Here is a 57,671-nt window from a genome sequence, read left to right as displayed (position 1 = left end):
CTACAGCCAATCCTAGATATAAAATTCTTTCCATTGATGGAGGCGGTATTCGAGGCATTATCCCAGCGCTAATATTAGCAGAAATTGAAAAGCGCACAAAAAAACCGATTTTTAGTTTATTCGACTTAATTGCAGGCACTTCAACCGGAGGAATTCTGGCACTAGGATTGACTAAACCCCAATTAAGTTTAGATCCATCTATATCTGAAAGTGAGCCACAAGCTCAGTACAGTGCCGAACAGATGGTCAAATTATATGTCGAATATGGGGCTGAGATATTTTACGAGCCATTTTTTGAACATTTGCTCGGCCCTCTTGAAGATATGTTTGCTCAACCCAAATATGCGTCTGACGGCAGAGAAGAAATTATCAACCAATATTTTGGTAATACCCCTCTAGAAAATAATCTTAAAGAAGTTTTCGTCACTAGCTACGATATCGAACAGCGAATTCCGATATTCTTTACCAACCAAATCGAAAAACAACAGATAGAATCTAAAAAATTTCGGAAGGTGAGTGTCGGTTTTACGCTCAAAGATGCGGCAATGGCAACTAGTGCGACACCTACTTATTTTCCTCCCTATCGAGTTGCGACTTCCCATAATCCTAGTGGCTTCTATAATTTAGTAGACGGAGGATTGGTTGCTAATAATCCAGCAAGCTTGGCGATTACAGAAGCGAAAATCAGTAGACAAGCTCAAAAAGCAGTGCTACATACCAACGATATCTTATTAGTTTCCTTGGGTACAGGTTCCCTGACGAGTGTTTACAAGTATAACGATGTGAAAAATTGGGGACAATTGCAATGGGTAAAACCTCTTTTAAACATTGTTATGGACGGTGGTAGTGAAGTTGTAGCTGGAGAATTAGAACACTTATTTGAGTCTCCTGACAAGGAAATTAGAGGCTCTTATTATAGATTTCAAACATTTTTAACAGGTGATTTAGAAGACATAGATAATGTCAAATCAGAAAATATTCGTCAGTTACAAACTATAGCTCATCGACTGATTACAGAAAAAAGTAAACAAATCGATGAGTTATGTAGTATTTTGTTAGCCTAAAAAAGAGGCAGGGGAGCAGGGGAGCAGGGAGATGAGGGAGATGAGGAGACAAGGAGATAAACAAAACTCTTAACTCTTAACTCCTAACTCAGCACGGGCTAAACCTTAGCTTTTTGCTAACAGCACTCAGCACTCCTCACTCAGCACTAAGTTTTGACAAAGTAAAAATTAGTCACCATCTCGATTAAGTACTAAGCTAGCAAGTAAGGGTGAATAAATTCTATTACCCTTAATCAAGATTTAACCAAGAATGTAAGGATTTGAGGTAATTCCAATGGATGAAGTCGTTAAAAAAATCGCTGCTTTGGGTCTTCCTGGCATACTTCTGGTAATTGCAATTTCTGCAACAGGTTTGGCGGGTGGTTACGGCGTTGTAGCTGCCCTGGCGGGGTTGGGAGGCCCGTTTGGCATCATCGGCGGTCTAGGTGTGCTTGGTTTGACAACGCTTGTAGGGGAGGCTATAGCGGGATTTGGAATTGAAGCAGTTCTCAAGAATATTTATGCAGAACGTCGCAAAACCGAATCTGTGAGATATCTCCTCAAAGAAATTAAAGATTTACCCATTACAGAGGATCTAAAACTCAAACTAAAAAATGAACTTAACCCAACAATCACTGATAATTTTGAAGAGGTTCAGCCGCCAAAGACAATTGAAATCGTCGAGGAATAATTTTCCTGTTACATTTGTTGAGACTGCCAACAAAATGTTACTAAATTAAGTGCGATCGCGCTTAATTGCTCTCAAATAATAAAATGGCCTCTGAGTCCGATTTATACCGGATTAAACACTCAAAGGCCATTATTCAAAATTATGCAATGCCGCATGAAAGTATATTTAAATAGGAACAGATTAAAACCTAAAAACTTGTTCTGCACTAATTCATTCAATTTATAGTTTTTAACCACCACTTATATACAGTATGGGTTGATAATCAAATGAATTTTTCAGAAAAAAAAAGTTTAAATTTGGAGAAAATACAGCAACTTAAAACTGATTTTGAATTAGTTTTATTGGAGAAAACTTCAATAAACGAATGTACAGTAATTGTCAAGAAAATATCTCCGCTAGAAGTCATACTATATATTGTTTCAAGCTCAAATATTTTGCTAGAACAAATTCGCTTTTATCTTCAAGATATATGCGATGAAGCATTACTACCAAGAGCTTTTGTATCAGTGTCCAATCTACCTTTAACTGCCGCAGGAGAGGTAGACGAATTAGCTTTGAGTAACATTCCTGTTATTGATGAAAGTTTAATAGAGCAAGTAGAAAAGCAACTTAATTCTCATTATAAAATCGAACAGGCAGTGGTAGTAGTGCAGGAGTTGAGAAAGCAAATTCCCTCACTCCATTTGTCAGATTTGCTCCCAGATTGGCAAAACAAAAATGCGATCGCAAACTTTTCTCCAATCCTCAAAGACTCTCAGCCCAATACACAACAACATTTCACACAGCCGAAGCCACTTGCCATCAGCCACGGTGATATTCTCTCGAACGATCGCAATGCACCTGTTACCTTGCCGGAAGTTTTGCAAAGAGCTGCTCAAAAGGTTACAGGTGAGGGTATTATTTACCTGTTGCCCGATGGCACAGAACTACGCCAATCCTACGCTGAATTACTGGAAGTTGCCGAGCGAATTCTTGCTGGTTTGAGAAAGTTGGGACTCAAGCCAAAAAACAAAGTCATATTGCAGATGGAACTTAGCTGTGACATTATTCCAGCTTTTTGGGGCTGCATATTGGGAGGCTTTGTACCTGCGATCGTGGAAGTACCACCAACTTATAGAGAATCAAACAAGGTGGTGGATAAGCTTTGTCATATTTGGCAGTTCTTAGATAGTCCAGTCATCTTAACTACAGAAGCTCTCAAACAAGAGGTAGAATTACTATCGCAATGGCTACCAGCAGAACGCCTAAAAATAGACACGATTGAAGCATTAAAAGACAATCCTGCCAGCAAACAATATCACCAGAGTCAACCAAATGAAGTGGCTCTTTTCAATCTAACTTCTGGCAGTACAGGAATCCCAAAATGCGTTCAATTGACTCATCAAAATCTCATTGCTCGTGCCAGAGGAGCTAACCAACTCAATCAACACCAGCGAGAAGATATAGTTTTAAATTGGCTGCCGTTCGATCATATTGGCAGCATTTCCGACTGGCATATTCGTGGTATAGAAATCGGTTGCACCCTCGTTTATGCCCAAAAAGAATATATCTTAGGTCGCCTCCTCAACTGGTTGGATTTGATCCATAAATATCGGATTACTCATAGCTGGGCACCCAACTTTGCTTATGCCATAGTTAATGACTCTCTCAAACAAGAACCAGAACAGAACTGGAACTTATCTTGTGTAAAATTTCTCCTAACAGCTGGCGAAGCAGTATCTAGTAAAGCTGTGGAAGATTTTCGAGAAAATTTAGTTGTTTATGGACTCGAAGCAACAGCAATTAGACCAGCTTTTGGGATGGCAGAGATGGGTTCGGGAATTACATATTATCAGCCCAAAAAAGAAGCACCTTTGTTATTCCATAGGATAGATAAATCTATCTTAGAAGGTACTATTAAACGAGTAGAAATAGACCATCCGAATTATCATACTTTTACTGATTTAGGTTCAGTTATTCCTGGGGTTAAAATTCGCATAGTAGACGAGCAAAACTCTGTATTAACAGAAGACACTATCGGTCGTTTGCAAGTTAAAGGTGATGCAGTTTCTCCGGGATATTACAACAACTACGATGCGAACAGTCAATCATTTTTAAAAGATGGCTGGTTTGATACTGGAGATTTAGGATTCATTGCCAACGGACAATTAGTTGTTACTGGTCGCGCCAAAGAAACTATCATTATCAATGGAGCTAACTACTACAGTCATGAAATTGAAGCAGTAGTTGAAGAAATTGCAGAAATTGAAGTTTCTTACACAGCCGCTTGTGCAGTCTGCGATGCTGATGATGCAACAGAGAAACTGGCTATCTTCTTCAGTTCGCCTGTTACGGAAGACCAAAAACTATTAGAACTGCTAACTAAAATTCGGCAGACAGTCGTCAGTAAAATCGGGTTAAATCCTGATTATTTAATTTTATTACCTAAAGAAGATATTCCTAAAACCATCATTGGTAAAATTCAGCGATCGCAACTTCGCGATCGCTTCGGTGCAGGTGAGTTTAACCACATTATCAAACAAGTTGATATATTACTAAATAATACTAATACTATTCCTGATTGGTTCTATCAAAAAGTCTGGCGCCGGAAGCAAGCCAAACTTATAAAAGCTTTACCCCAAGGTTGTCTAACTATAGTCTTCCTCGACGAGTTAGGATTGGGGACATTTGTTTGTCAGCAACTAGAACAGCAAAACCTGCCATATCTGTGTGTTTCACCCGGCTCTGATTTTGCTAAAAAAGATTCCAATCACTTCTTTTTAAATCCTGGAAATGCAGACCATTATCAACTCTTACTTGACACAATCAAGGCAGAGAAACAGACCATCGGTCAGATTCTCCATCTGTGGAATTATCAAGAGTATGGCGGAGAAATCAAAAGCCTAGCAGCTCTGGAAAAAGCGCAAGAACAGGGAATTTACAGTTTGTTATTTCTTGTCCAAGCCCTAGCAAAAACTCAAAATTTCTCAGATTTACAGTTATTATTTGTTTCTAGCTACACCCAATCTACGCAAGTAACAGACAAGATTGCTTATGAAAAATCTCCAGTTCTCGGTGTAATTAAAACTATTCCCCAAGAAATACCTTGGTTAAATTGTCGTCACATAGATTTGACACCAAATTCAATACAGGTAGCTGGTAACTATCTTCTACAAGAACTCCAGATTTTCTCAAAAGACCAAGAAATAGCTTATCGCAATGGACAACGTTTAATTGCAGGTTTAGAAAAAGTTAATCTGCAAGACAAACCAAAGCAAGAACTTCCTTTGAAAATGGGGGGAATGTATCTCATAAGTGGTGGGCTTGGAGGCGTTGCAGTTGAAATTGCTAAATATCTAATTAAGTTTTTTAATGCCAAATTGTTATTAGTAGGTCGGACTCGTTTACCAAATGTCTCATTAGAAAAAGTCAAAGTTTATCAGGAATTAAAGCAGCTTGGTTCCGTGGTTTATGAAGCAGTGGATATCTGCGACTTTCAAGCAGTGCAACAAGTGGTGGAAAAAGCCAAGGCTAACTGGGGATGTCAACTGGATGGCGTGATTCATCTGGCGGGAACTTATCACGAACAAATGCTAGTGAATGAAACACCACAGAGTTTAGCTGCAATTCTGCAACCCAAAGTGTTAGGCACTTGGGTACTACATCAGGTACTTAAGAAGCAAGGACAGGGGATTTTCATTAGCTTTTCGTCTTTAGCAAGTTTCTTTGGTGGAGCGACAATTTCTGCTTATGCTGCTGCTAACAACTTTTTGGAAAGCTTTAATCAATATCAACTTTCTGTTAGCAGGTTGCACAGCTATTGCTTTGCTTGGACAAATTGGCGTGATACAGGGATTAACAAGGGTTATCAAAGGCAAGAAATCACCCGCGCTCAAGGCTATTATGAGATGAGTTTGCAACAAGGATTATATTCCTTTTTGGCTGGTTTATATCACAACCAAGCACAGCTAATAGTCGGTTTAGATGGCAGCAATCCCAAAATTCGGCGTTTCACCTCTGAGTTTCCAGGGCTACAGAAATTAACTGCCTATTTCACTACGAGTAACGGTTCTACCGTACCAGAGTTATCAGATTTGACGGTGCGCGATCGCTTCACAACAACCGTTAACTGTGACTTCGTGCAACTATCCCAAATGCCTCTCACTGCTAATGGTGAAATCAATCGAGACTTATTGGCTAGGGGTATGACTCAAAGAGCGATCGCTCCCCGAAACGAGACAGAACGGCAAATAGCTCAAAACTGGCAAGAAGTATTAGGCATACCTCAAATCGGCATTCATGATAACTTCTTTCAATTAGGAGGAAATTCCTTGCTAGCCTTCCAAGTCATTTCTCGGTTGCGTGAGACTTTTTCTGTTGAGTTGTCGCCCAATCGTTTTTTTGCATCCCCAACTGTAGCTGGTTTGGGAGAAAGTCTTGAGGCGCTACAAACTGTCGTCAGCAAGTGGAATGTAGCTATTGATGACGCAGAGGAAGAATATGAGGGAGGCGTATTATAAATGACAACAATAGAATTTGTCTCTTATTTAAATAGTTTAGGCATCAAAATTTGGTTGGAAGGCGATCGCTTAAACTATCGCGCTCCCAAGGGAGTGATGAACCCAGAGCTGAAAAACCAATTGCTAGAACGCAAATCAGAAATCCTGGCTTTTATACAAGAAGCCAAGACTGCCACAGACTCCTCCTTTGCACCAATACTGCCTATAGAGCGTTCTACAGAGTTGCCCTTATCCTTTGCCCAGCAGAGGATGTGGTTTCTCTATCAATTAGAGAGCCAAAGCCCATTTTATAACGAGGGTTTCCAGCTGCGCGTTCAAGGTGTACTCAACGTAGAAGTTCTTCAGCAGAGTATCAACGAAATCATTCGCCGCCACGAGATTTTACGGACAACATTTCCAGCAGTAGATGGAAAACCCGTGCAGGTAATTTCTCCTAGCTTGCTGATTGCTATGCCAGTGCTGGACTTGCAAGGTTTAGAAGAATCAGAAGTACAACAGATTGTCACAAAAGAAGCTCGGCAACCTTTTGATTTGGATAATGGCCCTTTGTTGCGAGTCACTTTACTGCGACTGGGGTCAGAGTCGAATGTGCTGGTGTTGATTATGCACCATATAATCACGGATGGCTGGTCAATGGGGATATTCATCAAAGAGTTGTCCAGCCTCTACCGAGCTTTTACTCTTGATTCTCCTTTACTCCTCCCTGAGTTGCCCATCCAGCATGCTGATTTTGCAGTTTGGCAGCGACAATGGTTAACTGAGGAAGTTCAAAAACAGCAACTTAACTACTGGAAGCAACAATTAGCTGGTGCTACACCCTTATTAGAACTACCCACAGACAAACCACGTCCCGCCGTTCAGACTTTCTGTGGTGCTACCCAGGAATTTCAAATTGACCAAAATTTGAGCCAGCAAATCAAAACCTTCAGCCAACAGTCAGGAGCTACCCTCTTTCATACCCTACTGGCGGCTTTCGTAGTTTTAATGTTTCGTTACAGTGGTCAAGATGATATCTGCATTGGTAGCCCTATTGCCAACCGCAACCGCACAGAGATAGAAACATTGATGGGCTTTTTTGTCAATACATTGGTACTGCGTCACCAAATCGAGGGAAATCCGAGTTTCGGTGAGTTTCTCTCTCAAGTGCGACAAGTTGCAACGTCTGCTTACACTCATCAAGATGTCCCCTTTGAACAAGTAGTAGAAGCCTTGCAACCAGAACGTTCTCTCAGCTACAATCCCCTATTCCAAGTGGTGTTTGTCTTAGAGAATTTCTTGTTGGATACATTAGAATTGCCTGATGTTACCCTGACTCCTCAATTTATAGAACGTGGAACATCTCAGTTTGATTTGACCTTGGCAGTTTGGGACACAAAAGAGGGGCTGATCGGTTCGTGGGAATATAACAGCGACCTCTTTGAGCCAGATACCATTGCGAGGATGACAAGTCATTTCCAGACTTTGTTAGCAGGGATTATTGCTAATCCGAATCAAACCATTGGTGAATTACCACTGCTGAGTCAGCAGGAGCGACATCAGTTACTAGTGGTGTGGAATGATACTTATACGCCTTATCCTGACAGCAAATGCATCCATCAGTTGTTTGAAGAACAGGTGGAAAAAACACCAAATGCTGTGGCTGTGGTCTATGAGGATGAGTCTCTGACATACCAGCAATTGAACCTCCGCGCCAATCAATTAGCGCACTATCTGCAATCTTTAGGTGTTGGTGCAGAAGTATTGGTAGGAATTTGTGTTGAGCGTTCTCCCCTAATGATAGTAGGATTGCTGGGCATTCTCAAGGCTGGTGGGGCTTATGTACCGCTTGACCCAGCATATCCTCAAGAGCGGTTGGCGTTTATGCTAGAAGATGCCCAAGTTAAAGTGCTGTTGACCCAGAAAAGCTTGGTCGCAATGCTACCGTCACATCAAGCGCAGGTGATTTGTCTGGATAGCGACACAGCAATCTTCAGCACCAGTGTAGAGAATTTACTCCATACAGTAACAACTGACAATCTGGCTTATGTGATTTACACTTCCGGTTCCACTGGTAAACCCAAAGGAGTGCAAATTGAACATCGAGGATTGTTAAATCTCGTCTTTTGGCATCAACAAGCTTTTGCAGTGTCGCCGCTTGACCGAGCAACACAAATTGCGGGAGTTGCATTTGACGCTTGTGGTTGGGAAATCTGGCCTTATCTGACGGCGGGAGCTAGCATTCACTTTCCTAACGATGAAACCCGACTTTACCCCGAGCAACTACGAGACTGGTTGTTGTCAAAAGCAATAACCATTAGTTTCCTACCGACACCAATGGCCGAGAAAATTTTATCATTAAATTGGCCGGCGAATGCTGCTTTGCGGACTTTGCTCACAGGTGGGGATCAACTTCATCAATATCCTTTAGATTCCCATCCCTTTAAGGTGGTGAATAATTACGGGCCAACAGAGAATACTGTAGTCACAACATCTGGTACTGTTCCGAAAAGACAACAAGACTATATACCACCTGCGATTGGGCGGGCGATCGCTAATACCCAAGTTTATATACTCGATTCCCTGTTGCAGCCTGTACCCATTGGTGTGACTGGAGAATTGTACATCGGTGGTGAGAGCTTGGCACGAGGCTACCTCCACCGTCCCGACCTGACGATTGAAAGATTCATTAGTAACCCTTTCCAAAGAGGCAGGGGAGCAGGGGAGCAGGGAGCAGGGAGTAGGAGGACAATTCAGCACTCAGCACGGGCTAAAAGCCCCGCTTCTGCTAACAGCACTCAGCACTCAGCACTTTTATATAAAACAGGCGATTTGGTTCGCTACCAAGCCGATGGCAATATAGAATTCTTGGGTCGCATTGATAGCCAAGTTAAAATTCGTGGCTTTCGCATTGAACTTTCCGAAATTGAGGCGGCTTTGACTCAACACCCACAGGTACGCGATGCTGTTGTGCTTGCAAGAGAAGATAAACCCAGTATTAAGAGTTTGGCAGCATATATCATCCCAGAACTGACACAGCCGAACAGTAATGAGTTACGTCAGTTTCTCAAGTCCAAGCTCCCCAGTTACATGATACCTGCATCCTTCATAGTTCTAGAAGTTCTGCCGATTACCCCCAACGGCAAAGTAGATCGTCGTGCATTACCAGTACCAGAGTTCGAGTTCGATGAATCAACTGGCTTTGTCTCTCCCCACACCCACACTCAAGAAGTCTTGGCAAAGATTTGGCGGGAGGTTTTAGTTCTAAAAAAAGTCGGTATCCACGACAATTTCTTTGAATTGGGCGGAGATTCTATCATTAGTATGCAAATTATTGCTAAAGCTAATCAAGCCGGACTAAAACTTACTCCCAAACAAATATTTCAACATCAAACAATTGCTGAATTAGCTGCTGTTGCTGGTACAATTAATTCGGTTCAATCAGAACAAGGTTTAGTTACAGGGGTTGTCCCTCTAACACCGATTCAGCACTGGTTCTTTGAGCAAAATCTGCCAGAACCTCATCACTTTAACCAATCCTTCCTGCTAGAAGTTCCCGCAAATTTGCAACCGGAGTTATTAAAGCAGGCACTACAAAAGTTACTGTACCATCACGATGCTCTACGCCTGCGGTTTGTGCAGCAGGAGGGGCAATGGCAGCAGTACAACAGTGATGCGAGCGATGGCGTATCATTGGGTATTGCAGATTTGTCCTATCTGCCCCAAGCAGAACAGTTAAGGACAATTGAAGCCAGGGCAGAGGAAGAACAAAGGACGCTGAACTTAGCAGATGGGCCGCTGATGCGGGTCGTTCTGTTTCACTTAGGCAATTCCCCCGGACGTTTACTCATTATCATCCATCACCTGGCTGTAGATGGGATCTCGTGGCGAATTTTGCTAGAAAATTTATCTGGAGCATACAAACAATTAGAAACTGGCAAAAGTATCCAACTACCTGCAAAAACAACTTCCTTCAAGAATTGGGCAATGCGATTGCAGGATTATGCCCGCAGTCAACAACTCTACTCACAGTTAGATTACTGGCTGGACTCAATGCAGTTCCCAATTGCTCCTTTACCGTTGGATTATGCTGCTGTTGCCCAAGATAATACTGTAGCTTCCAGTCGGATTGTATCTGTATACCTGAATGTAGAACAGACTCGCACTCTATTACAGGATGTCCCCGGAGCCTACAATACTCAAATTAACGATGTCCTGCTGACAGCGTTGGTGCAGACTTTCGCTCGTTGGACAGGTTCTCACTCCCTTCTGATTGACTTAGAAGGTCACGGACGAGAGGACTTGTTTGAGGATGTGGACTTGTCTCGTACTGTAGGCTGGTTTACTACTATATTCCCCGTGCTGTTAAAACTGGAGGATCGTTTCGATCCCGGAGAGGTTCTCAAGTCGGTAAAAGAGCAACTGCGACGTATTCCCAACCGAGGTATTGATTATGGCATCTGGCGCTATCTTAGCCTGGATGAGAGCGATCGCAGTGAAAAAGCTCTTGAGCAGGGAGCAGGGAGCAGGGGGGCAGGGGAGCAGGGGAGGCAGTGCGGTCTTGGGGGTTTCCCCCAGGAGCAACTGCCGTCGAGCAGAGGAGAAAAACTACCTATACAAGTCCTACCCCAAGCTGAGGTGAGCTTTAACTACTTGGGTCAATTTGACCAAACGCAGTTAGCAACCCTTGGGTGGAAATATGCTCAAGAGTCTAGCGGTTCCATTCACAGCCCCAAAGGACAGCGCCGCCATTTGTTAACTGTAAATGGATTAGTCGTTGAAGGAAGGCTGAAACTGGAATGGCAATATAGCGAACATTTCCATAGCCGGGCCACTGTAGAAAATCTAGCTAATGAGTATATAGAAGCCTTAGAAGCTATTATTGCCCACTGTTTATCCCCAGAGGCAGGTGGCTATACTCCTTCAGATTTCCCGGAAGTTGAGTTTAGCCAAGAAGCTTTGGACGAACTACTAGCAGAAATTAATTAAATAAAGTCGTTCATACTATAAACCCGGTTTCTGTTTTAACAAAGTTTTCTGCAAATAAACTAAATTTCTGGAGGTAATTTATAACAAAGCTACTAATGATTCACTACCAAAAAATATCATGATGATTACTCAGGAAAAACTATGCTGGAATTTCAGATTGAATTTCAACCTCGTATCCCTCCTTCAAAAAATTTAGTCATAGGTACTTTGGGGCCTAATGCTACTAGTAGTGACTACGCTGCCAAGCATATAAATAACCATCTTATCTCAGAAGAATTTACTGTATCAACTCAGTTATTTGATACTTTTACAGATGTCAAAGAAGCTTTGCTACAAGACAAAGTAAATATGGCTTTAGTCCCTCATGCTTACGACCGAATTAATGAGTTTTATATGGAGCCAAGTTTTGAGCTAGGCTTCATTTTTATATTTCCTACTCCAGTTTATGGATTGGCTAAGAAAAAAAATAAAGAGGCAGTTTTCAACGGTTCTAGAATTGTTACTCATCCTGCTCCTTTACCTCTGTTAACAAAACTATTGCCAGACTCTCAAGATCGAACACAAATACAAGTGGATTTGTCTCCTTCTACCAGCGATTCAGCAATTCAAGTAATGCAGGGTTTAGCTGATTTCGCTATTACTAATGAGAATGCGGTGAAAGCCTACGATTTAGAGTTTATTTCAACCTATGGAAACATTCGTATGAGTTGGTCGATTTTTCAAAAAAAATTAAATTAGCAGAAAGTTATGTCTAAATATTTTCCTCAGCCAAAAACCATCAAAATTAATTCTGATGTTGAGTTAATCGCATTTCAATGTCAAGACACAGTTGTGCAATTAGCTTCTATTCCCCCAGGAGCTATTTTTGAATTGCATCGACATCCCGAAAGCCAAATTGGAATGCAAATTGCGGGACGTTTGGAATTTAACCTCAACGGTACTAAAGAAATTCTGGAGCCATTTGAGCAAGTTTATGTAGCTGGTTCTAATGTTCTTCATGGTTCTATCAACCCTTTCTCAGAAACAGCGTTAGCGTTTGATGTGAAACGTATCACAAATTCAGAGGAAGCTGAGGAGGCTATTCTGAAAGTTACATCAACTCAAGATGAAGTTACAGGTTTTGAGTGTAAGTCTGTTGTTGGTTCTTGGTTTGAGATTATTATCACCCAAATTCCTCCCAAAGGAATAATCCCAATTCACCAATCGGCTAATGAAATAATGGGAATAGTCCTGAATGATAAATTGACGATCGCAGTTGCAGAACAACAGCAACAGGTAGAATATGGTAGTGTTTATTATGTTCCTGCTGATGTTGTTTATGGAGGATATAATTCTTCTGATGAAACAGTATCTTTGATTGAACTTGTGATTAAACCTCGCTCTCATTTTTCGCTTACAGATAGTTTTTCTAAGACAGCGCTAACTACTTCCTAAAGGAATATTCATCATGGATTTAGGATTAACACAAAAAGTAGCTTTAGTGACCGGAGCAAGTGCTGGCATAGGTTATAGCGTTGCCCAAAAACTGGCAGCAGAAGGTTGTCAGTTAATAATTTGTGGGAGAAATTCTGAACGGTTAGAACAAGCTTATCAAGGTTTGATTGGTTCTCAAGCAAAAATTGTCCCGATTTCTGCTGATGTGCAAAATCCAAGTGATTCTCAAAACTTAGTCCAAGAAGCTCTCAACCAATTTGGCAAAATTGATATCTTGGTTAATAATTCAGAAGGGGCTAGTTTTTCTAATGAAGCAGTAGAAAATCTATCTGATGAAGATTGGTTGTCTGTCTTTGAAGGCAAGTTAATGGGCTATATTCGCATGACGAATTTAGTGCTACCGACGATGAAAAGTCAGCAATGGGGACGCATTATCAATATTGTTGGGACATCAGGGAAAGAACCTTCTAGTCGTCTTGTGAAATCGGGAGTGGCGAATGCTGGATTAATCAATTTTACTAAAACTGTTGCTTCACAAGTTGCTAAGTGGAATGTTTTAGTTACCTGTGTCAATCCTGGTCTGATTGATACTCCCAGGCATAGAGAATATTTAGAAGTATTTGCCGAAGAGGAAGGTCGAACGGTTGATTCAATCATTGAAGGAACTAATAAAATGATTCCTCTTGGTCGTCGCGGTTTTTCTAGTGAGGTTGCTAATTTGGTAGCTTTTCTAGCGTCAGAATGTGCCAGTTATATTACGGGTGTTACTATTCCAGTAGATGGCGGATTGTCAACATCTGCTTTTTAAAAAATTTGGTAAGTTTTTAGTTTATACAAGTTCTATTTGATTTATGAAAATTACTTTTTTTAAACGAACCGCAGAGGCCCAGAGGTTATTAATACATTGCTAATAAAATTGGGCAAACCTCTGCGTACCTTTGCGCTTGACTCTGCGTTAAAAAACATTGGTTTTGTACCTCACTTAAATGAAAATCGCAATAACCTAATTAATATCATCTTTAAAAAACAATGGTAGTTGCACAAAAACAAAGTAAAAATAAAGATATTGAATCTATTTATCCTCTTTCACCTACGCAAGAGGGGATACTCTTTCATACTCTCTATGAGCCGGAATCGACAATATATTTTGAGCAGTTTCAATTAACTATTCATGGCAATTTAGATTCAGATGTATTTGAACGAGCTTGGCAACTGTTGGTAGAGCGACATTCGGCTTTGAGAACTCTTTTTGTTTGGAAAAATCGCAAACAAGCAGTTCAGGTGGTGCGAAAAGAGGTGAATTTGCCTTGGTCTAATTTAGACTGGCGAATGTTTCCTCAACAGGAGCAAGAAATACGTCTCAATTCTTTCTTAGATTCAGATAGAAAACAAGGTTTTGAACTTGACAAAGCTCCATTAATGCGCTTTGCTTTAATTCGGGTAGCTGATGAGAATTATGAGTTTGTTTGGAGTTTTCATCACTTATTAGTTGATGGCTGGAGCTGGCCGATTATCTTCAAAGAATTGTTTGCTTTATATGAGTCAATTCAGAACGGTCAACAGTTATATTTAGCTCCCAGTCGTCCTTACCGAGATTATATTAATTGGTTGCAGCAGCAAGATTTGGCTGGAGCGAAAGCGTTTTGGCAACAAAATCTTGAGGGTTTCACTGCACCTACGCCTTTGATAGTAGAGCGATCGCTAGGGCAGAGTTCTCACCAACAGCAAAATATTGAGGTGCGATCGCAACATCTATCAGCCCAGACGACAACTACCTTAAAATCTTTTGCCCAACAACATCATCTGACACTTGCCACCTTGGTACAAGCTGCTTGGGGGCTGTTACTAAGTCGCTACAGTGGTGAGTCTGATGTGGTTTTTGGCACTACTGTATCTGGTCGCCCACCTACTTTATCTGGTGTGGAGTCGATGGTTGGATTGTTTATTAATACATTACCCGCACGAGTGAAAATCCCGGATACAACCGATTTGTTAACCTGGTTGCGGTTGTTGCAACAAGAATATATAGAACGGGAGCAGTATTCATACACTCCACTGGTAGATATTCAAGGCGTAAGTGAAATTCCTCGCACTCAACTTTTGTTTGAAAGCCTGGTTGTATTTGAAAACTATCCTGTAAATGTAACGTTGCAACAACTTCCTGGAAACTTAAGCATTGGGGAACTACAAGACAGAGGACAAACCAATTATCCTCTCACACTGCTGGCAATTCCTGGCGAGGAAATGACTGTAAAAATTTACTACGATCGCCAACGTTTTGATGCAGATATTATCGATCGCATGGCCGGCCATTTCCTCACTTTGTTGGAAGGAATTACCGCCAATCCTCATCGCACCCCAGGCGAGTTACCGTTACTAACTCCAGCAGAGCAAGATTTGCTTTTAGTACAGTGGAATGCTACCTCAGCAGCGCATCCCATCAATCGTTGCATCCATCAGTTATTTGAGGAGCAAGTTGAAAAAACACCCCAAGCCTTGGCGGTGGTATATGAAAATCAACGATTGACTTATGAGGAGTTAAACCAGCAAGCCAATAAAATCGCCCACTACTTGCAACGCTTAGGTGTGAAGCCAGATGTCCCAGTGGGTATTTGTGTAGAGCGATCGCTAGAAGCTGCGATCGCTATCTTAGGAACTCTTAAGGCTGGAGGAGTTTGCGTTCCCCTCGATCCTACCTATCCGCCAGAGCGTTTAGCTTTCATGCTCAAGGATTCTCAAGCACCAGTCGTCTTAACTCAAACACGTTGGAAGTCATTACTTGAGGGCAACTTTGCTCATCGTCTGATTGTGTTAGATGAACATGGGGAAGAAATCGCCAAAGAATCTGAGAGTAATCTGCAAGTTGAAGTAGCAGCTGATAATTTAGCTTACATCATATATACCTCTGGCTCTACTGGAACTCCTAAAGGCACTCTTGTTACCCAGAGATCGCTCGCCAATTTAGTAGCACACCATCAGGCAAAAATGACCACAGGTATTGGTGTACTTCAGTTTGCCTCTCTCAGTTTTGATGTCAGCTATCACGAAATATCCGTGGCGTGGGGCTTGGGAGGTACGCTGTATATGATTTCTGAATGCGATCGCAAAGATTTAGATAAATTAATTCATTTACTTGCTAATAACCCAATTGGTAAAGTTTTTCTGCCCGTTACTCTGTGGCAGCAATTAGCGGAAATCTACGGAGAGCAAGCACATTTATTTCAGAATATTAGGGAAGCGATCGCTTGTGGCGAACAACTCCAAATTACTCAGCCGATGATTAAGCTGTTTAAGCGTCTGGAAAATTGTACGCTCTATAATTTCTACGGCCCCACGGAAGCAGACTTGGTGACAGCTTATACTTTTAGCCAAAAGCCAGATGAATGGCCGATTTATCCACCCATTGGTAAGGCTGCTGTCAATGTGCAAGTTTATCTGTTAGACAGCAATCTTCAACCCGTGCCGATTGGCGTTCCTGGGGAACTTTACGTTAGTGGTGATGGTTTGGCTCGTGGCTACCTCAACCGTGCAGATTTGACCAATCAAAAATTTCTACCAAATCCGTTTACCGATTTTGGATTGCCGATTTTAGATTTTAGATTGAGGGACACAAGTGAAAATTTCCAATCTGCTGAAAGTTCTGATAATCCAAAATCCAAAATCCAAAATTTAAAATCAAGTTGTTTGTACAAAACTGGGGACTTAGCCCAATATCTACCAGATGGGAATATCGAGTTTCTGGGACGGATAGACGATTTAGTAAAAATTCGGGGCTTTCGGGTTGAACTGGGAGAAGTTGAAGCCGTTCTGAGCAAACATCCTCAAATTAACCAAGCTGTAGCTAAAGTGTATGGGGAAAGTGCTAGGGAAAAATATTTAGTCGCTTACTTTGTCCCCATTGTGGGAGAGACAATCACAGTCGAACAACTGCGGGCTTTTTTGACTGAGCAATTGCCAGATTATATGATTCCATCGGCTTTTGTAGAAATGGAATCTTTTCCGCTCACACCCAACGGTAAGGTAAACCGTCGCGCCTTACCAGAACCGACAACAAACCGACCTGAATTAAGTCAAACTTTTGTTGGGCCGCGTACTCCCACCGAAGAAATTTTGGCTGGTATCTGGAGAGATGTTTTAGGGTTAGAACGAGTTGGTATTTACGATAATTTCTTTGATTTGGGGGGACATTCTTTACTAGCAACTCAGGTGATTGCTTTAACGCGCAAAGCATTTGGGATAGAATTACCACTGTTAAGTTTGTTTGAGTCTCCTGCGATCGCACCTTTAGCCGAAAAAATCGCCACAGCTAAAGCCCCAGACCGGCAGGAGTTATCTCTACAACGGTTTCCCTCCCAAGGCGAGGCAATACCAATTTCTTTAACCCAACTAGAGTTGTGGTTTTTTGACCAATTCTATCCAGGCAATTCCATCTATAACCTGCCTTTGGTCTATCGCATCACAGGTGCGCTTAACGAGAAAGCATTAGAGGAGAGTTTAAGAGAAATTGTCCGACGACATGAAACATTGCGATCGACTTTTCAGGTTAAGAATGGCCAAGTCGTTTATGCTGTTATTAACGAGCCTGTCTTTGACTTTTCAGTAATCGCTCTTCAGCACCTCCCCGCAATTGAACGCGAAACTCAAGCCACACAACAGGCTGAACAGGAAATTAAGCATCCTTTCGATTTGGCACGAGGCCCTTTATTACGCAGCAAGCTTTGGCATTTGGATGAACAAGAGTATCTATTCGTTGCCGTCACCCACCATATTGTTGCTGATGGTTGGTCTTTTAGTGTCCTAACCCAAGAACTGGCAAAAGTTTACGAAGCCTTCTGTGAGGGTAAGCCGTCACCTCTGACTGAGTTACCGATCGCATATACCGACTTTGCTCAATGGCAGAGGCAGTGGTTAGAAGGAGAAGTTTTAGAATCTCAGCTTCAGTTTTGGCAAAAGCATTTAGGCATTAGTCCGCCAATATTGAAGCTACCATGCGATCGCCCCCGTCCACCAGCGCGAACCTTTAAAAGTGCAGGTCAACCAATAGTTCTCTCCCAGAAATTAACCGATGCACTCAAGGTACTGAGTCAACAGGAAGGCGTAACTCTATTTATGACCTTGTTAGCAGCATTCCAAACATTACTCTTCTCTTATACAAGACAAGAAAACATCATTGTCAGCAGTGCCCTAGCAAATCGCACCAGAGTAGAAACTGAAGGATTGATTGGTTTCTTTGTCAATTTACTGCCATTTTGTACCAACTTAGGAGGAAACCCCAGCTTTCGGGAACTACTTGGCCGAGTGCGCGAGGTAGCCTTGGGTGTTTACGCTCATCAAGAAATGCCCCTGATTAAGCTAATAGAAGAACTCCAGCCAGTCAGAGATCCCAGTTACACATTAATAAATCAAGTAATGTTTGTCTTTCAAAATACTCCAGAGGATAATTTAGAATTTGCAAATCTCACTTTGAAGGAGCAGTTTATTGCTAGAGATACAAAAGATACCGCAGAGTTTGATTTAGAGTTAACGCTCGAAGAAACATCAACAGGTATTGAAGGTTTGCTCGTATACAGAACCGATTTATTTGAACCTGCAACTATTACCAAGATGGTCGAGAATTTTCAGACCTTGCTGGAAAAAATAACGACCAATTATAACCAGCGTTTAACTGAACTTATCTTAATATCGGAACCTCCAAGTTTGCCCACTCAAACTATTGTCTCCCCAATATCAGAGGATTTTGTTACACCTCAAAATTATATCGAAGAAGTTGTGTTAACTATCTGGAAAGACATTTTAGGACTAGAGCAGATTAGCACTCAAGACAATTTTTTTGAACTAGGAGGACATTCTGCTCAAGCTCTTGAAGTTATATACAAAATACAGTCAGCTTTGCAAGTCGAACTGCCGTTGATTTACCTGTTTGAAAAACCTACTGTATTTCAGCTAGCAGCAGCCATCCAAGACCAATTAAACAATTAATAGGTTGATATCTGGTTTGTCAATTGTTATTGTCAACGTAGAAATGAAAAATATGGAACTTACAAAAAACAATCAAATAATTGAGAATGCCAGACCTAGTATTAAAGAAGTTACTCAAATATCTAACGAAGAACTTCGTATATTGCATGAGATTCCTACATTTAGACCGATTATTCAAACATTTGTTGTCATTAGTACATATTTCATCCTCTCAGCTATTGGGTTCTGGTTGAATAACTGGGCAGTATGGTTATTAGTCTGGTTGGTTCAAGGATTCTTATTTGTCTGTTTTTTTGCAGCAATACATTATTGCTCTCACTATAGTTTGTATAAGTCAAAAAATACTAACCGATTCATGGGAACCTTCTTATCATTAGTATTGTTGATGAACTTTTCGTTTCACAAATATATTCATATTGGACATCATCGAGAAGCAAAAATCAAAGGTAAAATCGTAGGAGATACCTCAGCATGGCAAACCTTTCCTAATCTTAATACTTATCTCTTTGCCTTGACATATTTTTATCCTCTTGCGGCATGGAAAAATTGGTGGATAGTAACCAAAGATTTATATTTAGATTCTTTGAAAACACAGACGCAAGAGGAATCAGCCTTACCAGCTAACTTTTATTTGAGCTATTTTAAAACACCAGAACAACGCCAATTTGTCTTACAAAATAATTGGCTACTATTGGGTTGGTTTGTATTAATGGCAGGATTGACCGTAATTTTTCCTGGGATTTTGTTCTTTGGTTACTGGATACCATTAGCAACTTTTGCTTCTCCATTCGGGTTTCTTTTCAGTATTACAGATCACTATGGCTGTGAGTCTGACTTAAATCACAACCTATGGAATGATACACGAACAATGATTTCTAACCCGATAATTAGGTTTTATTACTGGAATAATAATTACCATGTAGAGCATCATCTATACCCAAGTATGCCACCGTGTAACTACTCCAAGATACATGAGTTAATTCAACATCACCTTCAGCATATTGAAAAATCATACTTGATGTTTCATCTAAAAATAATGCAAGGCTTGATTGCGGCAAAAAGTCATTAATGAATCGCTCTAATCAAAATACATTTATGATGCAATATCGTAGATTCGGGCGTACAGAATTGCCAATGCCAGTATTTTCTTGTGGTGGAATGCGCTACGTCTATACTGAGTATAAAGAGCTTAATCAAGAACAAATTCCCGATGAAAATCAACAGAATCTAGAAGCCACTATTCGCCGTTCTTTAGAAGTTGGCATCAATCACATCGAAACTGCCCGAATGTATGGGACTTCTGAGATGCAATTAGGAGCTATTTTACCTAAGTTGCCTAGAGAAAAAATTATTGTCCAGACTAAGGTTACTCCTACATCTGACTCTGAAGACTTCCGCCATTTATGTGAGAAATCTTTGGCTTTATTAAAGCTAGATTACATTGACTTATTAACACTGCATGGCATTAATAATTACCAACATCTTGAAGATAGCATTCGTCTCAATGGATGTCTTGATGTAGCGCGACAATTGCAAGCTCAGGGTAAGGTAAAGTTTATTGGCTTTTCTACCCACGCTCCAACAGACTTAATTATCAAAACCATTGAAACCAATCAATTTGATTATGTCAATCTCCACTGGTACTACATTAATCAATTCAATTGGCCCGCCATTGAAGCCACCAAACATCATGATATGGGTGTATTTATCATTAGCCCATCAGATAAAGGTGGTATGCTTTATAAGCCTCCACAAAAGTTATTAGACTTGTGCTATCCTCTTAGCCCGATGGTATTTAACGATCTGTTTTGTTTGAGCCATACTCAAGTACATACTCTCAGTTTGGGTGCATCTAAACCATCAGATTTTGACGAACACTTGAAGGTTATAGAACTTTTAGAGCAAGCAGATGAAATTTTACCGCCAATTTTAAACCGTTTAGAAAAAGCAGCGATCGCCACACTCGGAAAAGACTGGTATCGCACTTGGCATATTGGTTTACCCAGATATCCCCAAACCCCTGGTGAGATTAATATTCCCGTTATTTTATGGTTGCGAAATTTAGCGATCGCTTTTGATATGTATGAATATGCCAAAAGGCGTTACAACCATTTAAATACTGCCGATCCTTGGTTTCCTGGTTTGACAGCAGAAAAAGTTAGACAATTCGATCTAAGTGATTGTCTGCGTCATAGTCCACATGCTGATAAAATACCAGCATTATTAGAAGATGCCCATAGATTGTTATCTCAATCTAGTTAAGGATATATTGCGGAGTAGTTTCACAATGTCGGATTATAAGTTATTAAGAAATAATAAAAAATATACTTTAATTCGTCATCGTTGGCTAGTAATTTTGCTGGCTTTTGTAACTGCGATCGCAATAATTATCTATCATCAAATTACCTTAAAAACCAACGTAATACCAACATCTGAAATTATCGTCCCTTTCCCAACTGAACCCACAACTTTCAATCCGGCTTTAATCGTAGAATCGGCTTATATTTTAAACTATACTTATGAAGGGCTAGTTAAAGAAAATGCTCGTGGAGAAATTGAACCCGATCTAGCCAAATCTTGGCAAACTTCCCAAGATAATAAAAAAGTAATTTACACCCTCAGAAAAGGGCTAAAATGGTCAGATGGGAAACCACTAACGGCTGAAGATGTCGTTTTTACCTACAATGAAATTTACCGTAATCCAGACATTCCTACTTACGCTAAAGACTTCTTCATGATTGGTAAAAATCGTACCTTCCCTACTGTGCGAAAGCTTGATAATCTGCGAGTTGAATTTACATTACCTGAACCATTTGCTCCATTTGTTCGGGCTACAAAACTAGAAATTTTACCAGCCCATGTTTTTCGGGAAAGCGTCAAAAGAAAAAACCAAGAAGGCAGTCCTAAATTTATGTCTACTTGGGGAACTGATACTCCCCCAGAAAATATTATTGTCAATGGCCCTTATACAATAGAATCTTATACTCCGAGCCAGCGAATAATTTTCCGCAAAAATCCTTATTACTGGCGTAAAGATATTCAAGGCAACTCACAACCTTATATCGAGCGTGTGATTGGGCAAATTATTCCTAATCAAGATACTTCTTTAATCCAATTTCGTTCTGGAGGATTGGATTACATCAACGTCAATACTGATTATTTTTCATTATTAAAACATGAAGAAAGCAAAGGAAAGTTTACTATCTATAATGGCGGTCTTTTTGTTGGATCAACTGCTATTACTTTTAATCTCAATCAAGGCAGTAGGAATGGTCAACCACTGGTCGATCCCATAAAGTCTCGTTGGTTCAATACAGTAGAATTTAGACAAGCAGTTGCCTATGGAATCGCTCGCCAACAAATACTCAACAATATCTATAAAGGATTGGGTAAACTGCAAAATTCGCCGATTGCTGTACAGAGCAAGTATTATTCTCCTGTCCAAACTGTCTATGAATACAATCTTCAAAAAGCGAAAAAATTACTTCTAAAAGCAGGCTTTAAATACAACAATCAAGGTCAGCTATTAGACGAGCAAGAAAATATTGTCCGCTTTAGCCTAATGACTAATAGTACCAATAATGCCTTGCAGGCGATGGGAGTACACATAAAACAAAATTTGAGTAACCTTGGCATAACTGTTGATTTTAATCCCGTAGCTGCTAGCATTTTCATCAATAAATTGACTCAAACTTTCGATTGGGAGTGTCAATTACTTGAGGTTGCTGTCGGTCAAGAACCAAATGATTGGGCTAATGTTTGGTTGCCTGAAGCTGGTTGGCACTTTTTTAATCAAGAATCCCAAGCAGGACAAATGCCGATAATAGGGCGACAGGTTGCAGATTGGGAACAAAAAATTGGTAATTTATACATTCAGGCAGCCTCTGAGGTGGATGAATCAAAGCGTAAAGCCATGTACGTAGAAACTCAACAAATTACTCAGGAGTATCTGCCATTTATTTATCTAGTTAACCCTTTCTCAATGGTAGCAGTACGAAATCGTATCCAAGGTATTGAACACTCTCCCCTACTAGGGACATTTTGGAACACTTACAACTTGAAACTGACTGAGATTAACTAAAGAGGATATCGTTTGTATGCAAATTCCTATCATTGATTTCAATCCTTTTCTTATAGGTGATTCAACCGCAAAAGAAGCTGTTGCTACACAAATTTCTCTTGCTATTCATGAGGTCGGATGTTTCTATCTGAAAAATTATGGTATTTCTCAGACTCTAATCGCTCAAGTCTTTTCACAAACCGAGTCCTTTTTTGCACTACCGGAGGATGAAAAAGAACAAGTATCTTTCTTTCCAGATCGGAATCTTCGCGGATATCATAATTTTAAAAAGAGTGAAGATAAACATAACGCCAATGAGCTAATGACTGAAGGCTTTCATTTTGGAAAGGAAATTACTCTCGATGAAGTTGGTGCAATCGAAGATCCTTTTTTTGAACCGAATAAATGGCCTAAAAATCCGATTCAGTTTCGTGAAGTGATGATGGAATTTTTCACGGGTTGTCACGAAAGCGCCCTGAAAGTATTTCAAGCTTTGGCTATTTCTCTGAGAATTCCAGAAGATTACTTTACAAATTTATATTCAGAACAAAACCACGGCATAGTTTGGCATCACTACCCATCTATATATCAGCCTCCAGAACTAGGAAAAGTTTATCTTGCAGAACATACTGACATCGGGACGCTGACATTTTTATTTCAAGATTCAGAAGGGTTAGAAGTATATACAAATACTGGAGAATGGGTTGTAGCGCCCTTCGTTCCTGATGCAATTATAGTATTGGTTGCAGATTTAATGCAGCGATGGACAAACGATAAATTTCGCGCCACACCACATCGAGTTATAGTTCCAACTCAATCTCACAGTGCTAAACAAAGATACTCATGCGCCTTTTTTACAGGCCCTAATTACGATGCTCCAATTAAGTCCATTAAGACTTGCTTAGATATAGATGAAGTGCCTAAGTATCCACCAATTCTTGCACAGGAATATTTCAAGCAGCCAAAATGATAGTTACTAATTCGTAATTTTTAATTAATAGGCACTTCAAAAAGGCTTGATATGGGCTGTTTTATATTTGCTAATCTCTTCCTCAGACAATACATCCTTTGCTAATTAGGTATTAGTGCAATAAATGGACAAATTACAAATCTTAGCAAAGTCAAATCCTCCAACTTGGTTAAAAATTCTGGTAATCAGCCTAATTGGGTTGGGCATTTTCTTTCGCTTTACCCATTTAGGGCAAAAAGTGTATTGGTACGATGAAATTGCTACATCGCTGGCAATATCTGGTCATACGCTAGCTGAGGTTAAACAAGAAGTTTTTAGCAATTGGAGCAATAATCAAGGCATAATTCCTGCCATCACTTTAGACAAATATCAACACATTAACCCAGATCGATCTGTGGTTGATACAGTTCGCTACTTAATAACTTCAGACCCGCAACATCCACCTTTGTATTATGTAATGGTGAGATTGTGGGCGCAAGTCTTTGGGGATTTTCCGGCGGGAGTCAGGAGTTTATCAGCAGTAATCAGTCTGTTGATATTTCCTAGTGTGTATTGGTTGTGTTTAGAGTTATTTGAATCGCCACTAGTAGGATGGGTGGGAATGGCTGTAATGGGGATTTCTCCCTTGCAGGTTTTCTTTGCCCAAGATGCACGAGAATACGGTTTGTGGATGGCGATGATCTTAGTATCAAGTGCTGCTTTGTTGCGAGCCATTCGCCGGGAAAGTTTCTCTAGCTGGGCTGTGTATACTCTCACCCTAGCCTTGGGATTCTACACCCATTTATTAACAGTAATGGTTGCGATCGCTCATGGTATTTATATAGTTATTAGGCAAAAGTTTCGCTTTCAAAAAACCCTGTGTAATTATTTACTGAGTTCAATAGCAGCTTGCTTAATGTTTTTACCCTGGCTAACAGTGCTTATTACCAAAGCTGACACAGCAACAAATCTTTTGTCATGGATAACATTTAAAACAGATAGTCCTTTTGACCTGATTGGAATTTGGCTCAGTCGGATTAGCCGAATATTTTTTGATTTTAATTTGGCTTCTGATGATGCTTGGGTCAATAATTTAAGTTATGAAAGTCCTTTATTGTATAGTATTTTTACAATAATATTTAGTTTATTTTTAATTATTTATATTATTATTTTTTTGACCAAATCTTTATCAACTAACACTAGTTTATTTATTGCTTTATTAGGCGGATTTCCAGGGTTAACATTGCTTTTATATGACCTAGCTTTTGGGGGAATTCGCTCTATTCATTTTCGCTATCAGATACCGTTATATCTCAGCATTCAAATTGCTGTAGTCTATATTTTAGCTTTCCATCTTTTTCTAGCTAAGAGTTGGCAGAAAAACTTTTGGCAACTCATTTTGGTGGGATTACTTATCTCTGGGCTAGTTTCTGATGTCAGATTTTTTCAGGCTGAAACTTGGTGGCCACAAATAGGTGGCAAGAATTTACTAGCAATGAGTAAACTTATTAACCAATCTAATAATAATGTTTTATTAATAAGTGATAAAAATGATTATAACTTGGGAGTCATCCTCACATTAAGTCATAGTTTAGAACCAAAAATTTCCTTACTTCCCATCCAAAACAACCAATTACCAATAATGCCTCAAGATTATAAATCTATCTTCTTTGTTGACGACCTAGAAAATAGTTTAGCTCATCAACTCCAGCAAGATAAAACTAACTCACTTAAATTAGTCTACCCACTTGAAGGATTTTGGCAACTAGACAAAAATCAGAAAACATAAAAAACATTAAAAAATTAGAATTTGAATGAAGCAATATCTTGACTATTTCAATATTAATTATCTGAGAGGTAAAATCTACTTTTATCTCAATTCAGCACTTTTTAGTCGGTTTATCCGCTTTGCTGTAGTCGGTTTTAGTGGAGTATTTGTAGACTTAGGAGCATTCTATTGCTTTCATAGCTCGTTATGTTTGGCGTTAACTTCGAGTGCAATGCTCTCCACAGAAATAGCAATTATTAATAACTTTCTGTGGAATGATTTATGGACATTTGGTGATGTGTCTTTTGAGCAAAAAAACAGTCAAAAGTTGCAACGCTTTGTCAAGTTTAATCTCATTTGTTTAATTGGACTTATTTTCAATAGCCTAATTGTAAATTTGCTGTTTTATCAATTTCAAGTGAATGAATACATAGCTAAATTGGTAGCGATCGCTTGTGTGACACTTTGGAATTTCTGGCTCAATCTGAAGATGAACTGGCAATTAACAAAAACAGATGTAGTTGTAGATATTTAAGAAAAAATCATGTTAAGACCATTAGTGATGTTTGGCTATAGCTTAATTTTTATTATTACTATATTTTTTTCTTCTGGATGCTTGAATCTAATTTTACCCTATTACAAGACTATCCAAAACCTTGGTGAAATCAGTGTTAAATGGCAATATTTGACTGAACACAAAGATGATTATGACGCTATTTTTCTAGGGCCAAGTACTACGTACTTTGGGGTAATCCCGAAATTGTTTGATAAATACATGACGACAGAGGGTAAAAGTGTAAAATCTTTCAACTTTGGTATTGCAGGTGCAAATGTATCAGAACTAGATTTTTACTTACAAAAAATTCTAGCTTTAGAACCAGCAAACTTAAAGTGGATATTTTTAGATTGCTCAGTTGACCTATTTACAAACATTGGTTCTACTTCCGCTCAAGAGATATATTGGCATACTCCTCAGAAAACGTTAGAAAATTTCCAATTAATTTTGGAATCATCAATTGATAGCTGGAAAGTAAAAGTTCCATATATATACGCTAACTTTCAAAGCTTTATCTACCGATGGCTAGGGATTGGTCAGCTTTCTACTTTGTGGCAGGAAGGAATATTAAATTTAGATTTATCAAATTCAGATCCATTAGCAAAAGTATCTGAGGATAGACTCATACAAGAATCTGGATATTACGCAATAGATTGGCAAAAAAAAGCTGATAAATGGAAGACTATATTCCGAACAAATGGTTTAGACACTTATCAAAAAAATCTCAAAACTGAACAAACCAAATTAGCAAATTTAAATTTAGAAAATGCATTTAACGATCCATCTACAATGTATGGAGCGAAAATGATGAAAAATATCGCTTCGCGGATTGAACAACAGCAGCAAATTAACAACAAGAAAATGGAAGCTATATTTTTTATTCCTCCAATTCTTGAAACTGATTCTAACCCATCTGCTATTTACAGAGCATATAAATCAGGATATATCGAAACTTTATTCGCTTTTAATAATCCAAATAATTTTACTAATTTATATGAAATAGACCGCAGAATTGATAGCGCACATCTCAATCATCAAGGCGCTGAAGAATTCACACTTTTACTAGCATCAGAATTTACGCAATATTTGAAAAGTTCTGGAGAAAAACTTATTAGTGGTAGACTTTGAATGCTCAGTTTTTATTACCTAATTACTAATTACATATAAATATGGTATTCACAGAATTTCGATTTATATTTTTCTTCCTGATTGTTTTCTGCATCTATTGGGCTTTGGAGAAACACAATCATAGGAAATTGTGGCTGCTAGTCTGTAGTTATATTTTCTATAGTGCTTGGGATTGGCGCTTCCTTTTTTTGCTCTTGCTATCGACAGTTATTGATTACTTTGTCGGTTTAATGTTGTCTAGACCGCAGATTAATGATTTCCAAAACGATCGCTCCGTATCAGAACCAGTAATCTCAACAAGTGATATAGTAGAGAAGAGAAAAGCTACAAGTTTTGGAAATTGGGATGCTTTGCTGAATAAGCCAATCAATCAGCAACAGCGCCAAGCATGGTTGGTACTTAGTTTAGTAGCAAATCTAGGAATATTAGGGTTTTTTAAGTACTATAACTTCTTCAGTGAGTCTGCTGCAAACTTATTAGCTTTTTTGGGTTTACCAATAAGCCTTACAACCCTTAAAATTATTCTTCCAGCAGGCATTAGTTTTTACACGTTTCAAACTCTGAGTTATTCCCTTGACGCGTATTTAGGAAAACTAAAACCTGTTAGAAGTTTTTGGGATTTTTCTCTATTTGTAACTTTTTTTCCTCAATTGGTTGCAGGCCCAATTGTCCGTGCATCTACCTTTTTACCTCAACTGCTAACCCCAAAAAATTTAAGCGAGGTTGATTTTCGGGGATGTTTAATGCTTTTTTTCGTAGGGTATTTTAAGAAAGCCTGCATTTCGGATAATCTTTCGCCTCTAGTAGAACAGTATTTCACGAATCCAGGAAATTATACTTTCTTGAGTTGTTGGATTGCTGTTATTTCTTTCGTCATACAAGTATACTGCGACTTTTCTGGTTATTCTGATATGGCGATCGCTTCAGCCGGTTTACTTGGATACAAACTACCTTTAAACTTTAATTTTCCCTACCTTTCCGGTAATATCACTGATTTATGGCAACGTTGGCACATAACTCTCTACAGTTGGTTGCGAGACTATGTTTATATTCCTTTAATGAGAAAGCGGCCAAAAGCTGAACGCACAGAACTGTTTGGCTATAGAAATCTTCTCATTTTGATGCTTTTATCAGGACTGTGGCATGGGGCTGCTTGGCATTTTGTAGTTTGGGGTGGATTAAATGGAATCGCCTTAGTTGTTCACAAGCAATGGTCATCTCGGATTGCTCCCTATAAGGAATTAGTACCATTGAGAAAGATGCTAGGTATCCCCCTAACATTGTATTGGTTTTGTGCCTCTGCAATCTTCTTTCGGAGTAACGATCTCAGCAGTGCTGTAAAAATAGAAAAATCCTTTTTATTCTTTAATTCTCTTGGTTATGAAAACCTAAATCTCCAAATTGCATGGATTTTTCTACCTTTAATTATCCTCCACTGGGCGGCTTATAAGGGTTGGTTTGCCGATTGGTGGCGTAAAATTCCTAGTTGGAGTTTTGCTGTTTTATTTGGGGTGTTGGTTTCAACAATATTTCGGCTGACAGCAATTAGTCCTCAACCCTTTGTATACTTTCAGTTTTAGTGTGCGATCGCTCAACTTTTATAAAAAATACCTTTTAAATTACGCCATCGATTAGAGAGATATGACAACAATTTACTTACACATTGGAATGCCCAAGACCGGAACAACTTGTCTACAAAAAGCATTGTTTAACAATAGGGATAAATTTTTAGAAAACGGTTATTTGTATCCTATGTGTGGTATAAAACATAATGCCAAAGAAATAGTTAACCGTTACTGTCATAATACTTTAGCCCATTGTTTAATGGGTTTGGAAGACAAGGATAATACACTTTCAATATCAATTTGGGAAGAACTGAAAACAGAAATAGACTTTATTAACCCTAAAAATGTGATAATTTCCGCAGAAGCTTTTACTTCTTTTGAAATCTTTTATCAACCTGAAACACTTGCAAAAATAAAAGATTTGTTAAAAGAATACGAAATTAAGGTAGTTATATATCTAAGAAAACAAGATGATTTTTTAGAATCCTCTTACTGTTACATGGTCAAACTAGGAGCATGTAGCGTAGGAATTAAAGAGTTATTTAATGAATATCAATATATCTTTAACTATTATCAAATATTAGAAAATTGGGCAGATATATTTGGATATGACAATATGATTGTTCGACTGTTTGCAAAATCAAATACAAAAAATCATATTTTTGCTGATTTTTTAGGAGTCATTAATCAATTCAACAATAAAAGTGATTATAAAGTTGACTATGGTGCAAAAATAAATGTGTCTCCTTCAGGGAAAACGATCAAGATGCTTTTACTTATAAATAATTTAAATGAAAGAGTTTTAGCTAGATTTATAAAGTTAGATGATAGTTATTGGTCAAACTATCAAAATTTTATGAGCTTTTTATCTGATAATAAAACAATATGTAAATTAGTATCAATGCTGCCAAATGTTTTAATTGATGATTTACTTCTCTTGCCGAAAGAAAAAGAAGATATTATGAGACAATTTCAAGAATTAAATAGTCAAATAGCTTATAAGTATTTAGGGCAAAAAGATGGAGTATTATTTGGCGATTCTTCCTAGTTATATAAATAAATCTGATTTCATAACTTGAGCGTAGGAAATTAAATATCATATGGCGAACAATAAAAATTGGATAAAGAGGCGTACCTATCTTTTCAAAAATAAAATAATAGCCTTATATGAGCAAACTGCAAATAATTAAAAATAAAAATATTGAATCTATTTACCCTCTTTCTCCTATGCAGGAGGGTATGCTTTTTCATACTCTGCACGAGCCAGAATCAGGAGTATATCTTGAGCAGTTCTGTCTCACGCTCTCTGGAAATCTAGATATTACAGTACTTCAGCAGGCTTGTGTGCGAGTAGTGAAGCGTCACCCAGTTTTGCGTACTCTTGTGGTTTGGGAAAAGCAGGAAAAGCCTCTCCAGGTAGTATGTAAGCAAGTAGAGTTACCTTGGCAAAACTATGATTGGCGTTCCTTATCTGCAAAAGAACAACAAGAGCGCCTAGAAACTTTCTTACAAGCAGATCGAGTCCAAGGCTTTGTTCTTGACAAAGCTCCACTCATGCGCTTCACGTTAATTCGAGTTGCTGATGATACTTACGAATTTATCTGGAGCTTTCATCACTTGCTGATTGATGGCTGGAGTTGGCCGATTCTCTGCAAAGAGGTTTTTACTTTTTACAATGCTTTACTTAAAGGCAAATATTTATATTTAAATACTCCTCCTCCTTACCAAAATTACATAAATTGGTTACAACAACAAGATTTGAGAGCAGCAGAAGCTTTTTGGCGGCAACAACTCCAAGGATTTACTAGTCCTACCCGTTTGCTACTAAATCGGGGTGAGGTGCAAAATTCTCCACAACTAAAAACCTACCACGAACAGCACTACTGTTTATCGTTGCCCATAACTGCTGCTTTACAGTCCCAAGCACAGCAATATCATCTAACAGTTTCAACTTTCGTACAAGCAGCTTGGGCAATTTTACTCAGTCGCTACACTGATGAGTCTGAGCTGATATTTGGCGCAACTGTGTCCGGCCGTCCTCCCACTTTATCGGGGGTGGAATCTATGGTGGGACTATTCATTAATACTCTACCAGTAAGGGTGAAAGTCCCAACAGCGACTCCTTTATGGCAATGGCTGAGGCAATTGCAGACTCAACAGGTAGAGCGATCGCAATATTCTTGGTGTCCGTTAGTCAAAATTCAGGCTATTAGTGAAATTCCCCCAGAATTACCTTTGTTTGAAAGCATCGTGGTGTTTGAGAACTATCCACAAGATACGTTTTTATCAAATCCAGGTAGCAGCATCCAGATTACTAAACGGCGAGTCATTGAACAAACTAATTATCCGCTTACAGTCATCGCTGTACCGGGACAAGAGTTATCCCTACGCATTCTTTATGATGGTAGCCGCTTTGATGGGGAAACGATTCACCGGATGATGGGGCATCTTGTGACTTTATTAGAGGGTATGGGCGCTAATATCGAGCAGACAGTAAGCGAGATACCTATGCTAACTGCTGCCGAACAGCAACAACTTTTAGTATGGAATGATACTCAAACAGATTATCCTCACAAATGTATCGCTCGGTTGTTTGAAGAACAGGTAGAACGAACACCGGATGCGGTAGCAGTCTCTTTCCAATCCCAACTACTGACTTACCAACAGTTAAATTGTCAGGCTAACAAGTTAGCACACCACCTACAAAAACTTGGGGTAGGGCCAGAAGTGCGGGTAGGGATTTGCGTTGAGCGTTCTTTATCGATCGCAGTAGGACTGTTGGCAATCCTCAAAGCTGGTGGTGCTTACGTACCCTTAGATCCGCGATCGCCCCAAGAACGCTTAAATTATATGTTGAGTGATTCTCAAGCGTCGGTGTTACTTACAGATTCATCCAATGCCTTATCCCAGCTACCATTAACAGTAGTTTGTTTAGATAAATCAGATTTCTGCCAAAACAGCGAGGAGAATCCTGTTAGTAAAGTAACACCAGAGAAGTTGGCTTATGTTATTTATACTTCAGGCTCAACCGGCAAACCCAAAGGTGTAGCCATGAGTCACCGTTCTTTGGCGAACCTTTTACATTGGCAAATAGAAGAAAGTGCTTTTAGTTGTGCCAAAACTTTGCAATTTGCTTCTATCAGTTTCGATGTCTCTTTTCAAGAAATTTTCTCTACCTGGTGTAACGGCGGAAGCTTAGTTTTAATCGCCGAAGAAGTACACAAGGATGGGTTCGCATTATTACAATTAATTGCTAAAGAAAAGATAGAAAGATTGTTTTTGCCCTTCGTCGCCCTTCAGCAATTAGCCAATACCGCTTCTATTTCTCAATCCTATCCTGCATCTTTGCGTCAAATTATCACGGCAGGAGAACAGTTACAAGTTACTCCTGTTTTAGTCAACTTTTTTAGAGAGCTTCCTGATTGTACGCTGCAAAATCAGTACGGCCCGACGGAGAGCCATGTAGTAACAAGTTTTACTCTAAACAATGCTGTCAGCAATTGGTCGCCACTTCCGCCCATTGGTCGGGCGATCGCAAATACGCAAATCTACATTCTTGACTGCAATCTGCAACCATTACCGATTGGAGTTCCCGGAGAACTGTATATTGGCGGCGTGGCGATCGCCAGAAGTTATATTAATTCCCCGGAATTGACTGCTGAGAAATTCATTACCAAGGATGGAAGTCGTTTGTATAAAACAGGCGATCGCGCTCGCTATTTACCTGATGGCAACATCGAATTTCTCGGTCGTATTGACAATCAAGTAAAGGTGCGGGGCTTTCGCATTGAACTAGGAGAAATTGAAACCGTACTCGCCGCGCACCCACAGGTAAGAGAAGCAGTAGTTATTGCAAGAGTTGAGCGATCGGGGAACAAGTGTCTAGTCGCCTACATTGTCCCCAAACAGCACCTAGATACCAGCGAACTGCTTTGTTACCTCAAACAAAAGCTACCAGAATATATGCTGCCTTCCGCTTTTGTCAAGTTGCTGGATGCTCTACCTTTAACCAGCAGTGGCAAAACAGACCGCCGCGCTTTACCAATACCTATGAGTAGGGAACGTAACATCTCTACAGACTTGATCCCACCCCGTACTGCGAGTGAAGAGGTTCTGGCAGGAATCTGGAGCGATGTTTTAGAGTTGGAACAAGTTGGTATCCATGACAACTTTTTTGCATTAGGAGGGCATTCTTTATCAGCAATGCAAGTCATTGCTCGGTTGCGAGAAACCTTCAAGATGGAGTTACCCATAAGCTGTCTGTTTGATTACCCGACAATAGTCGAACTAGATCGGCAGATTTCAGAATACCGCCAAAATGAGTTGACTCCATCTCTCAAACCAGTACCTCGGAATACAAAAGAGTTGCCAATCTCTTTGACTCAGCTTGAGTTTTGGATATTAGCTCAATTAAATCCGGGCATTCCCGTCTACAATATTCCCCTGGCTTATCGCTTGACGGGTTTACTCAACGTCAATGCCTTGGTGCAAAGCCTCGTGGAAATTGTCCGTCGTCACGAAGCTTTGCGAACTACTTTTACTATTACAGATAGACAAGTTGTTCAGAAAATTATTCAGGAGCCTATCCTACCATTTTCAGTAATAGATTTGCGAAAACTTTCTGAATCTAAAACTGAGCGAAAGGCTCTGGCTCAAAGATTTGTAACTGAGGAAAAAAACCAGCCTTTCGATTTAGAACAAAGCCCATTGTTACGCATTAAACTGCTGCGGCTCTCTGATGCCGAGCATTTACTCATAGTAACTATCCATCATCTGGTTTTTGATGGTTGGTCTGTGGGTGTGTTTTTACAGGAGCTAACAAAATTATACGCAGCATTTTGTCATGGTCAGCCCTCACCACTTCCCGATTTACCCATTCAATATGCTGACTTTGCCCATTGGCAACAGCAGTGGGTTGCTCGTCTGGCTTTCGTGTCTGAGCTTGACTACTGGAAACAGCAACTAAGTAATAGTACACTTTTACTAAAGTTACCTAGCGATCGCCCGCGCTTACCAGTACGGACTTTTCAAGGTGCAAGTCAAACTTTCATTATTTCTAAAAGCCTAACAAATGCTCTTAAACATTTGAGCCAACAGCACAATGTAACTCTATTCGTGACTCTACTAACAGCCTTCAAAATAGTGCTGTTCTATTACACCGGACAGTCAGATATTATCGTGGGCGCTCCTTTTGCCAATCGCCAGCAAGTAGAAACTAAAGGACTTATTGGATGCTTCATTAACACATTGCCAATACGTACATATCTGGATGGCGATCCAAGTTTGAGAGAATTACTCGATCGGGTACGTGGATGTTTTTTAGCAGCCTGCGATCGCCAGCAAATTCCCTTCGTGAAGTTAGTAGAAGCACTACAGCCAAAACGAGAACCAAGCCACTCTTTGCTATATCAAGTAATGTTTAACTTCTTGCCTCCATCAGATTTAAAACTGACAAATTTAACTGTTCATCCCTGGTCAATTGAAAGTAAAATAGCAGAATTTGATTGGGATATTTATCTTCAACAAACAACATTAGGAAGTATTGAAGGAAAATGGTGCTACAAAATAGATTTGTTTGATGCTACTACTATTAGCCGTGTGGTAACTCAGTTTCTAGTGCTGCTTGAGCTACTAATTAATAATCCCGAATGCCGCCTGAGTGACCTTGGTTTACTATTTCAAAAGCATAATTCTCAATGCCGTGCGTAATTCGTAATTCGTAATTCGTAATTCGTAATTCGTAATTCGTAATTCGTAATTAAAAGATTTGAACAGTAAAAAGCTAGAAAATACCTGATTATGATGTCAAACGTACAAATGATAGAAAAAACAAGACTGACTGCTTTGCGGGAAATGCAACTGTTTATCATTGTTTGGATAGGACAGTTGATCGCCTTGATTGGTTCGAGTACCACTGCCTTTGCCTTAGATATCTGGGTTTATAATCGCACTGGCTCAGTCACCCAGTTTGCTTTAATCTCCCTGTTCAATACTCTACCGCTAATCTTAATTTCCCCGATCGCTGGGCCTTTGGTAGATAGGTGGGATCGCCGCAAGACGATGATTTTCGCTGATGTCTTGGCGTGTTTGGGAACAATTGCGATCGGCGTTTTATTTGTCATCGGTCGGTTGGAAGTTTGGCATATTTACTTAGCCAATACCTTCACTGCTGTTTTCATGGCTTTTCACATGCCAGCTTATACAGCATCAACAGTCTTACTTGTGCCAAAACAGCACCTCAATCGTGCTAACGGTCTGATGAGTCTGATGTATGGCATTTCCATAATCATTGCACCAACTCTCGGAGGTATTCTACTAAGCATTGTTCATTTCCAAGGGATTATTTTGCTTCACGTAACCAGTGTCTCGGTCGCTGTTGTCTCCCTGATGCTAGTTCGGTTCCCGCAAGTCAACACAAGTGTTGTTACAACTGCAAAAAGTTCATTTCTCAGTGAAGCAACTTACGGATTTACATATTTGACCGCTCGACCCGGACTGCTGGGACTAATTTTATTCTCAGCTTCCAGTCTTTATCTTGTGGGAGGTATTAATGTCATTACTGTTCCGCTAGTGTTGAATTTCGTTTCAGTAAGCGTTCTGGGAACTATTCTTTCGCTATTTGGCATTGCTATTCTAGCAGGCGGCTTGCTCGTGAGTATCTGGGGAGGACTAGAACGCAACATCTATGCAATATACGGGTGTATGCTGTTAAATGGTGTATTTATTATCGCCGCCGGTTTGCAACCCTCTCTTGTCATCTTCACTGCTAGCATTTTCTTATTCTCTTTGACACAACCGATCGTTTCCAGTTCCACGCAAGCTGTCATGCAAAAAAAAGTAGAACCTAGTGTGCAAGGTAGAGTTTTTGCGATCAAAGGCGCGATTGAAGCGGCTGCTTTACCTCTAGGCTACATCACGATTGGGCCTTTAGCTGAGAAGGTTTTTGAACCCTTAATGGCTACTGATGGTTATTTGGCGGGAAGCATCGGACAAATCATCGGTGTTGGGTCTGGTCGTGGTATGGGACTTCTACTGATTATTATGGGAGTCTTGACCATTTTAGAAACCTCTATTGCCTACTTGTACCCTCGCCTACGGTTTGTGGAAGATGAACTCCCTAATGTTAGTAATGCAGTTGCGATCGCTACTGATACACCTTCTAGCAAGAATGATGCAGTTTCTTTGGTATCCTAAATTTAGCGTTGCATAGTGAAAGTTGATTAAAAGTTCTACTAGTTTAAAATTATTATTTGATTTTTTAAATTATCTATTTTTTTAAATAGCTAATTGTTAATTGAGTTTATAAATTTTTATATCTATATTCAACATTTATGATATATATTCAATCCTGTTATAACTTACCTAATATCTCTTGGAAACCTCTTGAATTTATGTCATTTGCAGTTAGTTTTTTATAATTTTGCGTAAATCCTGCTTATGTTGTTTAATCATTGATTTTTTCTATATTTCAATCCCAAAAATATGTTCAGTTTATTTTAGAATATGCAAACTAAAGTTTCTCGCGATCGCTCCTTAATGAACGATCCTTCTCCTTCGGATTTTAATAAATTTTGGCAGAGCGTCAGAGCGATCGCTGGCCCTTACTGGTATCCAACCAAGTCAGGGGAAAGAGCATTTTCAGACGTGATTCGGATATGGGGGATGCTCATTCTCCTGATTTTATTAATAATCGCACTAGTGGGTGTAACGGCTTTTAATAGCTTTGTTACTCGCTATATAACCGATGTAATTGAAGAGAAAGATTATCCTAACTTTATTAAGACGATAGTAGTTTTCAGCGCTGCTCTGATCTGCATAACACTCTTAAGTGGATTTTCTAAACTTGTTAGAAAAAAAATTGCTCTTGATTGGTACAAATGGTTAAATAATCATACATTATCAAAATATTTTAGCAATCGTGCCTATTATAGAATCAACTTTAGATCCGATGTTGATAATCCAGATCAACGAATATCTCAAGAAATAGAACCCATTACCAGTAATGCTCTCTCGTTTTCAGCTATTTTCCTAGAAAAAGTGCTGGAAATGACGACTTTTTTAGTAATCATTTGGTCAATTTCCCAATTTATTGCAACTGTTCTGGTTGTTTATACGATCGTAGGCAATTTGATTGCTGTTTATTTGGGTCAACAATTGAATAAAATTAATCAAGAGGAATTAGAACTGAAAGCAGAATACAATTATTGTCTGACTCATGTTCGTAATCATGCCGAATCAATAGCTTTTTTCCAGGGAGAAAATCAAGAATCTAATATAATTCAACGAAGATTTATTAATCTCCTAAAAAATATCGAACGCAAGATTAATTGGGAGAACAATCAAGAACTATTTGACGGAGCATATAAATCTGCTATCCAAATATTCCCATATTTGGTACTCGCACCTATATATATGAGCGGTCAAGCTGATTTTGGAGAAGTTGTTCAAGCCAGTATAGCTTGTAACTCGTTTGCCAATGCTATGGCAACATTAATTAGAGAATTTGGGAATTCCGGACGATTTTCTAGTTATGTTGAGCGTTTATCTGAATTTTCAGATGCCTTAGAAGCTGTTACCAAACAACCAGAGAACGTTAGTACGATTAAAACAATAGAAGAAAACCATCTTGCTTTTGAGCATGTCACCTTACAAACGCCAAACTATGAGCAGGTGATTGTTGAAGACTTGTCAGTGTCTATTCAACCAGGTGAAGGTTTATTAATTATTGGCCCTAGTGGTCGAGGTAAAAGTTCTCTATTGAGAGCGATCGCTGGTTTGTGGAATGCGGGAACTGGTCGCCTGGTGCGACCTCCCCTAGAAGAAGTTTTATTTTTACCCCAACGTCCTTACATAATCTTAGGAACTTTGCGCGAACAGTTAATATATCCTAATACAAATCGTCAAATGACCGACCCAGAACTCAAAGACATTTTACAACAAGTAAATCTGCAAAACTTGTTAAATCGAGTTGAAGGCTTTGATACAGAAGTTCCTTGGGAGAATATATTATCGCTGGGAGAACAACAACGTCTGGCTTTTGCACGATTATTAGTTACTAACCCTAGCTTCACGATATTAGATGAAGCAACTAGCGCTTTGGATTTGAATAATGAAGGCAATTTATATCAACAGTTGCAAGAAACAAAAACAACTTTTATCAGTGTTGGACACCGAGAAAGTCTATTTAATTATCATCAATGGGTTTTGGAACTTTCACAAGATTCCAGTTGGCAACTTTTGACTGTGCAAGATTATCGGCTGCAAAAAGCAAAAGAAATTGTCACTAATAGTTCCGTAAATCCTGAAACTACAATAGATATTTTACCCGATAATCAATCCCAAAGCCAACCAGAAATATCGATAGAGATAGACACAATTGTAGGACTTTCTCATAAAGAAATGCAGACATTAACAAACTCTCCCATTAACACTATCAGAAGTAAAGCTAGCCTTGGTAAATCCATTACTACCAAAGATGGTTTTACCTATCGCTATGACAAAAACCCCAAGGTATTGAAATGGGTAATAACTTAAGAACTATTAATGTTTGTGAAAATTAAGGTCATGTTAACTAAACAGCAAAGACAACTAATTACTTATAAAAGTATTTCAATCTACGAGCGAACTTATCAATTACCAATTCTCAAAAATCACGGTATAGAAACGGTTCAAAAAAAAATTAGAGAACGTCAAAGATTAATTAAAGAAGGTGTTCGATATCATCATAAACTTGGAGGAATAATTAAGCGAAAAGAAAAAATTAGTCAGGGAGAGATTTTTGATGAAATTCAATTATTTATTAAAGACTACAATCAGATTATTGTCTTTTTAAACAGTTATAAAGATAGTTATCACAATTTTTTGTTAAACTTAATTAATGATTTAAAGGAATTATTTAAACAGAAATATTTGACAATAAAAAATTTAGAAGATGAAAGAAGCAAGATAGAGCTAAAGAATTATAAAAATCCCCAAATACTTAATGAACTAAGATGGGAGAAAGAAGAAAACTTTAAAGCAGTTTTATTATTAAGTAATGCTTATTTTTTGATGTTAGAAAAAATAAGCTTGCTTAGTGAAGGAATTAAAAAACTTGCAGAAGATTTAAAAAAACAAAAAGAAATTGTTCAGCAAATAGTTGAAGATTTAGATACCTATCAAGAGCTTTATGAGTATCAAAGTAAAGCCTATAAAATTCGTCAAGAAATAGCAAAAATTGCCCAGACAGCAATCAATTTTGAGAATTCTTTACAAGATTACTTTAGTCCTTTTCAATCTTTAATCGATGAATTCGTAAAAATAGATGAATATTTTTACGCAACTGTCGGAGATATTAAAAATTTAGGGGATAATATTTTAAAGTATCAGTCAAATTTATTTAACCTTGAAGAAGCTAAGATAATTTCTGAAACTTTTCTCGATTTTATGGTGACAAGTTATGATAAAAAAACTAGATTAAAAGATGCTTTTATTCAATCTAAATTATTAGATTGGCAAATCTATAATTTAGATTCGAGCGAAAATTTTGTCTTTTTAGACAAGGGTATTGATTTAATAGCTAACTATATATCTAAGCAACTTACCGATCAAAGAAAAATGCTAGGAATAGCAGAAGTAGATTTTGTCTCTACAGTTTCTCTATCTAATGTTGAAGAAACAGGATTGATGGAACTGACTGATAACAATCTTACATTGACAAAAGAATTTTTCAGCAATAAAGATATTGATTATACCCAATTGCGATATCTCCTATCGCAGCATAAGTGGAAAGAAGCTGACATTGAAACAGCTAAATTAATGCTAAAAGCCATGAAGAAGAATTATTGGAATGAAGTTTATAAGGAAGATATTGATAATTTTTGTTGTCAAGACATCCATACCATTGATGAACTTTGGGAACAATATAGTTATGGTTATTTCGGTTTCAGTGTTCAGCAAACTATCTGGAGTGAAATGGGTGGTCAAGTAGATTATGAAACAGAAAAGAGACTAGGCGATCGCCTTGGTTGGCGAAAAGAGGGAAACTGGTTAGACTATGAGCAACTAACTTTTAAATTGTCCCCGATGACACCGATGGGACACTTACCAGCCAAGTGGTTACACTACGATCAACATAGCTCTGACTTATCTCTATCATCTACAGAACACCTTTCAATGGGAGCCTGGCGGGTAAAATCTTGGTTAGTTTGGCAGATGCACTTATTCTTTTCTCGTACAAAAATTTGTAGTTCTCTAAAGATAATTTGAGAGGATGTTTAGTAATTCTAAAATTACAGCAGTTTGCATCTAAATGAAGTACATCTTTTACCCCCCTTAATCCCTCCGCTGTATTGGGGGGAAATTCCCAATCTAGTTCCCTCCTCTTTCCAAGGGGAGGTTAGGGAGGGGTATTTTTGTACTTCATTAACTTGCAATCTGCTGTAATTCAAAAGCAGCAACAACTTCTAGTTGTGCTGTCATTGTTGATTTTATTCACTTGGTTTATTAAAAACTTCTAAAATCTGTCGGCAAATCTGCTTGAGCTTTTCCTCGATTTCACCAGAAGGCGAAGATGCGCCGACAACACTCCAGTTTTCTACCGTAGAAAGTCGCCACGCCTCACCACGATGATCGAATCCCGCCACCTCCACGCCGATCGCACGCCGGGAATTATTGATGGGATCTTGATAAAATCGGATTTGAATTAAAATACTGCGACTTCGCCAAGATTTGCTAATACCAGGAAAGTGAAAGCCAATATCTATAGAATCTGGATCGACTAACTCCCTAGTTTCCGGGTCATTTTTCCAGGGTTTGAGATCGGATTTGGCATCAGGAAACTCAAATTTGAACAAATTAACTACCGTGGCAATGTTGCTGGCGAGTTCAAGGTTCGTTGCCTGTTCAGCTGCGTTCACTAAAAAACACTCCTATATTGCGTCGCCATCTTCAAGGATGTGAAGACATAAAAACCGCCAGAAGGCTTATATTATTGGTGTTTCAGCTTATCAAGACCTTTGAGATTTAGCAACTCTAAATCATATTTTCCTAACAATCCTCGTTACTAACAGAAGCCAAAAATCGCTTCTTGTTGGGACTGCCTAACACCTATTAAGTAATTGTACTTAAAAATTACTCCAAAGCAGATGAAACTCTGTTCTTTGAAGAAAATATCAAGATTTTCTGCAAAATCCTTGGCTGACAAGAACGATTAACTCCGCTAGCGATCTAAAATGACACTGTTAATCGGTAAACCAAAAGCAATTAAGTTCAATATATGGTGCGTCAACGCTCGATTTTTTCATTTTTCCTAGTATTATTGGCCACATTCCTGATTAGTTGTGGTGGCCCTGGTGTTGCGGTAGCACCTCCGACTTACACAGCAGTACAACTTGAAAAAATTCAGGCTTATGTTCCTGAAATTCAGGCTGTGCGCGATCGCTCACAAGAGTTAACAACCCTGATTAAAAGAGGTGATTGGATTAATGTGCGTAACTTTATACATGGGCCCATGACAGAAGCAAGGCTGAACCTGACTTATGTCACTTCCAACCTTCTACCCAATGACCAACCCAAAGCACGTCAAATAACACGAGATTTGTTTAATGACTTGGTTAAGCTTGATAAAGCTACTAGTGCAGGCAATCCTCTAGTTGCCTTGAATCAATCCCAAGATGCTTTTGCAGAGATTGACAAATTCTTCGACTTGCTTCCTAATACCAGCAGTGAAGCAGAGGCAAGTTAAGCCCAAGGTAAGATGAGCAAAGGGGGATGAGGAGGATGAAGGAGAGAAAAAATTTCTCTCCCTATTCCCTCATCTCCCACATCTCTCAATTTTTGCCTCAAAACAGCAATGAGTCATGTAGTTATTATCGGTTGTGGTGTAGTTGGGGCTGCGATCGCTTACGAACTGAGTTTAGTAAAAGGGCTGAAAATTACAGTTTGCGATCGCCAACCACCAGCACAAGCTTCCACGGGCGCTGCACTTGGCGTTTTGATGGGCGCAATCAGCCAAAAAATCAAGGGCAAGGCTTGGCAGATGCGGCAAACTAGCATCCAACGCTATGAAACTTTGATTCCTGAACTAGAAGCTTTAACAGGTCGCAAAATTCCTTTTAATCGTCAGGGAATTCTGATGCTTTTATCTGATTCCTCCCTAGAGGGGATGTCAGCATGGGAAAAGTTAGTAGAAATTCGCCACTCTCAAGGCTGGAATTTAGAAATTTGGGACACGGCTAAACTCCAGAATATCTGTCCTCAAATTAATAACGAAAAAATTACTGGCGCTGTCTATTCTTTGCAAGACCGCCAGCTCGATCCAACTGCCCTGACATTGGCTTTAGTTAAAGCTGCCCAGCAAAATGGTGTAACTTTCAAATTTGGTGTGACTGTTTTGGATGCCCCAACCTCAACACCTGAATTTTGCCATCAACTAGAGACTACAGAAGGAAAAATAACCGCTGATTGGTTTGTAATTGCAGCAGGGTTAGGTTCAACCCCACTAACAGCAAAATTAAATCAGATAATTGATATCCGCCCCGTACTTGGGCAAGCCTTGCAAATGCGTGTGGGGCATCCATTAGGAAATCCCGATTTCCAGCCAGCGATAACGGGTAATGATGTCCATATTGTTCCTGTGGGCGGTGGAGATTATTGGATAGGCGCAACAGTGGAATTTCCCAGCAATGGCGATGAGATACAACCAAATCAAGAACTGCTGAAATCTGTTAGAGAACAAGCGATCGCATTTTGCCCAGAATTAGCCACAGCAAATATTCTCCGCACTTGGTCGGGGTTACGTCCCCGCCCTGAAGGTCGCCCAGCCCCAGTTATTGGTAAGTTGCCAGGGTTTAGTAACGTCCTCCTAGCTACCGGACACTATCGCAACGGCGTTTTACTAGCACCCGCTACAGCTTATGCGATTCGTGAGATGATTATTTCTCAGGGAATGGGGACTGGGGAATAGGGACTAGGTAGGGACTGGGGACTGGGAAAGCAGGAGAGAATAATAATTCCTGACAAATAACAAATGACCAATGATAAATGACAAATGACAAATGCCCAATATAGGAAAATAGCGTGTCAATAAAAGAACATAAAATCAATGTAGATTCACTGGAATGGTTTTATCGGGAATCTTTACCAATCGGCAGAAGTGACTTAGCGCCTGTGTTATTGCTACACGGCTTAGTTTCACAAAGTTACAGTTGGCGTCATATTATACCTGCTTTGGCGAATCAGGGGACAAGAGCGATCGCACCAGATTGGATTGGTTACGGCAATTCTTTCAAACCAGAAAAACGAGATTTTGCTTACACTCCCGATGCTTTTATCATAGCTTTAGAAGGATTTGTCAAAGCTTTAGAACTTGAACATTTTTCTTTAGTTGTCCAAGGTTTTTTAGGTTCTGTAGGACTACAATACGCTTTGCGTCATCCAGAACAAATTGCCAATATAGCTATTTTAAATACACCAATTTCAACTGCTGCTAAATTACCCTGGAAAATTAAACAAATGGGTTTACCTTTAGCAGGTGAAGTCATGACCCAAGACCCCTTGTTAGTCGATCGAACGCTAGAAGGCGGAAGCCGTTATCGCATAGGAGATAAGGATTTAGATGTTTATCGAAAACCATTTTTAACTGCTTCTTCGTCTGGTCGAAGTCTCTTAGCAAGTATTCGCAATTTACAGCTTGATTCAGCCATGACCGAAATCCAAACTGGCTTTAAAGAATGGCAACAACCAATTCTGATTCAATGGGGTATGATTGATCCTTGGCTACCTATAGACATTGCCGAAAACTTTGCCAATTCCGTACCAAATGCCGAATTAATAAAACTTAATAACGTCGGACATTATCCTCAAGAACACTACCACGAGACGATTTTGCAAGACCTTTTACCCTTTGTGCGTCGTAAAGATGCTCATTGACAATATATAGCAATCCTATTTGATTTGTGAGAATTTTGGTGTTGACTGTCCTAAGTCAATTGGTCATTTGTTCTTGGTTTTGTCTTACGAATGATTTAGGATTGCTATAGCTTTGGCAAAAATGGATATTATAAAAATGAATGTCAGAATTCAGGAGTCAGAATTAATTAGTAGAGGATGCAAAATCATCATTGTAGCCCACTAAATAGAAGATTGAGTGGCAGAATTCAAATGTTATTTCTTGTTAAAAGTCCATCCTTTTTCAGGTGGAATATTCTGAATTCTGAATTCTGGCTCCTGACTACTTTGTTATTACCATTACAAGTAAAGGAAATTATGATTCATGGCTTATTCATGGTTTAAAGCCTTTCATATTGTCGGATTTGTAGTTTGGTTTGCTGGTTTATTCTACTTAGTACGTCTTTTTATCTATCACGTTGAAGCGAACGTTGAACCTGAACCAGCACGAACGATACTGAAAAATCAGTATCAAATTATGGAAAAGCGCCTTTACTCTATCATCACTAACCCAGGAATGTTTGTGACGATCGCAATGGCCATCGGTTTATTAACCACTGAACCGGACGTTTTAAAAGAGGGTTGGTTGCATATCAAACTGCTGTTTGTGGCGCTTTTAATTGGCTATCATCATTACTGCGCTCGGCTGATGAAGAAATTAGCAGTAGATGAATGTCGCTGGAATAGTCAGCAATTACGTGCTTTAAATGAAGCGCCTACAGTTATGTTAGTAGCGATCGTTTTGTTGGCTGTGTTTAAGAATAATCTACCTACAGATATGGCTGCTTGGGCTATTTTCGCCATGATTATTTTGATGGCAGTCACTATTCAACTTTACGCCAAAAAACGCAGGCAGGATAAAGAGAAATTGACGGCACAGATAGGGCAACCACAAGAACAAAGTTAGACAAAGTAAGGTAGTCCAGCTGTGCTACCTTACTTTATCTCGCATCACAACAATACAGCAGATTGTAAATTAATGAAGTACAAAAATACCCCACCCTAACCCTCCCCTTATCCCTACGGTGTACACACAAGTCGAAAAAAGCTTGATTTTCCATTGTTTTCTTGTTGATCTCGTTCCCAGTCTCCGACTGGGAATGCCTGATTTAGAGGCTCTGCCTCCAGTGAGATATTGAGTCAGAGACTCAATGAATGCATTCCCAGTCGGAGACTGGGAACGAGAAATCTTGTTCCCTCACGCCACTTGCTTCAAGCCGGGAAACCCGTCCAACGCAGTGGCTCCCCTTTATAAGGGAAGGGTTAGGGTGGTGTAAAACCTTGGGTTTTTCAGCTATTTTAGACTTGTTGTGTACACTGTAGGGCGTGATTCAAGGATTTTTGCAAGAAACTTCATGAGCTGCGCTCACAAGGAACAATGAAAATGTCTTTTCCTCCTGCCTCCTGCCTTCTGCCTCCTGCCTTATTTTCAAGGCAGGTCTAATGAATGCTACTAATTAATCATTACCTCATCCTGTAAACGTTTACAGTAAATCATCTCCAGGAATGACGGTAGTGTAAAAAGTATATTTGCGATTAGCGACATAACGTCGGTCTTGTTTAATAATTGCCATAAACTCTCTATGTCCCTCACGGCTACGTCCCACTAAACAACCTGCACTAGCAAGGCGAATATCATTTCGGGGGAAATCAAAGCCGTAGTGTTGATTCACATAAAAATTATCACCTGTATCAAGTTTGTCGCCAGTCCGTTTAAAATCTTGGTTGAAATCTCTACAAACTGTTATATCTCCAACTTGCACTAATGCTTCATGAGGCTCGGCTGTACCGTGAGTACCCACAGCCCAAGCTTTGTATTGTCCAAACTGAATCCTAGCTGCTCCTTTGGGATTCATCGGATTGTAAGTGTAGTACTTCCCTGGTTCTGTAGTAGCTTCCCAGTGATCTACGATTTTGGGAACACCATTTACTACTTCAATTACAATCCGGCGATCGTTAAATTGATTGGGTGTATCACTGTTGAGAGTCCAGTCTCCATTGATACCCTCTACATAAACAATATTGTATTCTTTGGGATTGGTAAATACTTGATAACCTTTGGCTAACATATATTTCACAATCTTACTAGCGATGTCATTGCCTAGTTTTAAGGGGGGTTGAGGAAGATCGTCTATTTTGGTTTCGATTAGTTTCTTGGCTGTGACTGCTCCTAAAAAACCACTCTCTTCAGTCTTTATTAATTCTTGAAATTTTTTGAGAGATATGACAGAAACAGGGCCAAATTTACCATCGGCTGGAGGTTCCAGCAAACCTAAGCCGATTAACAATATCTGAATCTGACGAGCCAAGTCTGCATCTTCTGCGATCGCATCAAATGACCATTTCTCATCTTTTCCCAAGAAATCTTGTAGTTTCATTATGCACCTGCTTTCATTTACTTACTTCTAAGTATAAACATCATTTTTAAAATTGATGTTGTTTGAAACTATACTATTGACTAAAAGATGATGTCACAATTTTTACTATTAATTTATGATTAAGCACACAAAAATTCACAGATATTACACTGAAGAAAAAACTATTTATTGGCGACATCTATTAAATTTTTTTCGGTAATATGGTTCGAGTTCAGAGGTTGAGCAATGTCTCCGACAAGCTAGATTTACGCCCTTTTAACTAGACAATTTCACCTTCAATGTAGCTATCCCTCTCGCCCATTAATCAAAATCATTACCGTTTACGAGCCTGACTCCAACCTCTGGAACAATGACTTTACCCGAAGGAGAAGCAATGATGAGCAGTAACTCGAATGAAACACTAGTAGAACAAACAGTAACTTACACGCTAGAGATGAATGGCAAATTTTACTTAATTGAAAATGTACCTGCGCGGGTGAATCCAGAGACAGGAGAACAATTTTTCTCTCCCTCTACTGTAGAACGCTTGCAGCAGATTATTTACAACCAACAGCAGCCTGTTCGTATTCTTGAAACGCCAGTGTATGACTTTGCTGCTTAGGATAAATCACACGACTTTTAACGAAGAATGTAAAACCTGTCCCTCTTCGCCTCGGAGAAGGACAGACTTTAATAAAAGTTTAAAGTAGGAAGAGGTTTGATAACTAATTACTTGATTTGTGGATGAGCATTTTGTCCATCACAACAAACTAAGGTTAGGTGTAGCTGTGGTTTTAGTCTGGTAAGCATTTTTGACACCAACCCAGTTACTAGCAATTGGCATTCGCCAACCGGTTCCAAAGGCGCGATCGGTAATTTTTAAACCGGGGGGTGCTTGTCGCCGTTTAAATTCAGCCCGCGCCACCATTTGAATTACTCGGTTTACAATTACCGCATCGTGACCGGCTGCAACAATTTGTGCTGCTGATTGGTGGTTGTGAATCAGGCGTTGCAAAATATCGTCCAAAATTTCGTAAGGCGGTAGAGAGTCTCGATCCACTTGGCCTGGTTTGAGTTCGGCGCTGGGTGCTTTAGTCAAGACGTTTTCCGGGATGATTTCATTATGGCGATTTAACCAATGGCAAAGTGAATACACACGGGTTTTAGGTACGTCTGCAATTACTGCTAAACCGCCATTCATATCGCCGTAGAGAGTACAGTAACCCACAGCCATTTCTGACTTGTTACCGGTAGATAAAAGCAGATAGCCAAATTTATTGGCGATCCCCATTAATAAATTACCGCGAATCCGAGATTGAATATTCTCTTCAGCCAGTCCAAACTCTGTACCCGCAAACAAATCATCTAAAGTGCGATCAAAGCCTTGCATTAATTCGCCAATTGGTAAAAGATTAGTCTTAATCCCCAAATTTTCGGCTAACGCCACAGCATCGCTAATCGAATGCTCCGAACTGTAAGGGGAAGGCATGAGAACACCGAGGACATTTTCTTTACCAAGTGCAGCCGTGGCGATCGCAGCTACTATGGCCGAGTCAATCCCGCCACTTAAACCCAACACTACTTTAGAAAAGCGGCACTTACGAGCGTAATCTCGCACTCCCAAAACCAAAGCTTGCCAAATTTCTTCATCTTCCGATTCATACATTGGTTCTACAGAACCCAACTGTAAATCGTGTTGCTTATCGTCAAATTCTACTACTACTAAATCAGTGTCAAAACCACGAGTGCGACACATAATTTCACCTTGACGATTTAAGGCAAAACTATGTCCATCAAAAATTAAATCGTCATTTCCGCCAACCTGATTAGCGTAAATCATTGGTTGTTGAAAACGTATTGCACTATGCCTAAGCATGGTTTCACGAAACTGTTGCTTACCAGCCGTGTAGGGGGAAGCAGACAAATTTACAATTAAATCTACACCCAAAATTGCTAAGTCAGCAATCGGATTTACTGCATAACTACGTTTGCCCCAGAATTCCTCATCGTTCCATAAATCTTCGCAAATAGTTACGCCAATATGGATATTATCGAGAGTGAAATAATTGGCTTGCAAGCCTTCTTCAAAATAACGGCGTTCATCAAAGACATCGTAAGTAGGCAAAAGTCGCTTGTGAAAAACTTGCTTGACTGTGCCATTTTCTAACAAAGCCATGCTGTTAAATAAATTTTTACCGCCACTAATATCTGCTTTGATATTCGATTCAACAGTTCCTACTAACACAGCTAAATTTGGTGGTAAATCCTCAGCCAAGTTTTGTAAAGTGATGCCCATCGCTTCCACAAAACTAGGATTTAATAATAAATCTCTTGGTGGATAGCCACATAGAGAAAGTTCTGGTGTCAGCAACAAACGCGCACCGCTAGATGCTGCTCGTTGTGCCGCTTCCAGGATTTTTTGGGCATTTAAAAGCAAATCACCAATTGTCGGATTAATTTGAGCGATCGCAATTTTCATATTATTTGTCATTGGTCATTGGTCATTGGTCATTTGTCATTTGTCAGGAGTCATAAGTTACTCTGGACTTAAGACTTTTAACTCTTGACTTGGGGTAGAGATTGGTTAAATAAACACTAAAGGTTTATCTTTTAAGGGAGCAAAAGCTTCTGCGTCAAACTTATACAAACTAGCTGGACGGCCAGCGCCCCGTGATACCTTAATTCCGGTATCGCATAAAAAACCTAACTTGAGTAGACGCGCTCTAAAATTAGAATAATCGGAAAAGTTATCACCTAAAACTGTGACGTATAACTGATATAAATCATTCAAGGTGAACATTTCTGGCAAGACTTCAAAAGCCACCGGACTATACTCTAATTTATTTCGCAATCGCCTGTGCCCATAAGCCAGAATTTCGTTATGGTCAAAAGCTAATTGCGGTACTTGTTTTACCGGATACCAAGCGATGCCAGTCATGCGATCGGCAATCAATTCGGCTTCTTCAAATCGCACTAGGGCAAAGTAACTAACTGATAAATAACGCACACCATAACTATCAGTTGCTTCCCGTGGATCGCGATTTGGCCCGCCAAATGTATAGAGTTGTTCTAAATAGAGATTATTGACCTTAATTTTCTCCGCCATAATGCGATAAGCGGCATCTTCTAAAGACTCTCCTGGACGTACCAAAGTACCGGGAAGACTCCAATGATTTAAAAATGGTTCTTGCTGCCGCATTACTAGTAGAACTAACAGCCGATTTTGTACAGTATCTACAGAAAAAATTACATTATCCACACCAACCTTGAAATCGGCCAAAGGTTGTTGGTTTAACGGAGTTGGTATCTTTTTTGGTGAACGTCCTGGCATTCGTACAAATGCTCTCGATTAATATAGGCAACTACAGGGGCTGTGAGGGCTTGGGGATCTCTATGTTCGCGGTAGGCTGTTGAGGAAACATCTAGACCAGTCAGACTAGCGATCGCTATTTTCCCTCCCAGCTTTTGCACTACCTCTGAACTAGACTCATCTATTACATATCCGGGTCGCGGTACAATCAGTAGTTGCACTTCCTGTAACAAATCTTCAATGCGATACCAACGTGGTAGCTGAGTCAGTAGATCTGAACCAACGATCAATGTCAATTCAGCCTCTTCACCCCAAGTAAGCTTGGCTTTTTCCACTGTTTCCAGCGTTCTGAAACTACTCAATTTTTGTTCCAAAGCAATATTGTGCCGTGGTGCGTCTATATTTGCAATCAACAGTTGCAGCATTGCCGCCCGATGTTCTAAGGGTGTTTGATGAGACTTAAATGGATTATCCGCCGCCCAAACCGCTACCCAATCATAACGCTCAGACAACCAACTTAGAATTTCTTGATGTCCAGCAGTTGGCGGATCGGCACTAGTTCCAAACAAAGCAACTCTCATAATAATTCGTAATTCGTAATTCGTAGTTCGTAATTAAGACAGACTGAAAGAGTACTTCTTACCTCTGTGTTCTTTGTGCCTCTGCGGTAGCCTACGGCAAGCCGCTGGTGCGTCTACGTTTCTTAGTTTCTTCAGTCAACACCCGTAACCCCTCAGAAATTTCCACCTGCACCGAGACAGGATCGTGCAAACGCCGTGTTTGTTGTGGCAAACTCGCAACTGAGGCGGCGGTACGCTGACGAATTGTTGTCAACGACTCCAAAGGCTGTATCCGTTCACCTTCTTGCACTACCAACTGCAACAAAGGTTCTTCATCCAAAGCAATTTCATCTAAGAGTCCCAACCTGTCTGCTTTTACCTTACCTCCCGTAAACGAGCGAAAAATCTGCTTGCGTCCTGGATAAGTAACTTTACTACTCGATTGCTTCATGACTGGGATGCCATCAATGTCTACAAGTTTATAAACTCCATTGACAGGCGAACCTGTAACTAGTCGCGTTCCCAGTCCGTAACCATCAATTTGCGCTCCAGCAGCTTTTAATCTGGCAATTTCCCACTCGTCTATGTCGCCACTAGCAAAAATTGGCACACCGGGAAGGAGCGATCGCACCTGTTTTGATAAGGTAACTAAATCTCCTGAGTCCAATCTCACTCCTGTTAATTGCATTTCCCCGGAATTTACTTTTTCGGCCAAGCGCTGGGCAGCAGCAATGGTATCGTAAGTATCAATTAGTAATGGCGCACCCGGAAAATAGCGATGAAATGCACTAAAAGCTTGTTCTTCAGTGCCTTCTATTGCTGACAATGCCATCACTAAGGCGTGTGCCATCGTACCACTTGGCTTTTGTCCCAGTTGTAGCGCTGCTAACACATTGGAAGTGGAATCTAACCCACCTGCCAACGCCGCCCGTGCTGCCCACAAAGACCCTTGGGGACTAAATGCTCGTCTGGTGCCAAATTCTAAAAGTGTTGCTGACTCCCCCGCTACATCCCGCAACCGGGCTGCTTTTGTGGCAATCAAAGTCTGGTAATTAATCGTATTCAGCAGGTAAGTTTCTACTAGTTGCGCTTGCCAAAGGGGTGTTTCCACCCGCAACAGTGGTTGATTGGCAAACACGGCTGTCCCTTCTGGTACTGCCCAAACATCACCCGTGAACTTTCCCTCAGCTAAAAGCGACCAAAAGCGATCGCCTGCGTGAGCAAAAATTCCCGTTGCCTGTAATGCTGCAATTTGCGCCAAACTAAAGCGGATTTTGGCTAAATATTCCAATGCCTGCGTCAGCCCCATTGCAATTAAATAACCAAAACCCTCTGGCAACCGTCTGACAGACAATTCAAAGCTTGCCCGTCGTTGTTCTATACCTTCGCCTGTGTAACAAGCTGCCATCGTCAACTGGTAAAGGTCGGTCAGCAAGCTGTAGTCATCGGCAGAAAGGTTAAGTTCCGGGTTCTGCTGGCTTTGCTGTTTATATACATAGTCCAAATCTGGCAAAGTGGTCATGCAAGAGCTTCCTTACAAGATGCTTCTTTTATTTATGGTAATATTTACCATAAATAATGTCAACTCCCTGCAAGTATATTGTCTGAGATTGCCGTAGAACAGTAGATTTATCGGTAGCTTAATACTAACTTCATCAAATACTTAATATTTTTTAATAGTAATGGCTAGCAATAATGTTAATCAGAGCGGGTGGCTAACCAAGGGAAATAATATCCAGTCAGAGAAAGTTTGTTTTGCTTCGCTCTTTTCCCAAATGGGTTGAAAGAAACAACTATGTTACAATTAGAATCGAAGAGAAAAGTTTGACTTTTTGACAAGCTAAAGTATTGCAAAGTTATCTGAATAAAGATTGCATATATTCTCAATATATTGAGAATATGAGCAAGGTTTGAGTATTAGGATTAGAGTATAAGCATCACCATTAAAGCGACTCAAAAAGAAGGAGTCCAATATTATGGATATTTCCAAAATCATTGCGAACATAACCCAGTATATTTCTGAAGCTGCAATGCGGATTTTTGGCCCTACGGATGATGCTTATCCTGCTGTTGGCGTACAACCTTTTACAGGTGAGCCTTACGACGAAGATAGAGATGATAATTGGTAGATGCCGATCCGGTATGTGAAAAATATTTATGAACAAAAAGATCCCCGACTTCTTCAATAAATCGGGGATCTGATTTTCTCGGTGGAGAAGCAATCAAATAGGATTGCTATAGTTGCGTTGCGCTTGACATAAACTACTTAATAACAGATTGTCCAGCCGAAAATATTTGTTGTGCCGTTAGTTGCAAGTTGGGAAAGATTAAGGAGATAAGTCGATCGTTATTTTGAAATAATTGTTTTTGATACTCATCCTCTCTTAGGCTGCAAATTGTCACCGTTGGCTGTTTGGGTTTACCAATATATTCTCTGCCACCGATACCTAAATAATCAACAATCCAATATTCAGGAATTCCTAACAGGGCGTAGTCTTCGGCTTTACGGGCATAATCGTTTTGCCAGTTTGTGCTGACAACTTCAGCAATCAGTTTTATTGAGTTCCCTAATGTAATTACAGGTTGTTGTTGCCATAATGGTTCATTAATTAATTGAGTTTGGTCTAACACAATCACATCGGGACGAAAAGCTGTTTCTGTTCCTAAGAGTTTGATTAGACAGCGATGGGGAATAAAGTAGCTTAGATCCTGACGATCGATTTCTACATTCAGCTTTCGCCCAATCAATGCAGATACTTGCTCGTGTGGCCCGGTTGGTTCCATCTCGATTAATTCACCATCAATTAGTTCATAGCGATCGCACTCACCGTAATGGCTAATAAATTCATCAACGGTTAGAACTTTTGAAGCTGATTGAACCATTGTGATTATTCCTTAGGAGTCAGAATTCAGAATTCAGGAGTCAGGAGAATATTGAATGAATAAATATGCCAATCATACTAGATTCCTTCTATATTCTAAATTCTGATTCATGATTCCTGAATTCTGACTTTAAACTTTTCGATCGCCGATCGCTAAGAGTTCCAGAATCGCTCCATTTGTCCAGCCGAAACCAACTTCGTTAGAACTATATCCAAAGCAGATTTCGTCGGAAACGTTGGCAGAACAGCGTTCAACATCATATTTCTCAACTAAAGTATTGTGACGCTCGAATTCTTTAACTGCCATAGCTAAAAATTTGTTGGCAATGCGATCGCCTTCTGTATGATACCCATAGCGGTGAAGTCCAAGGACTGCAACTAATGTCAATGGTGCCCAGCCAAGGGGAGCATCCCACTGATTGCCGGTGACACGAGTACTGGTAAAAATTCCGCCTGGGGCTTCAAACAAAGAGAGATTTTCTACGACGCGTTTGGCTTGAGTTGGAGAAGCAATTCCCAGCCAGAGAGGATAAAACGTGGTAGCAAATTCGTAGCGGCGGCGTTTTCCATTCTGGAAATGATAGTCGAAATATAATCCTTGTTCTTCATCCCAGAGAAATTGATCGATCCGATCGCGGCGGATATCTGCGCGATTGCTCCATTTTTGTTCCAATTGTTCGTTCCCCAGAATATGCTTAATTTGCGCCATGTCTTGTTCCACCTGATACAAGAAACTATTGAGGCACACAGGAGCGTAGTGGAGAATATCAGCACTAAAAGGGCCAAATCGGTTGGTGATATCAAAACCAGACTCGCGCATGGTGCGATCGCTTTTGTAAAATAGATTGGTCAGTTTGTCATTTTCGCGATCGTAGTAAAGATTGACATCGTAATCTTCAACCTCAAAGGTTTGGTAATATTCCTTGACGCGATCGTAGTGGCTTTTTCCCTCTTCATCTCGCTCGGAAAACAAAACTTCTGGCGCTGGGCCTTCCCCAAAGGCATAAAATCTGGATAAGCCGGTTGCAGCATTCAGGTGGGGCGGTACTACCCAGTAATAATAAAATTGCTCTAACAGAGGTACGGTTGCTTTTAACCACTCTTCATCTTGGGTGTGCTGGAATAACGCCAAGACCATCATACTTAGGACAGGGGGCTGCGATCGCGACAGCATATAAGTCCGGTTGGCGTTGAGAATAATGCCGTAATGTTGTACTTGGTACAACAATTGATCGACTTGACTTTGTGCTAGCTCCAATTCTCCATCGTGCAAAAGTCCTAGCAATATAAAGTAGCTGTCCCAGCCATACATTTCGTTGAAGCGACCACCTGGTACGACATAAGGCCCTGGTAGGTATAGTAACCCATGCTCTTTAATCGCTTCTGCTTCTGCTGGCAAAGTGCGAATTTCTAGCTGTTGCATATCTTTTGGAGATAGCGATCGCTCCAACACAGTCTGAATGTTGGGACAATCTTCTGAAGGGGAAATGTAGACAATCCAGGGAGTTTCTGTTTTATGGTCTAGTTTGGTATCCTTGGCAGATTGTAATAAGTGTTCGTGCGATCGCGTTAAAGTTTTCCACGTTTTTTTGATGTGGAGGCGCACAGCGTCTATCTGTGCTGTGGTAAGTGTTGGGGTCATAATTACAGAATTGTTTTTTTAACGCAAAGGAACGCCAAGGGAAACGCAGAGGAACGCTGAGGTTTTACAGGGTTCTCTCTGCGTGGGACAAGATTTTTGTTTTTACTCGGCAGTGCTAATTAAGAGGGCAACTGGGAAATGGGTGAGGGCTGCTGCGATTGATAGGGTTTCTGTAGCTTGTAAGGGTTGCTGAGTTAGGACGTTTTTCCAAGTAGGGGAAGTTCCAGGGGGTAGTTGCAGATGCGTATCTTGCCAAACTGACTCGCCTAAAGGATTGTCTCCTGGCTGGATGAGGCTGGTTAAAAAGCGGGGCGCGATCGCGATCGCTGTTTGATTCCCCTCCCGCCGTGCAAAGGCGATAATATGATTGGCGTAGGTTCCCTGAACTTCTAACGGTAAATAATCGCCGTCCTGGAATAATGAGACATAGTTTGTTCTGGCTTGGAGTAATTGAGCCGTTAAAAACAGTTTGATTCTGCCGTCTGTTTTGTCGTTTAGTAACTCCTGAATTAGTCCCAAAATGTCTGTTTTTGCCTGTTCGCGGATAGTGCTTAAGTAAGTACGTCGCTGTTCAAAATCCACAGGACGGCGATTATCTGGATCGACTAAACTCAGTTCCCAAAGTTCCGTTCCCTGGTATAAATCGGGTACGCCAGGTACGGTAATCTTCAGTAAAGTTTGGGAAAGGGAATTGAATATCCCATACTCTGCAATTCGCTGTTGAAATGGACGAAACGCTTCTAGAAATTCCCCGGATATAGCAGGATCGAGTACTTTCCCAATGAAGGAGGTACAAGCTTCTTCATACTCACTATCAGGTCGTAACCAGGCTGTATGCACCTTCGCTTCTCGTATTGCTTTTATTATATAGTCTTTCACCCGTTCCACGAAGGATGCATGTTCGTGTTCGGCAAAGGGAAACGCCCCTACTAGGGTTTGATAGAGAAAATACTCGTCGTTGCGATCGGGCATCGCAAACCCGTGGCGATGGCTACGATGTCCTCGATTCATGGCACTCCAGGTATTTACCTGCTGATCCCATTCATCGGGGATTTCTGAGAGGACATTCAACCTTGCCCGCACATCTTCGCCGCGCTTGGTGTCGTGGGTGGCTGTGGTGTTCATTGTGTGAGGCCAGGTTGCTTGGTGCTGTTTGTTAAAGGCATGGAATTTGGCTAATTCGATGCCAAAGTGGCCGGGATTTCCGCCGACTTCATTCAGCGACAGCAACCGATTGTAAACATATAATGTGGTATCTTCTACGCCTTTGGCCATTAGCGGGCCGCTGTATTGCTGCATTCGCAAGACAAAATATATCCACTGTTCGCGTTCTGTTTGAGTCAGAGAATTATCAAACTCTAGCAGCATTAACTTTTCAATAAAGGTCAGTTCATTCTGCAACAGTGGCACTTGTTCTTTGGTTTGGCTAATTACTTCTTGAATGGTAGCGCGATCGCTTTCTCCAATTCCATCGGGCGTAATGTAGGTGCGGTAAATTGGAAACAGTGTCAAAACTTCGGCGATCGCTCTTTTTAATCCATTCAGTGTAAAATCATTGCCGTAGCGATATTTGCTGGAAACGTTCTTTAACAAAAGAGCCAGATTGTCAATATCACCTGCTAAATTTTTTTCCAAAATCAGGTGCTTTTTATCCTTCACTACTGAGTCATAATCTGCTCTGGAACTGATAAAGTTTTGGTAAATTTTATCGAAGGATGATTCATTTTCTGTTTGACAAAATACGCCATTTACATAGTTGAGAAAGTCATATCCAGATGTTCCTTGAATCTTCCAGTTTTCCGGCAACTCTTCGGTGAGTTCTAAAATCTTCTCGACGGTGATATAAACATCTCCCATCTTTTCTTGCAGTCTTTCGAGATACTGGATTGGGTTATAAAGTCCATCAATATGGTCAATCCGTAAACCAGTAAATTTGCCTTCTTCAACTAGTTTCTGAATGAGGCTGTGGGTATTATTAAAAACCCGCACTTCTTCAACCTTAACGGAAATCAGTTCATTGACAGTAAAGAAACGACGGTAATTCATTTCCTCCGCGCCAACTTTCCAGAAGGCGAGGCGGTAAAACTGGTCGTTCAGTAATTCATCTAGGAGGTTAAAGCTTTCGGAATTACCGGGTTCTCCGTTGAATGTTTGGAGATTTTCGTCAATAAACTCGCGGATGGTATCATTTGTGGTGTAGAGTTCCCAAAGCAATCCTTTAATAAATGCGATTTGGTCTTGTCGCTGTTTTCCGGCAACTTCTGAGGGCACACTTTTGAGAATGTAGAGAATCCCCAATAGTTTAATAAAATCGGGATGATTGCGTCCCAGTGTGCGCGTGAGTTTACCTAAATTATGGCTGATAAATTTTGTATAAGATTCTAGCCGCAGTGGCAATTTTAAGCTGTAATAGTTGACGGTTAAACCGTTTTGTTCGTATTGCAGTTGAATGTGTCCGTTTTCCAGGGATGTACCATAGAAATCTCCGAGCAGAGGAGCCAGAATTCGCTCTTGGCGATCGCCAAAGGGAGCATTCCAAGAAAGATCGAAGTAATCGGTATAGCTGGAATCTGGGCCGTGTTCCAATACGTCCATCAAGTAATCGTTTTCGCTGCTATAGGCCATGTGGTTGGGCACAATATCTTGTAACCAGCCCATACCAAGAGATTGAACTTCAGCAACTAATGCATCAAAGGACTCATTAGTTCCCAGTTCTGGGTTAAGTTGAGTCGCATCTACTATATCGTAACCGTGCGTACTCCCGGATCGTGCTTTGAAAATGGGGGAAGCATATAAATCGGAAACACCTAAATCTGCTAGATAAGCTGCGATCGCTTTGGCGTTGTCAAAGCCAAACTGAGGTGTAAACTGAATTCGATAAGTGGCGGTGGGAATTCGCATATTTTTTTAGTAGGAGTGGGGAGTAAGGGGGATGTAGCTTTAGCTTCCCGCAGGGTGGAAGATGAGGTTTTGAGGTTAAACGTTGAACCTTTTAGAGGATGTTTGAAAAGTCCTCTTCTCGGTAGCAAAAAGGTGTTACCTCCCTTAATCCCCCCTTGTAAAGGGGGGAAACAAGAAATCTAATCTAGTTCCCTCCCCTTTACAAGGGGAGGGTTAGGGTGGGGTAAATTTTAAAGGGGGTTAGGGTGGGGTAAATTTTAAGGGGGGTTAGGGGAGATCGATAAGTGACCTAAGATCGCAGCCAACCATTATTCAAACAACCTTTTAGCTCGAACATTAAGCCTTTATGCTCAAACATTAAGCCTTTATGCTCAAACATTAAGCCTTAATGCTCGAACCTTAAGCCTTAATGCTCGAACCTTAAGCCTTAATGCTCGAACCTTAAGCCTTTATG

The 57,671-nt window shown here is 40.0% G+C and carries 36 protein-coding genes (1 of these 36 only partly in view); 27 read left to right on the top strand and 9 right to left on the bottom strand.

Features of this window, described 5'->3' with window-relative positions:
- The 21 genes from RM049_RS13510 to RM049_RS13410 form a co-directional block, all read left to right on the top strand.
- A protein-coding gene (locus RM049_RS13510; protein ID WP_322704507.1) for a patatin-like phospholipase family protein crosses the window boundary here: on the top strand, positions 1-1,064 show its 3' portion. The gene continues 1,063 nt to the left of window position 1, outside the view; only the last 1,064 of its 2,127 coding nucleotides appear in the window; the start codon falls outside the window, past its left edge; it ends in the stop codon at positions 1,062-1,064.
- Between the two features lie 274 nt (positions 1,065-1,338).
- A complete protein-coding gene (locus tag RM049_RS13505; RefSeq protein ID WP_322673924.1) occupies positions 1,339-1,734 on the top strand; it encodes a hypothetical protein in 396 nt (131 codons plus the stop codon).
- 266 nt (positions 1,735-2,000) lie between these two features.
- Positions 2,001-6,233 (top strand): SDR family NAD(P)-dependent oxidoreductase, encoded by a 4,233-nt coding sequence (locus tag RM049_RS13500; protein WP_322704506.1) that lies wholly within the window; start codon positions 2,001-2,003, stop codon positions 6,231-6,233.
- Positions 6,234-11,198: a non-ribosomal peptide synthetase gene (locus RM049_RS13495; protein WP_322704505.1), complete on the top strand. Its 4,965-nt coding sequence runs from the start codon at positions 6,234-6,236 to the stop codon at positions 11,196-11,198.
- A 141-nt stretch (positions 11,199-11,339) separates the two neighbouring features.
- Positions 11,340-11,936 carry a LysR family transcriptional regulator gene (locus tag RM049_RS13490; protein ID WP_322704504.1) on the top strand — a complete coding sequence of 199 codons (597 nt, stop codon included), beginning with the start codon at positions 11,340-11,342 and terminating at the stop codon, positions 11,934-11,936.
- A 9-nt stretch (positions 11,937-11,945) separates the two neighbouring features.
- Positions 11,946-12,632 carry a cupin domain-containing protein gene (locus RM049_RS13485; RefSeq protein WP_322704503.1) on the top strand — a complete coding sequence of 229 codons (687 nt, stop codon included), beginning with the start codon at positions 11,946-11,948 and terminating at the stop codon, positions 12,630-12,632.
- A gap of 13 nt (positions 12,633-12,645) precedes the next feature.
- Positions 12,646-13,440, top strand: coding sequence for an SDR family oxidoreductase (locus tag RM049_RS13480; RefSeq protein WP_322704502.1), 795 nt, complete (start codon positions 12,646-12,648; stop codon positions 13,438-13,440).
- Positions 13,441-13,661: 221 nt separating this feature from the next.
- Positions 13,662-18,611, top strand: coding sequence for a non-ribosomal peptide synthetase (locus RM049_RS13475; RefSeq protein ID WP_322704501.1), 4,950 nt, complete (start codon positions 13,662-13,664; stop codon positions 18,609-18,611).
- 52 nt (positions 18,612-18,663) lie between these two features.
- Positions 18,664-19,680: a fatty acid desaturase family protein gene (locus RM049_RS13470; protein WP_322704500.1), complete on the top strand. Its 1,017-nt coding sequence runs from the start codon at positions 18,664-18,666 to the stop codon at positions 19,678-19,680.
- A gap of 29 nt (positions 19,681-19,709) precedes the next feature.
- Positions 19,710-20,873: an aldo/keto reductase gene (locus tag RM049_RS13465; protein ID WP_322704529.1), complete on the top strand. Its 1,164-nt coding sequence runs from the start codon at positions 19,710-19,712 to the stop codon at positions 20,871-20,873.
- A 25-nt stretch (positions 20,874-20,898) separates the two neighbouring features.
- Positions 20,899-22,692 carry an ABC transporter substrate-binding protein gene (locus tag RM049_RS13460; protein ID WP_322704499.1) on the top strand — a complete coding sequence of 598 codons (1,794 nt, stop codon included), beginning with the start codon at positions 20,899-20,901 and terminating at the stop codon, positions 22,690-22,692.
- Positions 22,693-22,708: 16 nt separating this feature from the next.
- Positions 22,709-23,641, top strand: a complete 933-nt coding sequence (locus RM049_RS13455; protein ID WP_322704498.1) for an isopenicillin N synthase family dioxygenase — start codon at positions 22,709-22,711, stop codon at positions 23,639-23,641.
- 124 nt (positions 23,642-23,765) lie between these two features.
- The gene (locus tag RM049_RS13450) at positions 23,766-25,409 is read left to right on the top strand and encodes a glycosyltransferase family 39 protein (protein WP_322704497.1); all 1,644 of its coding nucleotides are present in this window, start codon (positions 23,766-23,768) and stop codon (positions 25,407-25,409) included.
- A gap of 25 nt (positions 25,410-25,434) precedes the next feature.
- On the top strand, positions 25,435-25,923 hold the full coding sequence (locus RM049_RS13445; protein ID WP_322704496.1) for a GtrA family protein: 489 nt from the start codon (positions 25,435-25,437) through the stop codon (positions 25,921-25,923).
- Positions 25,924-25,932: 9 nt separating this feature from the next.
- The gene (locus tag RM049_RS13440; protein ID WP_322704495.1) at positions 25,933-27,072 is read left to right on the top strand and encodes a hypothetical protein; all 1,140 of its coding nucleotides are present in this window, start codon (positions 25,933-25,935) and stop codon (positions 27,070-27,072) included.
- Positions 27,073-27,302: 230 nt separating this feature from the next.
- Positions 27,303-28,652: an MBOAT family O-acyltransferase gene (locus RM049_RS13435; RefSeq protein ID WP_322704494.1), complete on the top strand. Its 1,350-nt coding sequence runs from the start codon at positions 27,303-27,305 to the stop codon at positions 28,650-28,652.
- Between the two features lie 61 nt (positions 28,653-28,713).
- Entirely contained in the window at positions 28,714-29,685 is a 972-nt protein-coding gene (locus RM049_RS13430; protein ID WP_322704493.1) for a hypothetical protein, read from the top strand.
- Between the two features lie 119 nt (positions 29,686-29,804).
- Positions 29,805-34,346: a non-ribosomal peptide synthetase gene (locus RM049_RS13425; protein ID WP_322704492.1), complete on the top strand. Its 4,542-nt coding sequence runs from the start codon at positions 29,805-29,807 to the stop codon at positions 34,344-34,346.
- Positions 34,347-34,436: 90 nt separating this feature from the next.
- Positions 34,437-35,831 carry an MFS transporter gene (locus RM049_RS13420; RefSeq protein ID WP_322704491.1) on the top strand — a complete coding sequence of 465 codons (1,395 nt, stop codon included), beginning with the start codon at positions 34,437-34,439 and terminating at the stop codon, positions 35,829-35,831.
- A 309-nt stretch (positions 35,832-36,140) separates the two neighbouring features.
- Positions 36,141-38,171: an ABC transporter ATP-binding protein/permease gene (locus RM049_RS13415; protein ID WP_322699669.1), complete on the top strand. Its 2,031-nt coding sequence runs from the start codon at positions 36,141-36,143 to the stop codon at positions 38,169-38,171.
- Between the two features lie 30 nt (positions 38,172-38,201).
- On the top strand, positions 38,202-39,884 hold the full coding sequence (locus RM049_RS13410; protein WP_322688621.1) for a GUN4 domain-containing protein: 1,683 nt from the start codon (positions 38,202-38,204) through the stop codon (positions 39,882-39,884).
- A 221-nt stretch (positions 39,885-40,105) separates the two neighbouring features.
- On the opposite strand, the gene RM049_RS13405 is transcribed toward RM049_RS13410, so the two are convergent.
- Positions 40,106-40,534, bottom strand: coding sequence for a hypothetical protein (locus RM049_RS13405; RefSeq protein ID WP_322673944.1), 429 nt, complete (start codon positions 40,532-40,534; stop codon positions 40,106-40,108).
- A gap of 359 nt (positions 40,535-40,893) precedes the next feature.
- On the opposite strand from RM049_RS13405, the gene psbQ reads away from it, so the two are divergent.
- The 4 genes from psbQ to hemJ all read left to right on the top strand — a co-directional run bounded on the left by psbQ (position 40,894) and on the right by hemJ (position 44,472).
- The gene (gene psbQ, locus RM049_RS13400; RefSeq protein ID WP_322673945.1) at positions 40,894-41,361 is read left to right on the top strand and encodes a photosystem II protein PsbQ; all 468 of its coding nucleotides are present in this window, start codon (positions 40,894-40,896) and stop codon (positions 41,359-41,361) included.
- Between the two features lie 108 nt (positions 41,362-41,469).
- Complete coding sequence (locus RM049_RS13395) at positions 41,470-42,582, top strand: FAD-dependent oxidoreductase (RefSeq protein WP_322704490.1); 1,113 nt, start codon at positions 41,470-41,472, stop codon at positions 42,580-42,582.
- Positions 42,583-42,695: 113 nt separating this feature from the next.
- Positions 42,696-43,547, top strand: a complete 852-nt coding sequence (locus RM049_RS13390) for an alpha/beta fold hydrolase (protein ID WP_322704489.1) — start codon at positions 42,696-42,698, stop codon at positions 43,545-43,547.
- Positions 43,548-43,890: 343 nt separating this feature from the next.
- The gene (gene hemJ, locus RM049_RS13385; RefSeq protein WP_322688618.1) at positions 43,891-44,472 is read left to right on the top strand and encodes a protoporphyrinogen oxidase HemJ; all 582 of its coding nucleotides are present in this window, start codon (positions 43,891-43,893) and stop codon (positions 44,470-44,472) included.
- 577 nt (positions 44,473-45,049) lie between these two features.
- Here the strand turns inward: hemJ and RM049_RS13380 are convergent.
- Complete coding sequence (locus RM049_RS13380) at positions 45,050-45,943, bottom strand: peptidoglycan-binding protein (protein ID WP_322673949.1); 894 nt, start codon at positions 45,941-45,943, stop codon at positions 45,050-45,052.
- A gap of 349 nt (positions 45,944-46,292) precedes the next feature.
- On the opposite strand from RM049_RS13380, the gene RM049_RS13375 reads away from it, so the two are divergent.
- A complete protein-coding gene (locus RM049_RS13375) occupies positions 46,293-46,544 on the top strand; it encodes a YgiT-type zinc finger protein (protein ID WP_322704488.1) in 252 nt (83 codons plus the stop codon).
- 138 nt (positions 46,545-46,682) lie between these two features.
- On the opposite strand, the gene RM049_RS13370 is transcribed toward RM049_RS13375, so the two are convergent.
- The 4 genes from RM049_RS13370 to RM049_RS13355 form a co-directional block, all read right to left on the bottom strand.
- Positions 46,683-48,401, bottom strand: a complete 1,719-nt coding sequence (locus tag RM049_RS13370) for an NAD+ synthase (RefSeq protein WP_322704528.1) — start codon at positions 48,399-48,401, stop codon at positions 46,683-46,685.
- 105 nt (positions 48,402-48,506) lie between these two features.
- Positions 48,507-49,253 (bottom strand): NUDIX hydrolase, encoded by a 747-nt coding sequence (locus RM049_RS13365; RefSeq protein WP_322704487.1) that lies wholly within the window; start codon positions 49,251-49,253, stop codon positions 48,507-48,509.
- Positions 49,214-49,813 (bottom strand): nicotinate-nucleotide adenylyltransferase, encoded by a 600-nt coding sequence (locus tag RM049_RS13360; protein WP_322688617.1) that lies wholly within the window; start codon positions 49,811-49,813, stop codon positions 49,214-49,216. The genes RM049_RS13365 and RM049_RS13360 overlap by 40 nt, the downstream gene beginning before the upstream one ends.
- Positions 49,814-49,904: 91 nt before the next feature.
- Positions 49,905-51,314 (bottom strand): nicotinate phosphoribosyltransferase, encoded by a 1,410-nt coding sequence (locus RM049_RS13355; RefSeq protein WP_322704486.1) that lies wholly within the window; start codon positions 51,312-51,314, stop codon positions 49,905-49,907.
- Positions 51,315-51,768: 454 nt separating this feature from the next.
- Between RM049_RS13355 and RM049_RS13350 the strand changes: the two genes are divergently transcribed.
- Positions 51,769-51,921 carry a hypothetical protein gene (locus RM049_RS13350; protein ID WP_194041182.1) on the top strand — a complete coding sequence of 51 codons (153 nt, stop codon included), beginning with the start codon at positions 51,769-51,771 and terminating at the stop codon, positions 51,919-51,921.
- 133 nt (positions 51,922-52,054) lie between these two features.
- Here the strand turns inward: RM049_RS13350 and RM049_RS13345 are convergent, their stop codons facing one another.
- The 3 genes from RM049_RS13345 to treY all read right to left on the bottom strand — a co-directional run bounded on the left by RM049_RS13345 (position 52,055) and on the right by treY (position 57,217).
- Positions 52,055-52,675 carry a Uma2 family endonuclease gene (locus RM049_RS13345; protein WP_322704485.1) on the bottom strand — a complete coding sequence of 207 codons (621 nt, stop codon included), beginning with the start codon at positions 52,673-52,675 and terminating at the stop codon, positions 52,055-52,057.
- Between the two features lie 129 nt (positions 52,676-52,804).
- Positions 52,805-54,316, bottom strand: coding sequence for a trehalase family glycosidase (locus RM049_RS13340; RefSeq protein ID WP_322704484.1), 1,512 nt, complete (start codon positions 54,314-54,316; stop codon positions 52,805-52,807).
- A gap of 102 nt (positions 54,317-54,418) precedes the next feature.
- On the bottom strand, positions 54,419-57,217 hold the full coding sequence (treY, locus tag RM049_RS13335) for a malto-oligosyltrehalose synthase (protein WP_322704483.1): 2,799 nt from the start codon (positions 57,215-57,217) through the stop codon (positions 54,419-54,421).
- Between the last annotated feature and the right edge of the window lie 454 nt (positions 57,218-57,671).

The sequence above is a fragment of the Nostoc sp. DedQUE04 genome (assembly GCF_034530995.1).
Taxonomy (GTDB): domain Bacteria; phylum Cyanobacteriota; class Cyanobacteriia; order Cyanobacteriales; family Nostocaceae; genus Nostoc.
This window is presented reverse-complemented; position numbering and strand designations above follow the sequence as displayed.

Excerpts from the sequence above, each read along its gene's own strand:
- RM049_RS13465 (WP_322704529.1), top strand. The coding sequence starts at position 19,710 with ATGCAATATCGTAGATTCGGGCGTACAGAATTGCCAATGCCAGTATTT.
- psbQ (WP_322673945.1), top strand. The coding sequence starts at position 40,894 with ATGGTGCGTCAACGCTCGATTTTTTCATTTTTCCTAGTATTATTGGCC.
- RM049_RS13495 (WP_322704505.1), top strand. The coding sequence starts at position 6,234 with ATGACAACAATAGAATTTGTCTCTTATTTAAATAGTTTAGGCATCAAA.
- RM049_RS13480 (WP_322704502.1), top strand. The coding sequence starts at position 12,646 with ATGGATTTAGGATTAACACAAAAAGTAGCTTTAGTGACCGGAGCAAGT.
- RM049_RS13360 (WP_322688617.1), bottom strand. The coding sequence starts at position 49,813 with ATGAGAGTTGCTTTGTTTGGAACTAGTGCCGATCCGCCAACTGCTGGA.
- RM049_RS13365 (WP_322704487.1), bottom strand. The coding sequence starts at position 49,253 with ATGCCAGGACGTTCACCAAAAAAGATACCAACTCCGTTAAACCAACAA.
- RM049_RS13430 (WP_322704493.1), top strand. The coding sequence starts at position 28,714 with ATGACAACAATTTACTTACACATTGGAATGCCCAAGACCGGAACAACT.
- hemJ (WP_322688618.1), top strand. The coding sequence starts at position 43,891 with ATGGCTTATTCATGGTTTAAAGCCTTTCATATTGTCGGATTTGTAGTT.
- RM049_RS13505 (WP_322673924.1), top strand. The coding sequence starts at position 1,339 with ATGGATGAAGTCGTTAAAAAAATCGCTGCTTTGGGTCTTCCTGGCATA.
- RM049_RS13380 (WP_322673949.1), bottom strand. The coding sequence starts at position 45,943 with ATGAAACTACAAGATTTCTTGGGAAAAGATGAGAAATGGTCATTTGAT.
- RM049_RS13450 (WP_322704497.1), top strand. The coding sequence starts at position 23,766 with ATGGACAAATTACAAATCTTAGCAAAGTCAAATCCTCCAACTTGGTTA.
- RM049_RS13490 (WP_322704504.1), top strand. The coding sequence starts at position 11,340 with ATGCTGGAATTTCAGATTGAATTTCAACCTCGTATCCCTCCTTCAAAA.
- RM049_RS13445 (WP_322704496.1), top strand. The coding sequence starts at position 25,435 with ATGAAGCAATATCTTGACTATTTCAATATTAATTATCTGAGAGGTAAA.
- RM049_RS13355 (WP_322704486.1), bottom strand. The coding sequence starts at position 51,314 with ATGACCACTTTGCCAGATTTGGACTATGTATATAAACAGCAAAGCCAG.
- RM049_RS13425 (WP_322704492.1), top strand. The coding sequence starts at position 29,805 with ATGAGCAAACTGCAAATAATTAAAAATAAAAATATTGAATCTATTTAC.
- RM049_RS13455 (WP_322704498.1), top strand. The coding sequence starts at position 22,709 with ATGCAAATTCCTATCATTGATTTCAATCCTTTTCTTATAGGTGATTCA.
- RM049_RS13340 (WP_322704484.1), bottom strand. The coding sequence starts at position 54,316 with ATGACCCCAACACTTACCACAGCACAGATAGACGCTGTGCGCCTCCAC.
- RM049_RS13470 (WP_322704500.1), top strand. The coding sequence starts at position 18,664 with ATGGAACTTACAAAAAACAATCAAATAATTGAGAATGCCAGACCTAGT.
- RM049_RS13500 (WP_322704506.1), top strand. The coding sequence starts at position 2,001 with ATGAATTTTTCAGAAAAAAAAAGTTTAAATTTGGAGAAAATACAGCAA.
- RM049_RS13370 (WP_322704528.1), bottom strand. The coding sequence starts at position 48,401 with ATGAAAATTGCGATCGCTCAAATTAATCCGACAATTGGTGATTTGCTT.
- RM049_RS13440 (WP_322704495.1), top strand. The coding sequence starts at position 25,933 with ATGTTAAGACCATTAGTGATGTTTGGCTATAGCTTAATTTTTATTATT.
- RM049_RS13395 (WP_322704490.1), top strand. The coding sequence starts at position 41,470 with ATGAGTCATGTAGTTATTATCGGTTGTGGTGTAGTTGGGGCTGCGATC.
- RM049_RS13410 (WP_322688621.1), top strand. The coding sequence starts at position 38,202 with ATGTTAACTAAACAGCAAAGACAACTAATTACTTATAAAAGTATTTCA.
- RM049_RS13350 (WP_194041182.1), top strand. The coding sequence starts at position 51,769 with ATGGATATTTCCAAAATCATTGCGAACATAACCCAGTATATTTCTGAA.
- RM049_RS13375 (WP_322704488.1), top strand. The coding sequence starts at position 46,293 with ATGACTTTACCCGAAGGAGAAGCAATGATGAGCAGTAACTCGAATGAA.
- RM049_RS13460 (WP_322704499.1), top strand. The coding sequence starts at position 20,899 with ATGTCGGATTATAAGTTATTAAGAAATAATAAAAAATATACTTTAATT.
- treY (WP_322704483.1), bottom strand. The coding sequence starts at position 57,217 with ATGCGAATTCCCACCGCCACTTATCGAATTCAGTTTACACCTCAGTTT.
- RM049_RS13475 (WP_322704501.1), top strand. The coding sequence starts at position 13,662 with ATGGTAGTTGCACAAAAACAAAGTAAAAATAAAGATATTGAATCTATT.
- RM049_RS13415 (WP_322699669.1), top strand. The coding sequence starts at position 36,141 with ATGCAAACTAAAGTTTCTCGCGATCGCTCCTTAATGAACGATCCTTCT.
- RM049_RS13435 (WP_322704494.1), top strand. The coding sequence starts at position 27,303 with ATGTTGTCTAGACCGCAGATTAATGATTTCCAAAACGATCGCTCCGTA.
- RM049_RS13485 (WP_322704503.1), top strand. The coding sequence starts at position 11,946 with ATGTCTAAATATTTTCCTCAGCCAAAAACCATCAAAATTAATTCTGAT.
- RM049_RS13345 (WP_322704485.1), bottom strand. The coding sequence starts at position 52,675 with ATGGTTCAATCAGCTTCAAAAGTTCTAACCGTTGATGAATTTATTAGC.
- RM049_RS13420 (WP_322704491.1), top strand. The coding sequence starts at position 34,437 with ATGATGTCAAACGTACAAATGATAGAAAAAACAAGACTGACTGCTTTG.